This is a genomic window from Pseudomonas sp. PA-6-3C (assembly GCF_021605825.1).
In the GTDB taxonomy this organism is placed as follows: Bacteria; Pseudomonadota; Gammaproteobacteria; order Pseudomonadales; family Pseudomonadaceae; genus Aquipseudomonas; species Aquipseudomonas edaphica.
The window spans coordinates 1-56,947 of sequence record NZ_WKDV01000022.1; the positions used below are offsets into that span (position 1 = coordinate 1).

51 protein-coding genes, 1 tRNA gene and 5 pseudogenes (1 of these 57 cut by a window edge) are annotated in these 56,947 nt (G+C 60.2%); 21 read left to right on the forward strand and 36 right to left on the reverse strand.

Features of this window, described 5'->3' with window-relative positions:
- The 21 genes and pseudogenes from GIW48_RS15995 to GIW48_RS16090 all read right to left on the reverse strand — a co-directional run.
- Positions 1-1,517: pseudogene (locus GIW48_RS15995) on the reverse strand (autotransporter outer membrane beta-barrel domain-containing protein); the annotation flags it as partial.
- 244 nt (positions 1,518-1,761) lie between these two features.
- On the reverse strand, positions 1,762-2,523 hold the full coding sequence (locus GIW48_RS16000) for a PIG-L deacetylase family protein (protein ID WP_017138922.1): 762 nt from the start codon (positions 2,521-2,523) through the stop codon (positions 1,762-1,764).
- A 177-nt stretch (positions 2,524-2,700) separates the two neighbouring features.
- Entirely contained in the window at positions 2,701-3,360 is a 660-nt protein-coding gene (locus GIW48_RS16005; RefSeq protein ID WP_170037617.1) for a glycosyltransferase, read from the reverse strand.
- Complete coding sequence (locus GIW48_RS16010; RefSeq protein ID WP_099549662.1) at positions 3,357-3,956, reverse strand: SAM-dependent methyltransferase; 600 nt, start codon at positions 3,954-3,956, stop codon at positions 3,357-3,359. The genes GIW48_RS16005 and GIW48_RS16010 overlap by 4 nt, the downstream gene beginning before the upstream one ends.
- Positions 3,953-4,711 carry a PIG-L deacetylase family protein gene (locus GIW48_RS16015; protein ID WP_099549663.1) on the reverse strand — a complete coding sequence of 253 codons (759 nt, stop codon included), beginning with the start codon at positions 4,709-4,711 and terminating at the stop codon, positions 3,953-3,955. The genes GIW48_RS16010 and GIW48_RS16015 overlap by 4 nt, the downstream gene beginning before the upstream one ends.
- Positions 4,708-5,706 (reverse strand): acyl-CoA dehydrogenase family protein, encoded by a 999-nt coding sequence (locus GIW48_RS16020; RefSeq protein ID WP_236462504.1) that lies wholly within the window; start codon positions 5,704-5,706, stop codon positions 4,708-4,710. The genes GIW48_RS16015 and GIW48_RS16020 overlap by 4 nt, the downstream gene beginning before the upstream one ends.
- Position 5,707: 1 nt before the next feature.
- Positions 5,708-7,867, reverse strand: a complete 2,160-nt coding sequence (gene glgX / locus GIW48_RS16025) for a glycogen debranching protein GlgX (protein WP_017138917.1) — start codon at positions 7,865-7,867, stop codon at positions 5,708-5,710.
- A gap of 124 nt (positions 7,868-7,991) precedes the next feature.
- Entirely contained in the window at positions 7,992-8,261 is a 270-nt protein-coding gene (locus GIW48_RS16030) for a DUF2934 domain-containing protein (RefSeq protein ID WP_017138916.1), read from the reverse strand.
- A 24-nt stretch (positions 8,262-8,285) separates the two neighbouring features.
- Positions 8,286-11,042 carry a malto-oligosyltrehalose synthase gene (locus GIW48_RS16035; RefSeq protein ID WP_236462508.1) on the reverse strand — a complete coding sequence of 919 codons (2,757 nt, stop codon included), beginning with the start codon at positions 11,040-11,042 and terminating at the stop codon, positions 8,286-8,288.
- Positions 11,039-13,123: a 4-alpha-glucanotransferase gene (malQ, locus tag GIW48_RS16040; RefSeq protein WP_099549667.1), complete on the reverse strand. Its 2,085-nt coding sequence runs from the start codon at positions 13,121-13,123 to the stop codon at positions 11,039-11,041. The genes GIW48_RS16035 and malQ overlap by 4 nt, the downstream gene beginning before the upstream one ends.
- Positions 13,120-14,865, reverse strand: a complete 1,746-nt coding sequence (gene treZ, locus GIW48_RS16045; RefSeq protein WP_186616843.1) for a malto-oligosyltrehalose trehalohydrolase — start codon at positions 14,863-14,865, stop codon at positions 13,120-13,122. Before treZ ends, malQ begins: the two co-directional genes overlap by 4 nt.
- A gap of 39 nt (positions 14,866-14,904) precedes the next feature.
- Positions 14,905-16,461: a glycogen synthase GlgA gene (glgA, locus tag GIW48_RS16050; RefSeq protein WP_169986213.1), complete on the reverse strand. Its 1,557-nt coding sequence runs from the start codon at positions 16,459-16,461 to the stop codon at positions 14,905-14,907.
- 603 nt (positions 16,462-17,064) lie between these two features.
- Positions 17,065-18,015 carry a D-2-hydroxyacid dehydrogenase family protein gene (locus GIW48_RS16055; RefSeq protein ID WP_236472913.1) on the reverse strand — a complete coding sequence of 317 codons (951 nt, stop codon included), beginning with the start codon at positions 18,013-18,015 and terminating at the stop codon, positions 17,065-17,067.
- 26 nt (positions 18,016-18,041) lie between these two features.
- Entirely contained in the window at positions 18,042-19,058 is a 1,017-nt protein-coding gene (locus GIW48_RS16060; protein ID WP_236462751.1) for an alpha/beta fold hydrolase, read from the reverse strand.
- A gap of 44 nt (positions 19,059-19,102) precedes the next feature.
- Positions 19,103-19,546, reverse strand: coding sequence for a YqaA family protein (locus GIW48_RS16065; protein WP_017138910.1), 444 nt, complete (start codon positions 19,544-19,546; stop codon positions 19,103-19,105).
- A 3-nt stretch (positions 19,547-19,549) separates the two neighbouring features.
- The gene (locus GIW48_RS16070) at positions 19,550-19,996 is read right to left on the reverse strand and encodes a DUF411 domain-containing protein (protein ID WP_099549672.1); all 447 of its coding nucleotides are present in this window, start codon (positions 19,994-19,996) and stop codon (positions 19,550-19,552) included.
- A gap of 112 nt (positions 19,997-20,108) precedes the next feature.
- The gene (locus tag GIW48_RS16075; protein WP_017138908.1) at positions 20,109-20,567 is read right to left on the reverse strand and encodes an SRPBCC family protein; all 459 of its coding nucleotides are present in this window, start codon (positions 20,565-20,567) and stop codon (positions 20,109-20,111) included.
- Between the two features lie 90 nt (positions 20,568-20,657).
- Positions 20,658-21,503, reverse strand: a complete 846-nt coding sequence (locus GIW48_RS29930) for a methyl-accepting chemotaxis protein (protein ID WP_370589404.1) — start codon at positions 21,501-21,503, stop codon at positions 20,658-20,660.
- 15 nt (positions 21,504-21,518) lie between these two features.
- A pseudogene (locus tag GIW48_RS29935) lies at positions 21,519-22,652 on the reverse strand (HAMP domain-containing protein); the annotation flags it as partial.
- 161 nt (positions 22,653-22,813) lie between these two features.
- Entirely contained in the window at positions 22,814-23,710 is an 897-nt protein-coding gene (locus GIW48_RS16085; RefSeq protein WP_236462755.1) for a calcium-binding protein, read from the reverse strand.
- Positions 23,711-24,034: 324 nt separating this feature from the next.
- On the reverse strand, positions 24,035-24,946 hold the full coding sequence (locus tag GIW48_RS16090; protein WP_176992154.1) for an AraC family transcriptional regulator: 912 nt from the start codon (positions 24,944-24,946) through the stop codon (positions 24,035-24,037).
- Positions 24,947-25,048: 102 nt separating this feature from the next.
- Here GIW48_RS16090 and GIW48_RS16095 point away from each other — a divergent pair, with 102 nt between their 5' ends.
- The 5 genes from GIW48_RS16095 to GIW48_RS16115 are packed head-to-tail and all read left to right on the forward strand — an operon-like array spanning position 25,049 to position 29,453.
- Positions 25,049-25,609: a carboxymuconolactone decarboxylase family protein gene (locus GIW48_RS16095; protein ID WP_236447628.1), complete on the forward strand. Its 561-nt coding sequence runs from the start codon at positions 25,049-25,051 to the stop codon at positions 25,607-25,609.
- A gap of 38 nt (positions 25,610-25,647) precedes the next feature.
- Positions 25,648-26,709 carry an acyl-CoA dehydrogenase family protein gene (locus GIW48_RS16100; RefSeq protein ID WP_099549677.1) on the forward strand — a complete coding sequence of 354 codons (1,062 nt, stop codon included), beginning with the start codon at positions 25,648-25,650 and terminating at the stop codon, positions 26,707-26,709.
- Complete coding sequence (locus GIW48_RS16105; RefSeq protein ID WP_236462758.1) at positions 26,706-27,509, forward strand: ABC transporter ATP-binding protein; 804 nt, start codon at positions 26,706-26,708, stop codon at positions 27,507-27,509. Before GIW48_RS16100 ends, GIW48_RS16105 begins: the two co-directional genes overlap by 4 nt.
- The gene (locus GIW48_RS16110) at positions 27,496-28,695 is read left to right on the forward strand and encodes an ABC transporter substrate-binding protein (RefSeq protein ID WP_170037586.1); all 1,200 of its coding nucleotides are present in this window, start codon (positions 27,496-27,498) and stop codon (positions 28,693-28,695) included. The genes GIW48_RS16105 and GIW48_RS16110 overlap by 14 nt, the downstream gene beginning before the upstream one ends.
- An 11-nt stretch (positions 28,696-28,706) precedes the next feature.
- The gene (locus GIW48_RS16115; RefSeq protein ID WP_419789502.1) at positions 28,707-29,453 is read left to right on the forward strand and encodes an ABC transporter permease; all 747 of its coding nucleotides are present in this window, start codon (positions 28,707-28,709) and stop codon (positions 29,451-29,453) included.
- A 47-nt stretch (positions 29,454-29,500) separates the two neighbouring features.
- Here the strand turns inward: GIW48_RS16115 and GIW48_RS16120 are convergent, their stop codons facing one another.
- Positions 29,501-29,644 carry a hypothetical protein gene (locus GIW48_RS16120; protein WP_169986206.1) on the reverse strand — a complete coding sequence of 48 codons (144 nt, stop codon included), beginning with the start codon at positions 29,642-29,644 and terminating at the stop codon, positions 29,501-29,503.
- A gap of 172 nt (positions 29,645-29,816) precedes the next feature.
- Between GIW48_RS16120 and GIW48_RS16125 the strand changes: the two genes are divergently transcribed.
- The gene (locus GIW48_RS16125; RefSeq protein ID WP_017138898.1) at positions 29,817-30,011 is read left to right on the forward strand and encodes a hypothetical protein; all 195 of its coding nucleotides are present in this window, start codon (positions 29,817-29,819) and stop codon (positions 30,009-30,011) included.
- Positions 30,012-30,038: 27 nt separating this feature from the next.
- Here GIW48_RS16125 and GIW48_RS16130 read toward each other — a convergent pair whose 3' ends face one another.
- The gene (locus GIW48_RS16130; RefSeq protein ID WP_236461000.1) at positions 30,039-30,416 is read right to left on the reverse strand and encodes a fe2+ zn2+ uptake regulation protein; all 378 of its coding nucleotides are present in this window, start codon (positions 30,414-30,416) and stop codon (positions 30,039-30,041) included.
- 239 nt (positions 30,417-30,655) lie between these two features.
- Between GIW48_RS16130 and pvdQ the strand changes: the two genes are divergently transcribed.
- The 3 genes from pvdQ (at position 30,656) to GIW48_RS29940 (ending at position 33,932) form a co-directional block, all read left to right on the forward strand.
- Complete coding sequence (pvdQ, locus tag GIW48_RS16135) at positions 30,656-32,935, forward strand: bifunctional acylase PvdQ (RefSeq protein ID WP_236461001.1); 2,280 nt, start codon at positions 30,656-30,658, stop codon at positions 32,933-32,935.
- A 212-nt stretch (positions 32,936-33,147) separates the two neighbouring features.
- Positions 33,148-33,221 (forward strand) — tRNA-Cys (locus GIW48_RS16140).
- A 294-nt stretch (positions 33,222-33,515) separates the two neighbouring features.
- Positions 33,516-33,932: a hypothetical protein gene (locus GIW48_RS29940; protein ID WP_329606475.1), complete on the forward strand. Its 417-nt coding sequence runs from the start codon at positions 33,516-33,518 to the stop codon at positions 33,930-33,932.
- On the opposite strand, the gene GIW48_RS16150 is transcribed toward GIW48_RS29940, so the two are convergent.
- Positions 33,912-34,874, reverse strand: a complete 963-nt coding sequence (locus GIW48_RS16150; RefSeq protein WP_017138895.1) for a LysR family transcriptional regulator — start codon at positions 34,872-34,874, stop codon at positions 33,912-33,914. The genes GIW48_RS29940 and GIW48_RS16150 overlap by 21 nt on opposite strands.
- Positions 34,875-34,985: 111 nt before the next feature.
- Between GIW48_RS16150 and GIW48_RS16155 the strand changes: the two are divergent.
- The 7 genes and pseudogenes from GIW48_RS16155 to GIW48_RS16190 all read left to right on the forward strand — a co-directional run.
- A pseudogene (locus tag GIW48_RS16155) lies at positions 34,986-35,063 on the forward strand (hypothetical protein); the annotation flags it as partial.
- A gap of 121 nt (positions 35,064-35,184) precedes the next feature.
- Positions 35,185-36,489 (forward strand): serine hydrolase domain-containing protein, encoded by a 1,305-nt coding sequence (locus GIW48_RS16160; protein ID WP_170037577.1) that lies wholly within the window; start codon positions 35,185-35,187, stop codon positions 36,487-36,489.
- A gap of 338 nt (positions 36,490-36,827) precedes the next feature.
- On the forward strand, positions 36,828-37,580 hold the full coding sequence (locus tag GIW48_RS16165; RefSeq protein WP_017138893.1) for an alpha/beta hydrolase: 753 nt from the start codon (positions 36,828-36,830) through the stop codon (positions 37,578-37,580).
- Between the two features lie 311 nt (positions 37,581-37,891).
- The gene (locus GIW48_RS16170) at positions 37,892-38,830 is read left to right on the forward strand and encodes a DUF481 domain-containing protein (RefSeq protein WP_225932993.1); all 939 of its coding nucleotides are present in this window, start codon (positions 37,892-37,894) and stop codon (positions 38,828-38,830) included.
- Positions 38,831-38,946: 116 nt separating this feature from the next.
- A pseudogene (locus tag GIW48_RS16180) lies at positions 38,947-39,141 on the forward strand (AAA family ATPase); the annotation flags it as partial.
- A 105-nt stretch (positions 39,142-39,246) separates the two neighbouring features.
- On the forward strand, positions 39,247-40,227 hold the full coding sequence (locus GIW48_RS16185) for an MBL fold metallo-hydrolase (protein ID WP_217858118.1): 981 nt from the start codon (positions 39,247-39,249) through the stop codon (positions 40,225-40,227).
- 779 nt (positions 40,228-41,006) lie between these two features.
- A complete protein-coding gene (locus GIW48_RS16190) occupies positions 41,007-41,201 on the forward strand; it encodes a hypothetical protein (protein WP_186616854.1) in 195 nt (64 codons plus the stop codon).
- Between the two features lie 118 nt (positions 41,202-41,319).
- Here GIW48_RS16190 and GIW48_RS16195 read toward each other — a convergent pair whose 3' ends face one another.
- Positions 41,320-41,574, reverse strand: coding sequence for a DUF6124 family protein (locus tag GIW48_RS16195; protein ID WP_170037571.1), 255 nt, complete (start codon positions 41,572-41,574; stop codon positions 41,320-41,322).
- Positions 41,575-41,803: 229 nt separating this feature from the next.
- On the opposite strand from GIW48_RS16195, the gene GIW48_RS16200 reads away from it, so the two are divergent.
- Positions 41,804-42,145 (forward strand): hypothetical protein, encoded by a 342-nt coding sequence (locus tag GIW48_RS16200; protein ID WP_225932992.1) that lies wholly within the window; start codon positions 41,804-41,806, stop codon positions 42,143-42,145.
- A gap of 64 nt (positions 42,146-42,209) precedes the next feature.
- Here GIW48_RS16200 and GIW48_RS16205 read toward each other — a convergent pair whose 3' ends face one another.
- The 7 genes and pseudogenes from GIW48_RS16205 to GIW48_RS16235 all read right to left on the reverse strand — a co-directional run bounded on the left by GIW48_RS16205 (position 42,210) and on the right by GIW48_RS16235 (position 48,081).
- Positions 42,210-42,707 carry a hypothetical protein gene (locus GIW48_RS16205; protein ID WP_177033181.1) on the reverse strand — a complete coding sequence of 166 codons (498 nt, stop codon included), beginning with the start codon at positions 42,705-42,707 and terminating at the stop codon, positions 42,210-42,212.
- A 217-nt stretch (positions 42,708-42,924) separates the two neighbouring features.
- Positions 42,925-43,149, reverse strand: a pseudogene (locus GIW48_RS16210) (helix-hairpin-helix domain-containing protein); the annotation flags it as partial.
- A 26-nt stretch (positions 43,150-43,175) separates the two neighbouring features.
- Positions 43,176-43,427: a hypothetical protein gene (locus GIW48_RS16215; protein WP_099549685.1), complete on the reverse strand. Its 252-nt coding sequence runs from the start codon at positions 43,425-43,427 to the stop codon at positions 43,176-43,178.
- Positions 43,428-43,961 carry a GNAT family N-acetyltransferase gene (locus GIW48_RS16220; protein ID WP_170037565.1) on the reverse strand — a complete coding sequence of 178 codons (534 nt, stop codon included), beginning with the start codon at positions 43,959-43,961 and terminating at the stop codon, positions 43,428-43,430.
- Between the two features lie 31 nt (positions 43,962-43,992).
- Complete coding sequence (locus tag GIW48_RS16225; RefSeq protein ID WP_236461002.1) at positions 43,993-45,414, reverse strand: efflux transporter outer membrane subunit; 1,422 nt, start codon at positions 45,412-45,414, stop codon at positions 43,993-43,995.
- Positions 45,411-46,979 carry a DHA2 family efflux MFS transporter permease subunit gene (locus GIW48_RS16230; protein WP_169986187.1) on the reverse strand — a complete coding sequence of 523 codons (1,569 nt, stop codon included), beginning with the start codon at positions 46,977-46,979 and terminating at the stop codon, positions 45,411-45,413. Before GIW48_RS16230 ends, GIW48_RS16225 begins: the two co-directional genes overlap by 4 nt.
- Entirely contained in the window at positions 46,972-48,081 is a 1,110-nt protein-coding gene (locus GIW48_RS16235; protein WP_236461003.1) for an HlyD family secretion protein, read from the reverse strand. Before GIW48_RS16235 ends, GIW48_RS16230 begins: the two co-directional genes overlap by 8 nt.
- 112 nt (positions 48,082-48,193) lie before the next feature.
- Between GIW48_RS16235 and GIW48_RS16240 the strand changes: the two genes are divergently transcribed.
- The 4 genes from GIW48_RS16240 (at position 48,194) to GIW48_RS16255 (ending at position 52,001) form a co-directional block, all read left to right on the forward strand.
- The gene (locus GIW48_RS16240) at positions 48,194-48,904 is read left to right on the forward strand and encodes a CerR family C-terminal domain-containing protein (RefSeq protein WP_186616858.1); all 711 of its coding nucleotides are present in this window, start codon (positions 48,194-48,196) and stop codon (positions 48,902-48,904) included.
- A 424-nt stretch (positions 48,905-49,328) separates the two neighbouring features.
- The gene (locus tag GIW48_RS16245) at positions 49,329-49,793 is read left to right on the forward strand and encodes a hypothetical protein (protein WP_017138878.1); all 465 of its coding nucleotides are present in this window, start codon (positions 49,329-49,331) and stop codon (positions 49,791-49,793) included.
- A 234-nt stretch (positions 49,794-50,027) separates the two neighbouring features.
- Positions 50,028-50,570 carry a LysE family translocator gene (locus GIW48_RS16250; protein WP_236461004.1) on the forward strand — a complete coding sequence of 181 codons (543 nt, stop codon included), beginning with the start codon at positions 50,028-50,030 and terminating at the stop codon, positions 50,568-50,570.
- A 447-nt stretch (positions 50,571-51,017) separates the two neighbouring features.
- A complete protein-coding gene (locus tag GIW48_RS16255; RefSeq protein WP_169986444.1) occupies positions 51,018-52,001 on the forward strand; it encodes a GlxA family transcriptional regulator in 984 nt (327 codons plus the stop codon).
- 173 nt (positions 52,002-52,174) lie between these two features.
- On the opposite strand, the gene GIW48_RS16260 is transcribed toward GIW48_RS16255, so the two are convergent.
- The 4 genes in view from GIW48_RS16260 to GIW48_RS16275 are tightly spaced (at most 60 nt apart) and all read right to left on the reverse strand, a layout consistent with a single transcriptional unit that may run on beyond the window.
- Positions 52,175-53,431, reverse strand: coding sequence for an NAD(P)/FAD-dependent oxidoreductase (locus tag GIW48_RS16260; RefSeq protein WP_236461005.1), 1,257 nt, complete (start codon positions 53,429-53,431; stop codon positions 52,175-52,177).
- 3 nt (positions 53,432-53,434) lie between these two features.
- Positions 53,435-55,006 (reverse strand): aldehyde dehydrogenase (NADP(+)), encoded by a 1,572-nt coding sequence (locus GIW48_RS16265; protein ID WP_236461006.1) that lies wholly within the window; start codon positions 55,004-55,006, stop codon positions 53,435-53,437.
- A 60-nt stretch (positions 55,007-55,066) separates the two neighbouring features.
- Entirely contained in the window at positions 55,067-56,014 is a 948-nt protein-coding gene (locus GIW48_RS16270) for a dihydrodipicolinate synthase family protein (protein WP_236461008.1), read from the reverse strand.
- A gap of 38 nt (positions 56,015-56,052) precedes the next feature.
- Positions 56,053-56,947: the 3' portion of a 4-hydroxyproline epimerase gene (locus GIW48_RS16275; RefSeq protein WP_236447743.1), read on the reverse strand. The gene runs 32 nt beyond the window's last position; the window shows 895 of its 927 coding nt (coding positions 33-927); its start codon lies beyond the right edge, outside the window — the gene reads right to left on this strand; its stop codon occupies positions 56,053-56,055.

Consider the following 56,947-nt stretch of genomic DNA (forward strand, 5'->3'; position numbering starts at 1 on the left):
GGCGTGGGCTGCGCCGGCACGGTGGAGCGCAGGTAGTAATTCTGTTCCGTACCCGCGGTCACGCCCCCTCTGAACAAGTGATAGTCAAACGCACCAGCAGACACGGGGCCAGCCAGCGAGAACGCACCGACGCTGCTGGTTGCGCCCTGGGTTGCCTGTACCACCTCAATGCCATCCTTCACGGTCAGCGCACCTGCACCGCCCAGGTTGGTGATGCTGATCGCCGTGGCGCCCAGCAGGGTGCCTTGGCTGACCACCAGTTTGTCGCTGGGTGAGTTATCCGCGCCCAACATCGTTTGCAGCGCCAGCCGACCGCCCGTGCCGATGTAATTGCCGTTGACCGTCAAGCTGTCGGTCGTGCTGGAACTGTCGGTACTCATATCGATCAGACCGGCGTTGTTCAAGGTTGCCAATTGTCCGGACGTGAAGGGCGCGAGAGTGCCCGTTGTGACGATCAATCTGCTCGTTGCATCAATGCTCATTGCGCCGGTACCGGTATCGCTGCCTCCCAATACGAATGTGCCACCGAGTGTCAGGGCCGACCCATTGACCATAGACACCCGCTCCCAGCCGGTGTAGCGGCTCGGGACGCTGGTTTGCGTTGCGTCAAAGGTGAGGGTGTCGTTACCCGCGCCGCCGTCCAGTTGGGGGGTGGCGGCCAGCAAGGTTTCGCGGAGGTTTTTCAGCAGGGCAGAATCATCATCGGCACCCATGAGAATTGCCCCGTTGATTGTTCCCCCGTCGGTCCAAATGAACTGATCGGCGCCGAAGCTCGTGAGGATTTGGCCGTTGACCCTGCCACCGCTGACCTGGATCAAATCCACGCCGGCGCTGGTGCTGATGTTGCCGCCGATGGTGCTGGTGCCCGAGACGAGAATGGTGTCCCTGCCAAGCCCTGTGACAAGGTTGCCGACGATGGTGCCGCCGCGCATATCGAAGACGTTGTTATCGAGTTTCATGTCGACCCGGCCGATGGTGCCGCCGGTCATCAATGCTTGATCGCCGTCTTCAAAGGCGCCCTTGATGGTGCCACCACTCATAACGAATGTGTCATGGCCGTCGCCTTGGGCCAGTGACTCGACAGTGCCATCGCGCATGACAAAACTGTCAATGCCCCCGCCCTGGATGATCGCCCCCGCGTGCCCACCGTTGATCTGCACCAGATCCACACCATCGCCCTGGGTAATGGACCCCGTGACCGCGCCCAGCGTCAGACGAAACGTATTCGCACCGTCGCCCTGGTGCAGCATCCCATTGATTGCCGCTGTCGCACCGTTGATGTCAACCAGATCGTTGCCGGCCCCCAAGGTGACATCACCGTTGAGGGAGCCGCTGCCGCTGAGGTTCAGCGTGTTGTTGCCGGCGGTGTCGGTAAAGCCCGGCGCGGCGCCGCTGTTGCAGGTCGAGGTGTCATTGCCGGCGGTAATGTTGATCGTGCAGGCGCCAAGCGACGGCAGCGGCCACACCGCCATCAACGTGATACCCAGGTAAGTCAGAAAAACTGGCAGTGTGCGCATGACGGCTCCTTGTCCGAAGGAAGTTCCCGCACCTGAGCAATCAGGTGCGGTTCAAGCCATGGGAAGGTAGAGCGCGATACGGAGCAGGCACGACGGGTTGCCTGTTCTACGAAAACACCGGCGAATGCAAGGGGTTGGCATGGCTTTCTCGACTGCACATCAAGCTGTGCAGGCTTTTTGCACCTTAGTCGCAGAGTGAGCCGGGTGCTACTGTGAGAACTGACAGGTACAGGCGAGTGCTGGCCTAGGCAAACACGATCTCATAGGGCTCACGCATCCGCTCCAGCAACTCCTGGGCAAGCATGGGCGCCAGGCCGATCTCCGGGTCGCCGACCAATTGGCTGGCATACGCATGGGCGGCGTGAAGCTTGCGCGCAACGCTCCAACTGTCCAGGCGCACCTTGCGCGCGCGATGCCAGGGGATCACCGAGCCTTCACGCAGCGGCCAATGCCAGGCCCATATCGGCAGTTCATACAGGCGCGCGCCGGTGAGCTGGCAGGCTTTGGCGCTGGCTCGGCCGACGGCGTCATGGTCGTCCTTGCCGTCGTGGCGCCAAGTGGTAAACACCACGTCGCCCGGTTGCAGATAGCGCGCAATGAACTGGCTCATGGGCTGCTCGCGGGCGGCCAGGGCGTCGTCGCAAAAGCCGCCGCGAATCCACTTAAGGCTGTGCAGCGGCATCCCCAGGCGCCGCAGCGCTTCAGCGCTTTCCTGCGGGCGGATCACACTCAGGCGGCTTGCCGGCCAGGCATTCGAGCCTGGGTGGCTGGCGCTGCCATCGGTGATCGAGATCAGTTGCAGTGGGTGGTCGAGGGTGCTGAGCAGTTGCAATAATCCGCCACACGCCAACACCTCATCGCCGGGGTGAGGCGCGATGACCACCACGCGCGCGCCGCGTGGCACCAGGGAGGAGGGCTTGATAAAGGGGATTTGCGCCAACTGTGGCGCACTGTTCCAGATTTGCGCAGGGCCGCGACGGCCCTCACTTAATGAGGCAGATTTCATCGGTGTCACGTCCTTGTCGAATGATGCCGGGTCGTACCCCGTTGACGGGACGACGCTTTTGTACTCAGCACAGGCTCCGCTGCGATGAACTGCGGCCATCCAACCCTGGATGACCAGCAAGGCGATTTCAGCATAGTCAAGGATTCGGCGTTTTTACATCGTGCAGGGTCGAAATATTCAGGTGGCCTGCATCAAACTCTTCAAGTAATCACCAAAACCGCCTTGGGCACGGCAGTCCAGGCGTGCGCTGGTAATTACCTGTGGCGTATGACTCCAGGCGATTGAAGCGCCGCAGCGCTCCAGGTTGCGCACCAGTTGCACATCTTCGTGGCAGGCCAACGGTTCGAATCCGCCGGACTGCACATACGCCCCGGCACTCACGCCCAGGTTGGCACCGTGAATATGGCGATGGCCGTCGCGAGCCTCATAGGCTTGGGTGTAGCGGATTTGGGCTGCCACGCAGAAGCCTTCGCTCCAGTCGTCCACCGTCACTGTGCCGCACACAGCATCGGCGCCCAAGGCCAGTTGCGCCACCAACCAGTCGGGGGCGACACGGCTGTCGGCGTCGGTGCACGAAATCCAGCGCGCGCCCTGGTTTAACAAGTGCCGCGCACCCACTCCGCGCACCTGCCCGACGTTACGTGCCTGCACGTGTAAACACTGCACCGGATACGCCTGGGCAATCGCCGCACTGCCATCGCTGCAGCTGTCGAGCACGGCCAGGATCTGCACAGGCTCACCCAGCAAATCAGGGTGGCTGGCGGCAATCATCGCGGCTTTGAGGCACTCGCCCAGCAGCGCTTCTTCGTTATGCACCGGGATCAGAATGCCGATCATCGCAAGCCCTCATGGGTGGCGACCGAGGTGCCGTCACGGCTCCACAGGTCGAGTAGAAAGTCACTGTCGTGATGCTGGACGAGGTGGGCCATGCCCAGGCGTTGCGCGAGCATTTCGTGCACCTGTTCGGCCGTTTGCGGGCAGCCATCGATGCGCGGGCGCCAGTGGCACGCGAGCAGTTGGCCGTTGTCGGTCAGTGCGTTGAGGGCACAGTCGATCAAGCGCTGTAAATCCTCGGCATCGAGGTAGTAGCAGAGTTCGCTCAACACAATCAGTTCGAACTGGCCGGGCGGCCATTCCTCAGGCAAACGGCTTTGATGAACCTGGGCGTGGCTGAACCCCCGCAATCGGGTTTGCGCCAGCGCCACGGCAGCGGCGGCCGTGTCGCAACACACCAGGCGCTCGCAGCGCGGCGCCAATTCGGCACTCAGCTCGCCGTTGGCGCAGCCGGGTTCAAAAATCGAGCGATAGCGGGGCCGTGTCAGCACCGCCAGGGTGAGTGCGCGTTTACGCTGTTCGTACCAGCGCTGGCGAAAGGCCCAAGGGTCGTCATTACCGGCGAACAGTTGATCAAAATAGGGTGTGGCCACACTCATACAAACACCACTTCAAAAGGTTGCAGCAAACGCTCCACCACATAGGGTGCCAGCACCGGTGCCAGACCCACTTGCGGGTCGCCTTCAAGTTGGCTGGCAAAGGCGTGAATGGCATGCCGTTTGCGCGCCACCGCTTCAGGTGTCAGCACGATTTTGCGCGCTCGTTGCCATGGCACCTGGCTGTCTTCGGGCGTTGCCCAATGCCAGGTCCAAACGGGCAGTTCGTACAGGGTCGCACCTACCGCCTGCGCCGCTTTGGCGCTGGCGCGGCCAACGGCTTCATGGTCGCAATGCCCGTCTTCGCGCCAGGTGGTGAACACCACATCGGTGGGCTTGAGATACCGCTCTATGAACGCGCTCAACTCATCTTCACGGGCCGCCACCTGGCTGTCGGCAAAGCCTGCGCGCAGCCACTGCAAACTGTGCAATGGCAGGCCGAGACGGTGCAGGGCCTGGGCCGACTCCTGCGGGCGCACGATGCTCAAGCGCTCGACCGGCCAGCGCCTGGAGCCTGGGTGGCTGGCGCTGCCGTCGGTGACGGAAATCAGTTGGATCTGCCGGTCCAGCAAGGCCAGGCCTTGCAGCAGGCCGCCGCAGCCCAGCACTTCGTCGTCCGGGTGCGGAGCAATAATAACGGCGCGATGCCCCGCAGGCACCAACTGCTCGACACTGATTTGCGGCAATTGGGCCATATGGGCTGAACCCTGCCATTGATGCAACGGCGTGCCCTGGCCAACGATCGGGTTGAGTTTCATAACAGCCACCTACCTGTGGGGTCGTCCGCAACCAGCTTTCCCAGCGCCGCCAGGTCACGCTCGGCGTGGCTTTGACGTACATATACGGGTAAGTCCGCCATCAATTGGGCGAAATGCGGATCTTTGCAGTAAGGCCCGGCACCCACCGCGCGCCCGACGTGATGAATGACCTGCTCGACGGTATCCTCGACGCACGCCCGTGCCTGTTGGGCCAGTTGCCGCGCATTGGCGCGAGGGTGGCGGTCAATCTGCTCAGCACCGTCGCGCAGTACACAGGCGGCGCTGTTGAGCACGCTGTCGACCGCGCCCAAGTGCGCCAGCGCATGCTGTTCGGGACGCTGGCTGCAATGCGCACGCAGCACCTCAGCCAGACGTTGCGCACCGCCATACCAGCACGCGGCGATACCGACGCCGCCGTGCCAGAAGCCAGGCCGTGACAGGTAGTCGCCCGGCTCGCCAACTGCGATGCCGCGGGCCTCATCAAAGATGATTTCGACACTGCCGGTGGCCGCCATGCCCACGGCTTTCCAGCCTTCGTGGGTGACGGTGACGCCGGGCTGGTCCATCTCGACCGCCACCAACTGTTGGCGGTCGTTTTCGTCCCAGGCGGTCAGCAAGCCATGGCTGACCACCGCTGCGCCGGAACACCAGGCTTTACGCCCATCGACGATCAAGCGCTGGCCGTCGCGGCGTACGCGTACCTTGGCCGTCGGCGGTTCGGCGGCCCACATGCCCCAAACACTGCCCACGGGCGGCAAGGGGCTGTCGAGCTCGGCGATAATCGCCAGGGCGTCGGTGTGACCTTCGAACAGCTTGCACAGGCGCAGGTCATGACCTGCCACCTGCGCCAGCCGGCTGAAGCGTTCCAACGTCTGGCCGCTGCCAGGTAATGGCAGTTGGTCCAGGCCTTCTTCCTGAAGCGCCTTCAGTGCAACGCCCAGCGCCTGCGTGTCGGCGTAGCTGCGGTTGCCTTGAAGGAATCCATGCAGAGCCATCTCACACCTCGTCGTCGCGTTGCAATTCGAACAGCAGCAGTGAGCGTCCGGTCACCGCGTACTCGTGCTCGAAGTCAAAACGCTCCTGACCGCGCACTGCGGGGGCGTTGGTATCGAGCATGCAGGTCCAGAATTCACCCTGGGGCACTGGCGGCAGGCGGAAATTCACCATGTCGTGGTGGGCGTTGACCACCAGAAGCAAGGTCGCATCACCCCCAGCGCGACGAATCCCGGTTTCCTGGGCGCGGCCGTCCATCAGCATGCCCAGGCAGCGGCCATGGCTGTCTTGCCACTGTTCGGTGCTCATCTCGTTGCCATCCGGCGCCAGCCAGGTGACGTCTTTTACGCCGAGGTCTTCGTTGTAGTCGCCCACCAGGAAACGCCCACGGCGCAGAATCGGGTAGGCCAGGCGCAATTTGATCAGGCGTTTGACGAACTTGAGCAGTGCCTTGCCGTCGTCGTCCAGGTCCCAGTTGACCCAGCCGATCTCGCTGTCCTGGCAATAGGCATTGTTGTTGCCGTGCTGGGTGCGCGCGAACTCGTCACCGGCCACGATCATCGGTGTGCCTTGGGCCAGCAGCAGCGTGGCGAAGAAATTGCGCATCTGGCGCAGGCGCAGGGCGTTGATTTCCGGGTCTTCGGTGGGGCCTTCGACGCCGTGGTTCCAGGACAGGTTGTTGTTGCTGCCGTCCTGGTTGTTTTCGTCGTTGGCCTCGTTGTGCTTGTCGTTGTACGACACCAGATCGTGCAGGGTGAAACCATCGTGGGCAGTGATGAAGTTCACCGAACTGTAAGGCCTGCGCCCACGGTGGTTGAACATCTCGCCCGAGGCGGTCATGCGCCCGGCAAAGTCCGCCAACTGGCCGTCATCGCCTTTCCAGAAGGCGCGCACGGTGTCGCGGAAGCGGTCGTTCCATTCCACCCAGCCGGGTGGGAAGTTGCCCACTTGGTAGCCGCCGGGGCCACAGTCCCAGGGTTCGGCAATCATTTTCAGCTGGCGCAGCACCGGGTCCTGGCGGCAGGCCACAAGGAAGCTGTGGCGCTCGTCGAAACCGTCGCGGTAGCGCCCCAGAATGGTCGCCAGGTCAAAGCGGAAGCCGTCCACGTGCATTTCGGTGGCCCAGTAGCGCAGGGAGTCGGTGACCATTTGCAGCACGCAGGGGTGGCTCAAGTCCAGGGTATTGCCGGTGCCGGAATCGTTGATGTAGAAGCGCTTGTCGTCGGGCATCAGCCGGTAGTACGAGGCGTTGTCGATGCCGCGCATCGACAGGGTAGGGCCGCGCTCGTTGCCCTCGGCGGTATGGTTGTAGACCACATCGAGGATCACCTCGAGCTTCTGCTCATGCAGGTGCGCGACCATCTCCTTGAACTCGGCGATCTTGCCGCTGGCCAGGTAACGCGGGTCAGGCGCAAAGAACGCGATGCTGTTGTAGCCCCAATAGTTGGTCATGCCTTTTTGCAGCAGGTGCTGGTCGTTGACGAAGGCATGCACCGGCAGCAGTTCGACGGATGACACGCCGAGCTGGCGAATATGTTTGAGCACGTCATCTTCCATCAGCCCGGCACAGGTGCCGCGCACCGACTCGCCCACCGAAGGGTGGCGCATGCTGATGCCACGCAGGTGGGTTTCGTAGATGATCGTGCGGTCCCATGGCACCCGTACCGGCTGGTCGTTGCCCCAGGTGTGCGCAGGGTCGATGACCTTGCACTTGGGCACAAAGGGCGCGCTGTCACGTTCGTCAAAACTGAGATCGTCATCCGGGTGGCCGATGGTGTAGCCGAACAGCGCCTCGGACCATTTGAGTTCACCCACCAGCTGTTTGGCATACGGGTCGATCAGCAATTTGTTGTGGTTGAAGCGGTGACCATTGGCCGGGTCATACGCACCGTACACGCGGTAGCCGTAAATCAGCCCGGGATGGGCGTCGGGCAGGTAGCCGTGGAAGATTTCGTCGGTGTATTCGGGCAGTTCGATACGTTCAAGCTCGACCTCGCCGGTATCATCGAACAGGCACAGCTCGACCTTGGTGGCATTGGCTGAGAACAGCGCAAAGTTGACACCCAGGCCATCCCAGGTGGCGCCTAGAGGGAAGGGCAAACCTTCACGAATCCGCGACGGCTCGTTTTCCGGCGTGGCTGGGTTGTTATCGGGTTTGCTCATTAAATTGCTCCTGCAAGGGTCTTTTTTCGGGCCAAGCGCTACCGTGCCGACGGTTGCTCAGCTGGCGCACTGAAAAGTAAAAAGGGCCTCCTGGCGACAGTGTCGGCAGGAGGCGCGTGGGCTGTTAAGGCTTGGGCTTTTTCGGCGCCGCAGGCTTTTTGGCCGCTGGCGGTGCGGGCTTGCTGGCCGCCGGGGCCGGCGGCTTGGCTTTTGGCGCAGGCTTGGGAGCGGTCTTGGGTTTGGCCGCAGCTTTGGGTTTGCTTGGGGTCAGCGCTTCGGCTTCGGCTAATTTACGCGCCATCTCCCAGTGGCGTGCATCTTCACCGTGGGGCTTGCCTTCGGATTCCCAGATCTGATGCGCCAACTCGCGTATGCGTTTGTCTTCAGTACTCATCACAATACTCCTCACAGAAAATTTTCAGCTTTCTTGATCATCGGGATTGATAAAGACATTGACCGGGAAATCCCCCAGGGCAGCGCTGATCAACAGCTCCTTGTTTGGTGTGACTGCGCCTGTATGAAAAAGTCCCTTCCAGTTTTGTGTTGTGGTGGCGAACGGTAATTTCACCCGCGTATCGCCCCAAACCTGCGCATTGATATGGGGTTGTTCACCGTTTTCCAGCAGGCGATGGGGCCAGCGTGGCACCACCACCAGCAGGTGTTTGCCTTGATACGTGCGGCAAAATGCGACGACGTGATCGGCGTGTTTGCCTACCACTTCCAGCGGCGTGTAGCTGCCGCGTTGGAAGCGTTCGGCGTTGGCCTTGCGCACGGCCAGCACCTGGGCAATCAGCGCCTGTTTGATACGCCCGTCGCGCCAATGGGACAACAGCTCGCCGACGTCCGGCGGTGTGTTCAACGCCTGTTGCCGTGCGTTGAAATCCACCGGGCGGCGGTTGTCCGGGTCTACCAGGCTGAAGTCCCAGAACTCATCGCCCTGGTACAAATCCGGTACACCCGGCACGGTGATACGAAGCAAGGATTGCGCCAGGCCGTTCAGTGCGCCCGCCGGGGCGATGGCCTGGGCGGCGCTGCCGATGGCGTTGCGTAACGGGGTGCCGGCATCGCTGAGCAACAGGCGTGACAGGAAGGCATCGACCGCCTGTTCATAGGCTTCGTTGGGCGCGCTCCAACTGCTTTGCAACTTGGCTTCGCGCAGGGCTTTTTGCTGCCATTGCCACAGGCGTTGCTGGTAACCCTGCATGTCCGGGTTGCTATCCAGCGGCCAACTGCCGAGCAGCACTTGGTAAAGGATCAGTTCATCGCCCGCCGACGGGCTGTGTGCATCGTCGCGCAACGGTGCGGCGAGGCGGCGCCAATGCTCGACTTGTTCGACGTACCAAGGTGCGCATTCACTCAGTACCGCCAGGCGCGCTCGCGTGTCTTCGCCGCGCTTGTGGTCGTGAGTGGCGTTGGCCAGCAGGTTGTCGGGGAAGGTCTGCAGGCGCTGTTGATTGGCCGCATGAAAGTCCGCCAGCGGTGCACTGAACTGTTCGGTGCTGAAGCCCACATCGTTACGCGACAGTAGCACCGCCGAGCGGTAGAAGGCGGTGTCTTCCACGGCCTTGGCCGCCGCCGGCGACGTGAGCTGCTGGAAGCGCACGCAGGCATGCTTGAGCATCTTGCGTTCACGCCCGACCGGGCGGTTGCGCCACGGCTGGCCGCCCAGCCATTTTTCCAGGTGGTCGAGCACCGGCCAGTCGCCTTCGCCCAAGGTGCTGCGAGCACCGGACAAGGCTTGCAGGAAAAACACATCATCGTGCGCACTGCGCCCACGGGCACTGATATAAGTGCGGTACACCGGGAAGTGCACGATCAGCTCCTGCAAGGCACGGCGGATTGCGCCCAGGGTCAGGTCGCGGGTCATCACGTCGTCGCGGGCCACTTGCAGCAGGGCCTGGGCCACACTCTCGAAGTCACCGGCCAGGGAACCGTTGAGAATCTGCTGGCGGGCCAGCCAGGCTTCTTCGATAAACGCGGCGGGCCGTTCACTGTGGCGCGTCCACAGCTCCGCCAACGGCGCAAAGCCTGTCGGGTCGTGCTGCAACAGCGACAGCTGGTTCATGAATTCATAGCCGGTGGTGCCATCCACCTGCCAGTCTTCGCGCAGGGTTTCGCCTTCACCGAGGATTTTTTCTACAAAGATCGGCAAATGCCGCGTTGGCGAGAGCGAGTCCACGCGCCTGCGCAACTTGCGGCAATACCCGCGTGGGTCAGCCAACCCGTCGATATGGTCGATGCGCAAGCCGTCCACCAGCCCTTGGCTGATCAGCTCGAAAATCTTGCCGTGGGTGGCTTCGAACACGGCGCTGCGTTCTACGCGCAGGCCGCCGAGTTCGTTGACGTCGAAGAAGCGCCGCCAGTTGATATCGTCCGCTGCGGTGCGCCAACTGGCCAGCCGATAAACCTGTTGTTCCAGCAAGGCGTGCAAGTGATTGAAGCCGTCCGGCTGGCGCCCATCAAATTCGGCCAGCTGGCGTTCGATGGCGTGCAGCACCGAGGCTTCGGTGGCCCGTTCGGCCAGCACGTGTTTGAGCCAGCCGGCTTCGGTGTAGGCGTCATCCTGGTAGGCAAGGGCGCTGAAACGCTCGGCCAGGGGCTTCAACAATTCATCGCCGCCCAGAATCATGGCGTAGTCACGCGGGCAAATCGGGAAGCGGTGCTCGTAATGCTCGACGTAAAAACCGCCCTGCACGGCATCGAACTTGAGCGCCAGGTTGCCGCTTTGCAGCGCTTCACCGTAGTCGCTGCCCAGAAACGGCATCAGCAATTGGCCCTTGAGCAGCGGGTCCGGCGAGTGCCACTGGATATCGAAAAACTCACTGTAGGGACTCAGGCGGCCCCATTCCAAGAGGTCCAGCCACCACGGGTTGTCTGCACCGCCGACGGCCATATGGTTGGAGACGATATCGAGGATCAGCCCCATCCCATGCTCACGCAGTGCCGCAACCAGCCTGTGCAAGGCCGGCTCGCCGCCAAGTTCGGGGTTGACGCGGGTCGGGTCAACCACATCGTAGCCGTGCATGGAACCGGCGCGGGCGGCCAGCAGCGGCGAGGCATACAGGTGGCTGATGCCCAGTTGGGCGAAGTAGGGCACCAGGGGCACGGCATCATCCAGGGTGAAGCCTTTGTGAAATTGCAGGCGCTGGGTCGCGCGCAGGGGTAATGCGTTCATCGGTCACGCTCATGGGCCTGGTTGCGCGCCACGGCCAGCAGCTCCAGGCGGCGGGCGGCGCTGTCGTTGTCGAGCAGGCTGGCGGCTTCACCCGGCAGGCGGCGGCGCCAATTGGGGTGGGTGTCGGTGGTGCCGGGCAGGTTGGCTTGTTCCTCGATGCCCAGCGCGTCTTCCAGCGGCAACAGCACCAACGGCGCGCGGGTGTGGCCCAGGTAGCGCACGCTGGCGTCGAGCATGTGGTCGGTGTCATTGCGGATTTCATCGACGAAGTTCTGCGGGTCCTGGCTCAAGGCCTGGCGCAGCGCCTGGCGTTCGCGCAGGCGGTGTTCGCTCCATTGCTCCACGGTGGGCGCATCAATCAGGCCCAGCTGGATATTCCATTCGATATCGCGGCTGTGCCACCAGCCGTTGAGGGTTGGCAAGTCGTGGGTGCTGGTGGTAGCCAGGGCGTTGTCCGGCCAGTCGAGGATCGGCTTGAAGTGGCCGTCGTGGTTTTGTTCAAAGAGTAAGACGCGCATGCCCAGGATCGAGCGGCCGCTGAGTTTTTCGCGCAGGCCATCGGGCACGGTGCCCAGGTCTTCACCGAGCACGATGGCCTGGTGGCGGTGGGATTCCAGCGCCAGCAGGCGCAGCAGGTCATCCACCGGGTAGTACAAATACGCGCCTTCGCGCGGCGTAGCGTCCATGGGGATGACCCACAGGCGTTGCAGGCCCATCACATGGTCAATGCGCAGGCCGCCGGCGTGGGCGAAGTTGGCCCGCAGCATTTCGATAAAGGCGCGAAAGCCGTTGCGCTTGAGACCTTCAGGGGAAAACGCCGAGATGCCCCAGCCTTGACCCGCGCGGTTGAGAATGTCCGGTGGCGCGCCGACGGTAAGGTTGGCGAGTAGCTCGTCCTGCCGGCTCCACGCCTGGCTGCCGCCGCCATCGGCACCGACCGCCAGGTCTGCGATCAGGCCGATGCCCATGCCGCTGCCACGCGCGGCTTGTTGCGCGCGCTCCAGGCTGCGTGCGATCAGCCATTGGCAGAAGGCAAAATAGCCGATCTCATTCGTATGGTCGGCGGCAAATTGCGTCAGCGCCGGGCTCTGAGGCGAGCGCCATGCTTCGGGCCAGTGGCGCCAGTCGAGGTCTTCACCGGCGGCGGCACGCAAGGCTTGCACGGCTTCAAAGCGACAGTGGTTCTCCAGGGCTTCGCCGCCGGCCTGGCGAAAGCTCAGGAAGTCGGCGTGTTGCGGGTGCTGGCCGTGGCGGAAATCTTCATACAAGGCACGCAACAGGCGCTGCTTGGCGCGGGCGGCGGTGGGCCAGTCGATCAAGGTGAGCTGTTCCAGGGCGTGCAGCTCATCCGTAAGGTCCAGTGCCTCGATGGCGTTGCGCACTTCGCGCTCGCCAAGGATGCAGGCGGGCGAGGCGTACAGGCTGTTGAGGAACAGGCGGCTGGAAGGTGAGTAGGGGCTGTAGCGCTCGGTGTCGGCGCTGAACATCGCATGCATCGGGCTGATGGCCAAGGCATCGGCGCCGCGTTCGGCGGCGCTGCGGGCCAGGTGCTCCAATGCCAGGGTGTCACCGAAGCCGCCGTCACCCAGGCGGCGCAGTGCATACAGCTGCGCACTCAGGCCCCAGGCGCGGGCCGGTTGGCTGTCGACCGCTTCAGCGACGCTGTAGCAATGGGTAGGGGCCACGGCCAGGGTGAAGGTTTGGTCGTCGATATGCACCTGGTGATAACCCAGCGCGATTACGCCGGGCAGTTCGGCATTGCCGTCCAGGCGCAATTCCAGGGTTTCGCCCTGTTCCAGGCTGACGCGGCACGGTGTGTCCGGGGCGAAGTAATGCGCGAGGTCCAGACCCACGCCGGTGTCCACGGTCATCAGCGGTGGCAGGTGCTTGTCTTGTTGCACCCGTTCCATTTCGAGCAGGCTGGCATTGATCTCGGCGTCAGTATCGGCCGGGTGGCCCAGGCCTTTGAGGACGGCACGCAAGGCGGCGGGTTCGACATGTTGCGGACGGCCGTTTGCGTCGATCCAATCGACGGCCAGGCCCGCGCGGCTGGCGAGTATTTCCAGGTTCGCTTCGCTCAAGGGTGATCTCCAACAGGGGATAAGGCGACGCGTGCGCTGAACGGCGCCAGTTGCGCGCCTTCATGGGCAGACGTCTCGAATAGCAGGTGCGGCGGCGCCGGGTGATCCAGCGGCGTGGCACCCAGGTTCAGGTCAATCTGCAACAGGCTGCCGTTGCCCAGGCGCCAGCGCGCGGTGACGGCGCCGTCGGCCAGTACCTGCGCGCCCAGGGCCACGCTGCCGGGCAAGTGCGGCACGATGTGCCGATGGCGCAGGCTCAGCAGCTGACGGTAAAGCTGCGCGTGTTCGTGCTCGGTGAAGCGGGGCGCCGACTGCAGGAAAGTCGGCAGCGCATTCGGGTCGGGGATCTGTTCGCGCCGCTCAGGGTCTTTAAACGCGGCGAAATCGGCAAATTCGTTGCGTCGGCCCTCGCGCACGGCTTCGGCCAGCTCACCGTGATGATCGGTGAAAAACAGGAACGGCTGCTCGGCGTTGACTTCATCGCCCATAAACATCAGCGGAATCATCGGCGACATCAGCAGTAAGGTGGTGGCCGCCTTCAACGCCTGGGGCGAGCACAGTTGGTGCAGGCGCTCGCCCAGGGCGCGGTTGCCGACCTGGTCGTGGTTTTGCAAAAACGCCACGAAGGCGCTGGGTGGCAGATCACCACTGGGTTCGCCGCGCGCATGGCCGTGACGGGTGGTGTGGCCTTGGTAGATAAAACCTTCGCCCAGGCAGCGCGCGAGCTTCTCGGTGGGGTCTTGTGCGAAGTCGCTGTAATACGCATCCGTTTCGCCCGTGAGCAGTACGTGCAGTACGTTATGGAAGTCGTCATTCCACTGCGCATCAAAGTCGTGCTTGAGCAGGCGGGCCTGGTTGAGTTCGTTTTCCAGCACCAGCCATACGTGCCGGCCGGTGTCCACCTGCTGGCGTACCCGTTGCGCAAGTTCCTTGAGGAAACCGGGGTTGTCGATGGCGTGTACCGCGTCCAGGCGCAGGCCGTCGAAGCGGTACTCGAGCAACCACATCAGTGCGTTGTCGAGGAAAAAGTCGCGCACCTCACGGCGATCAAAATCAATCCCGGCGCCCCACGGCGTGTGCACGTCTTCTTCAAAGAAGCCTTGGGCGTACTGGCCCAGGTAATTGCCATCGGGGCCGAAGTGGTTGTAGACCACATCCAGGATCACCGCCAAACCGTGTTCGTGGGCACTGTCGATCAGGGCCTTGAGTTGTTCGGGGGAGCCATAGGAGGCTTGCGGGGCGTAGGGCAGCACCCCGTCGTAGCCCCAATTGCGCTCGCCGGGAAATTGCGCCAGCGGCATCAGTTCAATGGCGGTCACGCCCAGTTCGGCCAGGCGTGGCAGGTGCTTTTGCACGCCAGCATAGCCACCCAGTGCGCCCACATGCAGTTCGTAGATCACCGCCTCATGCCAAGGGCGACCTTGCCACTGGCTGTGTCGCCATTGATAGGCGAGGGGGTCGACGACCACGCTCCAGCCGTGCACGTCGAGTGCCTGGGCCCGGGATGCCGGGTCCGGCACGTCCTGTTCGCCATCAATGTTGTAGCGGTAACAAGTGCCCGCCGGGCACTCGGTTTCTACCTCGAACCAGCCATCTGCCTGGGGCAGCATGGCGATGGACTTGCCGTCTTGCAATTCAACGCTGACATAAAACGCGTCTGGCGCCCACAAGGCAAAACGCGTGTGTTGCGCGTCCAGCATGATTGCGCCGTGGGGCCAGGTTTCCAGAGTCCGTGACGGCATCTATGAAGACCTCCCTTTTTTGAAACAACAACCAAAAAATTACTTCGTGGGTTTCCCCAGGGCCTTGGCCACCAGTTGCTCGTATAGCTCGGCGTAGGGTTCCACCGCCTGGCACCAGTTGAACGGTTGGGTCATGGAGCGGCTGCGCATGGCGTTAAGCAGGCCTTTATTGGCAAACACCCTGAACGCGCGGCTCAGTGCTTCTTTATAGCTCTCGACAGTGGACTCATTGAACAGGAAGCCGGTGACGCCATTTTCGATGGTGTCCGCCAAGCCGCCGGTATTGCGCGCCACCGGCAGCGAGCCGAAACGCTGGGCGTACATCTGGCTCAAGCCACACGGCTCATAGCGCGAGGGCATCAGCAGGAAATCGCTGCCGGCGAACATGCGCCGTGCATCGGTTTCGTTGAAGCCGATGCGCACCCCGACCTGGCCAGGAAAGCGCAGGGCGAGTTCGCGCATGGCGTGTTCTTCTTCCGGCTCGCCACGGCCGATGATGGCGATCTGGCCACCGTTCTCGACAATAAAGCTGCTGACCGCTTCGGTCAGGTCCAGGCCTTTTTGGTACACCAGCCGTGATACCACCGCGAACAGCGGGCCGCTGGACTCGTGCAGGCCGAACAGTTCGCGCACATGGGCGGCGTTCACCGCCTTGCCTTCCCAGTCGCCAATATTGAAGTTATGGGTCAGATGCGTGTCGGTGGAGGTTTCCCAGCTTTCGTCGATGCCATTGGGAATCCCGCTGAGCAGGCCTTGCTGGGTCTTGCTGGCGAGGAAGCCGTCGAGGCCACAGCCGAATTCCGGGGTGGTGATTTCCTGGGCGTAGGTCGCACTCACGGTGGTGATATGGCTGGAATACGCCATGCCCGCCTTGAGGAACGACATCTTGCCGTAGAACTCCATGCCTTCCTGTTGCAGGGCATGGGGTGGAATGCCCAATTCCGGGGTCGACGCCAGGCTGACCACCCCCTGGTAGGCGAGGTTATGAATGGTGAACAGCGTGGGGGTGCGCGACCCACGCCAGTGCATATAAGCCGGCGCCAGGCCAGCCGGCCAGTCATGGGCGTGCACCAGGTCCGGGCACCAGTGGATCTGCGCCAGGTTGGCGGCCATGTCGGCGGCGGCCAGGCCCAGGCGAGCGAAGCGGATATGGTTGTCCGGCCAGTCGCGGCCGTTGTTGGCGCCGTAGGGCGTGCCTTCACGTTCGTAGAGCTCGGGGCAGATCAGCACATAGATGACCAGGCCATCCTTGAGGTCCATGCGCCCGATCTTGCACGGCGGCAGCGCTGCGTGCCCGCCCAGCTCGCCAATGATATGGATCGGGTTGTCACTTTCCATTACCTGCGGGTAGCCCGGGATCAACACGCGCACATCATGCAGGTGCGCCATGGCGCGGGGCAGGGCAGCGGAGACGTCGCCCAGGCCGCCGGTTTTCACCAGGTCGGCGAATTCGGACGTCACAAACAGGACTTTCTTACGATTAGGGTTCTGACTCACGATCGGCCGCACAGTGTTGGGCAGGTCGGCCAACGAAGTCGGTCCCCCTGCCGGCTGACTAAAACGCTCTCCCTGAGTATCGACTGCAGCACTGATCATAGTTCTCTCCTACATGTTTGGTCGGCTGATGGCCCGCTGCCATCAGCTCCGATTGGCCACATCCTGCGGCCAGGCGCACAAGCACAGTACAAGCTGGCAAGGCGTATGCCAGTTGCACCCATTGCGAAAAAAGAGTGGATGGACGGGCGTTCGGCTGAAGCGCCTGCGCTCGTCTCCCTTAAAAACTTGACCTGCGGCAGAGTTGTAAAGTTTCGATTTTTTGCGGGGTTTTTGTTTTGAAACGGACCCATCGGTCATCAGTCTAGGACAGATCCCAGAGACTGTACGGTTTCTAGGGGTTTTTTGTAGGACAAAAAACTTGTAACGATATGCACCGTTCGGAACTTGCGGTGATTCTGGGAGAACGGCGGGTAATTGAAGTGAAAAGAGCTGGTGTGGCGAGCAGGCTTGTTGTGGCGAGCAGGCTTGCCCTGCGTTGGGCTGCGCAGCAGCCCCATAATGAGCACACCCGGCCTATCTGATGCACCGATTGGGCGATTTGGGAGCGTTGCGCGCTCCAACGCAGGGCAAGCCTGCTCGCCACAACAAGCTTGCATGCCACAACAAGCCTGAATGCCAAGACAAGCTTGCTTGCGATGCCGCTTATAGGCTGCGAAACGGCGTCCCGCTGGCCCAGGCCTGAATGTCCTCGATCATCTGCTGATAAAACTGCCGATAATTCTGTTCACTCACATACCCGACGTGGGGCGTGGCCAACACATTCGGCAAGCGCCGGAAGGGATGATCAACCGGTAGTGGCTCTTCGCTATACACATCCAATGCGGCCCCCGCCAGTCGCCCGGCCGATAACGCCTCGATCAGCGCCTGCTCATCCACAATCGGCCCACGTGAGGTATTGACCAGGCGCGCACTCGGTTTCATCCAACCCAGCGCCTGCGTATCCACCAGGCCGCGACTGCGCTCACTGAGTACCAGATGCACGCTCAGAATATCCGCCTGTTCGAACAACTCACGCTTGCTGACCCAGCTCACACCCGCCTCTGCGGCCCGCTCCGGCGTAAGGTTCTCGCTCCAGGCAATCACGCGCATGCCAAATGCCTGGCCAAACTGCGCAACCTTCTGGCCGATGCTGCCCAGTCCGAGAACCCCCAGGGTTTTGCCATACAGATCGCCACCCAGCCCGACCTGCCAGCCGCCGGCGCGCAGTGAGTTGGCTTCGGCCAGCAGGTTGCGGGTCGAGGCCATGATCAGCGCCCAGGTTAACTCCGGCGCCGCCTGCTTGTAGCTGTCGGTGCCGCACACCTGGATGCCCAGGGCTTTAGCCGCGGCAATGTCGATGGCCGCGTTGCGCATGCCGCCGGTCACCAGCAGTTGCAGCTTGGGCAGGCCTTGTAACAGGGCCTGATCGAAGGTCGAGCGCTCGCGCATCAGGCAAATCACGTCGAACCCCTGCAAACGTTCAACCATCGTGGCGGTATCGGCGGGGTAATCGTGCAGAAAATGCACCTGGCCCACCGCCGCCAATGCCGACCAATCCACCACACCACTGGCCACATTCTGCCAATCATCAATGACTGCGATCTGTACCGACATTCAGGAGTGCCTCGAAAAAGGTTGGATTAAAGGGCATTCAACCCCTGTAACAGTGCCTTATGAAACTGCGCCGGTTCTTCCATCTGCGGTGCGTGGCCCAGGCCCGGGAATTCCACCAGGGTCGCATGGGGGATCAGCTTGGCCACCTGCTTGCCCAGCACGTCGTAGTGACCGAGCCTGGCCTTGACCGCCGGCGGCGCGATATCGCTGCCAATGGCGGTGGTGTCGGACGTGCCGATCAACAGCAGCGTGGGCATCTGCAAATCCTTGAACTCGTAGTACACCGGCTGGGTGAAGATCATGTCGTAAATCAGCGCCGAGTTCCATGCGACCTGGGTATGGCCCGGGCCATTATTGAGGCCGGCAAGCATGTCGACCCAACGTTCGTATTCCGGCTTCCAGCGCCCGACGTAGTAAGTGTTGAGTTCATACTGGCGAATGCCGTCGGCGCTGAGTTTCAACTCGCGCTCATACCACTGGTCGACGCTGCGATACGGTACGCCCAAGGCTTTCCAGTCTTCCAGGCCGATGGGATTGACCAGTGCCAACTGCTCGGTTTGTTGCGGATACAGCAGTGCATAACGGGTGGCGAGCATGCCGCCGGTGGAATGGCCGATGAGGGTGGCCTTCTGAATGCCGAGTTTCTCCAGCAGTTGGTGGGTGTTGATCGCCAGTTGCTGGAAGCTGTACTGGTAGTGGTCCGGTTTGCTGGAGGTGCAAAACCCGATCTGGTCCGGCGCGATCACGCGGTAACCCGCTTCGCTCAAGGCCTTGATCGATTCTTCCCAAGTGGCGCCGCAAAAGTTCTTGCCGTGCATCAACACCACGCTGCGGCCATTGGCACGGCCCTTGGCGGGCACGTCCATATAACCCATTTGCAGGGTTTTGCCTTGGGACTGGAAACTGAAATGTTCGACCGGGTAAGGGTATTGAAAGCCTTGCAGCTCGGGGCCATAGGTCGTGGCAAGGGGAGCAGCGGCGAGGGCGGGAGCGGCGCTCGCCGTGAGCAGGCCGGTGATGCAAAAGGCGCGGATTAGAGACATGAACAGGGCTCCGGAAGGAATGCCCGGATGCTGTTGCGAGGGGATTAAGTGGGGATTAACACCCAGTGCAGGGTCAGCGCCGCCAGCACGCCATAACGCAGGCTCTTGGCCAGCGTGACCAACAGCAAAAACCGCCACAGCGGTTCGCGCATTACCCCAGCGACCAAGGTCAGCGGGTCACCGATGATCGGCACCCAACTGAGCAATAACGTCCAGTGCCCCCAGCGTTCGTAATGGCGACTGGCCTTGTCGAGCTGCTTTGCGCTGACCGGAAACCAGCGGCGATCCTTGAAGTGTTCAACCCAGCGGCCCAGCCACCAATTGACCACCGACCCCAGGACATTGCCCACCGTCGCAATACCCAGCAGCAGCCACAGGCTATAGTGGCCGCTGAGCAATAAGCCAACCAGCACGGCTTCCGATTGCAGTGGTAACAAGGTTGCTGCGCCAAAGGCGGCAAAAAACAGCCCCAGGTAACCGGCGAGCATTAATCAGTGGGCCGGGTAGTCGGCCACCACCACATCCTGACCGTCGCGCGTCAGGCCGATGACCTGGTAGGCCTCGCGGCGGTCGCCCATTTCCATACCGGGCGAGCCCATGGGCATGCCGGGCGCGGCAATGCCCAGCAGATCATCACGTTTGCGCAGTGCCAGCACCTGCTCGGCGGGCACATGGCCTTCGACGAACTTGCCGTCGATCACGGCGGTATGGCACGAGCCCAGGCGCGGCGCTACGCCCAGGCGCTGCTTGACGGCGCTCATATCGGCTTCGACATGGTCATTAACCTTGAAACCGTTGGTTTCAAGGTGACTGATCCATTTTTTGCAGCAACCGCAGTTGGCATCGCGGTGCACGTCGATTGGGATCAGGTCGGCCGCCTGGGCCAGTGTGGTGGTGAACAGGGCGCAAAGTAGGGCCAGTCGGAGGGGGTTTTTCATGTGGGGCTCGTGGGCAAGAGGACGGCGTCGGGATTTTGCGGCGATCATGACGACGTCATCGCAGGCAAGCCAGCTCCCACAGGGTGAGCGGGGTGCCAGTAATGTTTCTAAATTATACGAAAGCCGCGTTTTCAAGGCGGTGCTTGAGTTGGTCCAGCGCAATGGTCGACAGGTCGATCATGCGCGCGTGCAAGGTGGCCAGTTGCAATTCGGTCTCGTAGGTGAGCACCCGTTTGAACAGCGTGCCGCCACGGTGGGGTTGCAGGAAGTAGTGAATCGAACCGTCTACCGCGAGGGAGGTGAACACGGTCTTGAATTCACTGGGGCGGCGGGCGATTTGTACGCGATAGCTCATGGGGACGCGCACGCCCAGCAGGTCGATGATTTCGGTAAAGCGCGTGCCGGCCGGCAGTGAGCCGGTGGTGCCGGTGTCGGCACTCAGGGAGGTGGGGTGCCACTCGTGCCAGCGATCCGGCTGGGTCACATAGTCGTAGATGACCTCGATTGGCGCTTGGATGAAGCGTTCCTGACTGATCCGCTCCAAGCGGGCCGAATGCTCAGCTGCATGCATGACACACCTCCTGTGTGGCGAGAGTTTGTCCTGAGAACTGTCAGAATAGTCCCACTCCCGCGCATTGCACGGGAGTGTCTCAGTCTTTTATCAGCGCACCTTGAAGCGGCCCATCAATGCAATGACCCGGCCATTGGCATCCAACAGGCTCTGAGTGTTGGTTTGGGTGGCGTGGCCACTTTCTACCAACTCATCGACCATCTGTCGGATCTGCACCATGCTGCGGTTGATCTCCTCGGTCACCGCGCTTTGCTGCTCGGCCGCCGTGGCGATCTGGGTGCTGAGGTTATTGATATGGCTGACGGAACCGGCCATCTCATCCAGCCCGGTGTTCACCCGTGCCGTGGCATCCGCGGCCGACTGGCAACTGGCCTGGGTGTTTTCCATGGCCGCCACCGACGAACTCACGCCGGTGGTGAGGCGCGCGAGCATCTCGTTGATCTGCGAGGTGCTGGCCTGGGTGCGTGCCGCCAGCGCCCGTACTTCATCGGCCACCACCGCAAAACCACGGCCTTGCTCGCCAGCCCGCGCTGCTTCAATGGCTGCGTTAAGGGCCAGCAGGTTGGTCTGGCCGGCAATCGCGCCGATCACGCCGAGGGTTTCGGTGATGCGTGCAGCGTCCTGGCGCATGGCCTCCACGGTGTGGGTGGCGCTGGCGACTTCGCCGATCAAGGCGCTGACACTGGTGGACGCTTCGCCCACCACCACGCGGGAGCGGTCGGCATGCTCGTTGGCGCGCTGGGTGAACGAGGCGGTTTCCGCCGCGTTTTGCGCGACGGTGTCGGCAGTCGAGCTCATTTGCGTGATGGCGGTAACGGTCTGGTCGGTCTCCGAGGCGTGGCGCACCAGGATCTGGTTGGTGTGGGCCGATGTCTGCTGCAGTTGCGCCAGGCTCGACGACATGGCGCCCGTGGCCTGGGTGACCTCACCAATCATGTTCTGCAGGTAGACGATAAAGTGGTTGACCGAATGGCCGATCGCGCCCAGTTCGTCTTCGGCGCGAATGGTGATGCGCCGCGTCAGATCGGCGTCGCCGGCGGACAAGGCATCGATATTGGTCTTCAACGACTTCATGCGCTGCACCAGTTGGCGGATCGCATAGGCGGCCAGCAGCACCAGCAGCAACACCATGGGAATTTGCAGCAGGGCCAGGCTGCCGAGCACGTCATCACGCTGGGCAGTGATCAACGAGGTCGGCAGGGCGGTGGCGAGGAACCACGGCGTGCCCTCGATCGGGCGCAGGTAGAAGGTGCTGGCCACGCCCTGGTTGTCGAACTCGTTACGCACAAGCCCTTGGTCACGATGGGCCAGGGCTTTACTCACTTGGGCGGCAAACGCCGAGGTGCTGGCCAGTTCGCTGATGTTCTTCAACACCACCGGGCCGCTGATGCGCGAACTGTTGCTGATGATCTTGCCGTCGCCTTCAACGATGAGCATCTGGCCGCCGATGTCTTTTTCCTTGCTGGCCACCAGCTCATTGAAGAACCCCAGGGTTACGTCAATGGTGGCCACGCCATAGGCTGCGCCATCGCGCTGAATGGCCATGGCACAGTTGGTGCGTGGCTCCTGGCTGGCGTCGTCCTTGTAGGCGGCGGCCCAGGCGCACTGGCCGCGCGGCGAGGCGAGGCCGCCTTTGTACCAGCTCTGGTCGTAGTAGTTGGGCGCAGCGTCGCTGTTCCAGAACGTGTTGACCGCCAGTTTGCCCGACGCATCACGGTGCCAGAAGGTGCTGAACTTGTTGCGCCCTGGGGCGCGCTGGTTGGGCAGTGGCCAGATACCGCCGCCGAAGACTTTCAGCTCGCCATACTGGTCCACCAGGCCGGGCAGCACCTTGTCGATGGCATCGCTGTCGAGCAGGGGAATGGTTTGGGTGATGCTGCGTTGTTGGGCTTGAACCTTGTTCAGTTCGCCCTGGATGCGCTCAGCCACTTCGGCGACGCGGTTGAGCACCACCTGTTCTTCGGTATGGCGCAGCGTGGGGGCCACCAACTGGCCGATACCGACGACGGTCAACACCAATATCAGCAGGACGAACAGCACCAGAAACAGGGTGTAGCGGGTTTGGATGGAGCGCAGAGGGGGCATGGGATCGTCCTTACGAAGCGTTATTATCGACGCGGCTTTGTTAGAGCTTCGTAGGGCTATCGGCTTGGAGAGAAGGAGCTTTAGGTACGATGGTGCAAAGTGAGTGGGCAACGGTGACCTTGCCGGTGTTCGCCATTGCAAGGTCACCCCTTGAGCTGACCTTATTGGCCAGTGGTGCTCGGTTTCACCTCAGTGAAAGCCGAGCCTTGCGTGGTGTCGAAGTGATCATTGGCGCCAGCGAAAATACGGTCCTTGCTCCGATTATTCCGAATGCGGTCATTACCTTCGCCGGTGAAGAACGACGTACGGTCATGCCCCACCAATTCGTCGTCGCCGCCTTCTCCGTGCAGGTAGTTGTCCCCACTCCCACCCAAGAGCGTGTCGTCGCCGGGACCACCATTGAGAAGGTTCCATTTATGCGCGCTGCTGAACCCGGCCTGGAGGTGGTCGTCGCCAGCCTCGCCGAACAGAATGGTAGGGCCGCTGCCGCCGTACAGCCTGTCGTTGCCGTCGCCACCTTGTGCAACGCCAAAGCCACTGCCCAAGCGCAGCGTATCGTTGCCGTCTTGCCCAAGGAGTCCGGTCGGGCCTGCGCCGGCCTGGAGTCTGTCGTCACCATCACCCCCCTCGATTAACACGTAATGCTTGACGTCATCCTCGACGATAACTGTGTCATTACCGCCATTGGTCTTGATCAACAGGTTGTTGTTCAAGCTTTGTTGGGGTGGGAGATCGACCACATACGACTGTCCGTTGACGATGAACTGCAACTTGTCACCTGGCCAGCTGCGCACGCGAATGATGTCGTCGTCGTTACCGGTTTCCACCTTAAGTTGATTGGCAACAATCTTAGGTTTACCGGGGTACGCCGTGCTCCAGGTGATTTCGCGGCTAAAGGTCACATCGCCTTTTTGGAGCAGTATGTGTGTCCTGACGTCGCGCGCGCCCGGTGACAGGTCGGCGGGTGGATCATAGGGTGAAGGTTTGGGCTTGACCGGCTCGACGCTTGGCACAAGGTGACGCGCGGTTGCTGGGGCGTGAGCGTAGGGAGAGAGCATGGTGATGTCCTTCTCGATAACCAAGGTATAAACCTGACCGCATGTCAGGGCTCCTCTTACGTGGGCGATCGATGCAAGAGCGTTCCTGGCAACCGCGCAGAGCTGGCGACTGGATATGTCGTTCGTCCGGTGATGATCGGCCGTAGAGGGTCAGACCAGGTAGCGCTTGCGCAAAGGCCGGTCCATTTCACGACTGGAGGTATAAACAGGAAGCTTCTCTCATCGCCTAAAACGGTCGGATCGCAATACACCACCGCCACATCGGCACGTGAGCCGGGCCTGTTGTGTGGTGCGTTTTCATGCGATTTCCAGCTTTCCTGTTTGCTAATTCCGCCATTGACCTTTGCGATAAGCCCCAGGCTGCTGGCCGGTGGTCTTGTAGAACGCCCGAGTAAACGCTGCCACCGACTGATAACCCACCGCCAGTGACACATCGGCCACGGTCATGTCTTCTTTGAACAAGCGGCAGGCATGGCGCATGCGCATCATCAACAGCACCTGCCCCGGCGATTGCCCGCACAGCTCGCTGAAACGCTTGAAAAATGCCGAGCGCGACAAACCGGTGCAGGCTGCCATGCTTTCCAGGGTCCATGGGTCTGCCGGTCGGGCGATCAATTGCTCGAGCAACTCGGCGAACGCCGGTTGTCGGCCCAGTGCCGCCAGACCGCCCAGTTCGCTGTTATCGATGACTTGCTGACGCAGCACATACAGAAACAATAAATGGCACAAACGCTCGAGCAATGCCGAGGAGGGCGCCGGGACGCGCTCGCACTCTTGCAGGATCAATTCGAACAAATTACGCGCAGCAGTAAGCGATGGGTCGCCGGCGCGCAGGATGATCCAGGCGGGCAAGCCGTCGACGATCATCGCCGACAAACCGGAATGGAAGTGAAAAAAACCGCAGACCAGGCCGACGCCATCGTCGGCGTTGCGGTCCAGCGCCAGCATCGGTCGGCGCGGGCATTCCTGCGCTGCCGCGGCCGTGGCCTCGCCAGACAGCCGATACTCGAGGTCACGCAGCAGAAACACCGCATCACCATTATTCAGGTGATGGGGAAGGGGTTCGCCGTCAATATGCAACCAGCATTGGCCCTGCACAATCAGGTGGAAACTCGCGCTGGCCAGCCCATGGGTGCTGGCATGCCACGCGCCGCAATAGCGGCCGACATGGAACAGGCTGGTGTTGAGTTCGAGGCTGTCTAATAACCAATCAACGAGCGCACTGGACGAATTCATCTAACGGAAAGACTCTAGAGCAAGTAATCGCTACTTTAGCCTATTGAGGCGTTTTTTTATAACCAACAGACTTAGGCGATGAACCCATCAGGAGACCACTCCATGTCCCGTGTACCGTTGCTCACCCCCGAAACCGCTCCGGAAGCGGCCAAGCCCTTCCTGGAAAATGCGCTCAAAGGCTCGGGTTTCATTCCCAACCTGCTCGCCGTGTTGGCCAATGCACCGGCGGCGCTGGAAACCTACATCACCGTGTCCGGGCTCAACGCCAAGTCTCAGCTGAGCCTGGCCGACCGCGAAGTGGTGCAGCTGATTGCCGCCACCACCCACGGCTGCGATTTCTGCGTGGCCGGCCATACCGCTGTCGCGCGCAATAAAGCCAAGCTGCCCGAAGACGTGATTGACGCCCTGCGCCAGCGCGGTGAATTGCCCAACGCCCGTTATGAGACACTCGCCGCCTTCACCCGCGAAGTGATCGCCACCCGTGGCGATGTCAGCGACGCGGGTTTTGAAGCGTTCCGCGCCGCCGGTTATACCGAGGGCCAGGCGCTGGAAGTTATTTTGGGCGTCAGCCTGGCAACCCTGTGCAACTTCGCTAACGTGTTTGCCCGTACCCCGCTGAACCCGGAGCTGGCGCAATACCGTTGGGAAAAACCGGCAAGCTGAATCGGCGATGGTCCACCTGCTGTAAAAAGGAGAAACGAATGCTTGACCCTATCTTGAGCCGTTGGCTCGATGTTCAAGCGCAGGCCCTGGATGTGGGCAGTTGCGATCCACAGGAAGTGCTGCCAAGGCTGGCAGAGTCGAATGTATTAAGCATTGGCGTGCCCAAGGCGCTGGGCGGCTTGGGCGGTGATGTGACGGGCGCGGTGGAAGCCATTGCCAACGTGGCCAGCCATTCCCTGGCGGCGGCGTTTGTGTGCTGGGGCCAGCGCTCTTTTATCGAATATTTGTTGCAGAGCCCGAATGAGCGGCTGCGCGAACACCTGTTGCCGGACCTGCTCAGCGGCAAGCTGGCCGGGGCGACCGGGCTCTCGAACGCGATGAAATTTTTGTCCGGCATCGAGACCCTGCAAATCAGCGCGGAGCCGACCGAAGACGGTTGGACCCTTAATGGCCGCCTGCACTGGGTGACCAACCTGCGCAAGAACGGTTTTGTTGCGGCGGCGGCGATTGAGCATGCCGGCGGCGGCGCGCCGTTTATTCTGGCCATCCCGGATTCGGTCGCAGGGCTGCAGCGTTCGCGTGACCTGGAACTGATGGGCCTGCAATCGAGCAATACCGCGGCCCTGGGCCTGGAAGGCGTGGAGCTGAGCCGCGACTGGTTGCTGCATGAAGATGCACGCAAGTTTCTGCCGGCGGTGCGCCCGGCGTTCCTGGGTTTGCAGTGCGGCATGTCCATTGGCCTGGCGAGGCGCTCACTGGCGGAAGTGGCCAACCATTTGGGCTCCTCACGCACGGTGTTGCGTGACGAGCTGGAAGCCTTGCGAGCGACCCTCGATCACCTGGTCACAGAACTTAAAGGCGGCCTGTTGGCCGGTCGTTTTGCCGTCGAGCCGGTGCCCTTGTTCAAACTGCGCATCGCCCTGGCCGAAACCGCCGCCAGCGCGGTGCAGCTGGAACTGCAAGCCAGTGGTGGCAAGGCCTACCTCACAGCCCATGGCAGTGGCTTTGCACGGCGCTGGCGCGAGTCGGCCTTTGTGCCGATCGTGACGCCAAGCCTGGTGCAGCTGCGCACCGAGCTGCACCGTCAGGCCAACCTATGAGTCAGGCGGTACTGAGCGCCGAGGGTATTTGCCTGGGCTATGCCAGCGGGCCGGTGTTGCAAGGGTTTGATTTGCAGCTGCAGCCGGGCGAAGTGGTGTCGATCCTCGGCCCCAGCGGCGTGGGTAAATCCAGCCTGCTGCGCGTGCTGGCCGGTTTGCAGGCGCCCCAGGGCGGTAGCGTGCAGGTGCTGGGCGAGCCGCTGGCCGGGCCGCATCCACGGGTGGCAGTGGCGTTTCAAGACCCCAGCCTGTTGCCCTGGCTGAACCTGGAAAAGAACGTCGCCTTTGGCCTGGATTTCGCCCGTCAGCCGCTCTTGAGCCTTGAGCAGCGCCGCCAGCGCGTCGACCACGCCATTGCGGCGGTCGGCCTGGAACATGCGCGCCAGCAGTTTCCAGCGCAGTTGTCCGGCGGCATGGCCCAGCGCACCGCGTTGGCCCGTTGCCTCGCCCGCCAGCCGCAGGTGTTGCTGCTGGATGAGCCGTTCGGCGCGCTGGATGAAGTCACCCGCGCCGACATGCAGCGCCTGCTGCTCAAGGTCAATCGCGAGCAGGGTTCGGCGGCGGTATTGATCACCCACGACATCGACGAAGCGCTGCTGCTATCCGACCGCATCCTGCTACTGGGCAACCGCCCGGCGCGGACCTTGGGCGAATGGCGCATCGATTTGCCGCAACCGCGCGAAGAGCAGGTTGAAGCCATCGGCGCGTTGCGTATCGAGATTCTGAAAACCTTACGGCAGGCGAGCCGCCCTCAACCCAACCCCATTGACCAACAGGAGTTTTCACATGTGTCTGGATGACCTTACGCACTCGCGCCGTGACTTTCTCAAACTCTCGGCGGTGCTCAGTGCCGCCGGTGCCTTGCCGCTGCTCAGCAGCCTGCAAGCCCGCGCCGCCAGCGAGCCGGACGCGCCGGTACGCATCGGCTATTTGCCGATCACCGACGCCACGCCCTTGCTGGTGGCGCATAACAACGGTTTGTTCGAGGCCGAAGGCATCAAGGCCGAGCGCCCGGTGCTGTTGCGCAGTTGGGCGCAGGTGATCGAGGCGTTTATTTCCGGGCAGGTCAACGTGATTCACTTGCTGTCGCCGATGACGGTATGGGCGCGCTACGGCAGCAAGGTGCCGGCCAAAGTCGTGGCCTGGAACCATGTCGGCGGTTCGGGCCTGACGGTTTCGCCGGGCATTACCGAGGTGAAGCAATTGGGCGGCAAGTCGGTGGCGATTCCGTTCTGGTACTCGATCCACAACGTAGTGGTGCAGCAACTGTTCCGCGACAACGGCCTCACGCCAGTAGCGCGTGCCGCCGGGGCTGCGATTGCGGCCAATGAGGTCAACCTGATCGTGTTGCCGCCTTCGGATATGCCGCCGGCATTGGCGAGTAAACGCATTGACGGCTACATCGTCGCCGAGCCGTTCAACGCCCTGGCGGAAAACCTCAAGGTCGGCCGCGTGCAGCGCTTTACCGGCGATGTGTGGCGCAACCACGCCTGCTGCGTGGTGTTCATGCACGAGCATGACCTGACCAACCGCCCGGAGTGGTCGCAGAAGGTGGTCAATGCCATCGTCAAGGCGCAGGTGTGGACTCGCGAGAACCGCGAAGAGGCGGTGAAGCTGCTGTCCAAGGACGGCCCGAACCGCTATACACCGCACGCCGAGCCGGTGTTGAGCAAGGTGCTGGCCCCGGCCGCCGCCGACCGTGCCGCGTACCTGGCTGACGGCGCGATCCAGCATGCCAACTGGGACGAGCATCGCATCGACTTCCAGCCGTACCCATTTCCCAGCTACACCGAGGAATTGGTACGGCGCTTGAAGGACACTTTGATCGAAGGCGACAAGAAATTCCTCGCTGACCTGGACCCAACGTTCGTGGCCAAGGACCTGGTGGACGACCGCTTCGTGCGCAATGCCATCGAATCCGTGGGCGGCATGAAAACCTTCGGTTTGCCCGACGGTTACGAACGGCACGAGGAGATCGGCGTTTGAACAACGGCAGAATCCCTGGCTGGTGGCTGGGGGTGAGTGGTTTGGCCGGCTTGCTGTTGCTGTGGTGGTTGGGCGTGAAAGTGTTTGGCGACGCCGATGGCTTGTCGGCGCGCTTTTCGCTGGCGGCAACCGCAAGCAGCTTGTGGGAATTGCTCGGGCGCAGCGAGCTGTACCTGCACATCGCGGTGAGCCTGAAGCGCATATTCGTTGGGCTGTTTCTGGCGTTGTTGGTCGGTGTGCCGTTGGGGCTGCTGGTGGGCAGTTCGCGCAACCTGGAGGCCGCCACCACACCGGCGTTCCAGTTTCTGCGGATGATCTCGCCACTGTCCTGGATGCCCATTGTGGTGATGTTGATGGGCGTGGGTGACCAGCCGATTTACTTCCTGCTGGCGTTTGCGGCGGTGTGGCCGATCATGCTCAACACCGCCGCTGGCGTACGCCAGTTGGACCCGCGTTGGTTGCAACTGAGTAAAAGCCTGAGCGCCACGCGCTGGGAAACCCTGCGACGGGTGATCATTCCCGGCGTAGTCGGGCATGTGTTGACCGGCGTGCGCCTGGCCATTGGCATTTTGTGGATCGTGCTGGTGCCGTGCGAGATGCTCGGGGTGAGCGCGGGGCTGGGGTATTACATCCTCGACACGCGTGACCGCCTGGCGTATTCGGAGTTGATGGCGATGGTGGTGGTGATCGGCTTGCTGGGGTTTGCGCTGGATGCCTTTGCGCGCTGGCTATATCAACGTTGGGTGCACGCAGGCTGACTGCAGGCGTCTCGCTTTGCTCACTGCAAAGCGAGACGCGCGTGGTGTCAGCGGTGCTCGTAGCCACGGCCGCCATCGTAGCGATGGTCGTGGTCGTGCCAGCCGCCACCGCCGCCACGTGGGAAAAAGAAGCAGCCGCTCATGGTCAACATGATCAGCAATGGAATCAACAGTGTGATTCGACGGAGCATTTTCAAATCCTCTAAAGTACCGACAGGTTCAATCAGGCGCGGAACAAGCCAAAATTTCTCAGCGCCTGTAACATATGACCCTGCCGAACCGGTGCCATCCCCGTAACCGGGTATGTGCTTGGCATGCTCGGCGATACAAAGTGGATACATTCTTAAGCTTCAGGAACCCGTCATGACCCAAAAGCAACGTTTGAAATATTCGATTCTGATCGCCCTGACAGTACTGGCGTCGATGTTTGGCCTGTCTTATCTGCAAAACACCGGCGTGATCAGCGAAAAAACGTTCCAGTACCTGGCGATTGCGATTGCCGTCGTGGTAGTGGTGATCAACGGCATCATGCGTCGCAAGGTCAAGCCTCACTTCTGATGCCTGCTGGAGCGCCGAGCGAAAGCGTCAGGCGCGACGGTCGAGCACTTTGGCAGCCTCTGCATGGAGGCTGTAGCTCTTATCGGCATTGAGGGTGATCACGCCCTCGCTGCACAGGCGCTTCAGCACCTCGCGCACACTGAGAAACGACAACGGAATGCCCAGCTCCAGCAAATGGCTGTGCACGCCGCGCACGCCCAATGTGCGCTGGTTGTCGGCAGCAGTGAGGAGGGCGTCAATGACCTTCAGCCGGATCAGGCTGGTGCGCAAACCGAAGCACTTGAGCAAATGGCGGATACGCTGGTTGCCGTGCTCCGGCGCTTGGCCGAACGCTTGTGCGCCGCCGCCGTAATTGGCGTCGGCAGCCGGTGAATGTCCATCCATGGGCGGTTGCGGGTTGTACATGCAAAAAACTCCTTATCAGAGCCTGATCAGGAAAATGATGGCGCTCTTATTTGAATAAGACGAACGAGCGAGCGAAATCATGAAGTCCTGGATGTAGAAATTTTGTCGGTATCCGCTTTGTCACACGTCGACCGCCCTTAAAAAACACCCGCTGCGGCTAAATTATTCCCGGTTACCTGCGTTCTTACGGTGGGGTCGTTGCCCCCTGTAAGGGTGTCCAAATTGACTGTGGAGCTTGCGTGATTATTTCCAACCGGTTGTCCAAGGCGTGCGTGGCAGGGCTGTTGCTGGGGCTGAGCCTGAATGCTTCAGCGCGTGAACAGGTGACACAGGCTTCAGCCGATATTCGCCGCACCACCTTCGGCGTGCCGCACATCCGCGCCAACGATGAGCGTGGCTTGGGTTACGGTATTGGTTACGCGTATGCGCAAGACAACCTGTGCCTGCTGGCCAATGAAGTGGTCACGGTGAACGGCGAGCGTGCGCGGTTTTTCGGCCCGGACCAGGCGACCCTCGAAGAGCGCAACAACCTGGCCAGTGATGTGTTTTTCAACTGGCTGAATACGCCCCAGGCGGTTGCCGCATTCTGGAAGGCGCAAACCCCACAGATGCAGCAGCGCATCGAAGGCTATGTCGCCGGCTACAACCGTTATCTGAAAGAGCAGGGCGCACCGACCCAGTGCCACGCCACCTGGGTGCGCCCGTTGGTCGTGGACGACCTGGTCAAGCTGACCCGCAGGCTGCTGGTGGAAGGCGGTGTCGGCCAATTCGCCGAAGCCCTGGTCGGCGCCACGCCGCCTAACGCGACTGCCGCTGTGTCGTCGAGCATGAAGGCCTTTGAACTGGCAGCAGCCAATCAACAACGCTTCAGCCTCGACCGTGGCAGCAACGCCGTGGCCGTGGGCCGTGATCGTTCATTTAATGGCCGTGGCATGCTGCTGGCCAACCCGCATTTTCCGTGGGTCGGTGGCATGCGTTTTTATGAGATGCACCTGACCATCCCGGGCCAACTGGACGTGATGGGCGCAGCACTGCCGGGTTTGCCGGTGATCAATATCGGCTTTAACCAGCACGTGGCCTGGACCCACACGGTGGACACGTCCAAGCATTTCACGCTGTATCGACTGACCCTCGATCCCAAGGATTCCACGCGTTATCTGCTGGATGGGAAATCCATCGCTATGGAGCATCGTGCGGTGAAGGTCCAAGTCAAACAACCCGATGGCAGCCTCAAAGAGGTCACTCATACGGTCTACAGTTCGCAATTCGGCCCCGTGGTGCAATGGCCCGGCAAGCTCGACTGGGACAGCCACTACGCCTTCAGCCTGCGCGACGCCAACCTGGGTAACGACCGCGTGCTGCAACAGTGGTACGCGATGAACCGCGCCACCAGCCTTAAAGAACTGCAAACCTCGGTGCACACCCTGCAAGGCATACCGTGGGTCAATACCGTGGCCGCCGACGACCAGGGCCAGAGCCTGTACATGAACCTGTCGGTGGTGCCCAACGTCAGCGCCGCCAAACTGGCGCAATGCAGCGACCCTCGCGCGGGCCTGCAAATGATCATGCTCGACGGCGCCCACAGCGCCTGCGCCTGGGACGTTGACCCGCGTGCAGCGCAACCGGGCATCTTCGCTGCCGACCAGTTGCCGCAACTGCAACGCACCGACTACGTGCAACACTCCAACGACTCGGCGTGGCTGGCCAACCCCAAGGCGCCACTCACGGGCTTCTCTCCAGTGATCAGCCAGGACCACATCAGCCTCGGCCCGCGCGCACGCTTCGCCGTGCAGCGCCTGCAATCCCTGGAGAAGCAACCGATCAGCGTGGCCGACCTGCAAAACATGGTCATGGACAACGAGGTGTACCTCGCCAGCCAGGTCATGCCAGACCTGCTCGAATATTGCGCCAAGCACCTGGACAGTAACGCCGCCGCACTGCAACCGCTGTGTTCCAGCCTGAAAGCCTGGGACCAGCATGCCAACCTCGACAGCGGCATCGGCCTGGTGCACTTCATTAACCTGGTCGAACACCTGCAACAAATCCCCGACGCCTGGCGCGTGCCTTTCGATTCGTCACAACCGTTGACCACCCCCCGTGGCCTGGCCATCGACCACATCGAGGTGGCCAAAGCCCTGCGCGAAGCCATGCTGGCCTCCAGTGAAGAGGTCAGTAAACTCAAGGCCACCCGCTGGGGCGACATCCAGGTCAGCGGCCAAACCCCCATGCACGGCGGCCCGCAACAGCTGGGCATCTACAACGCCATGCAAACCGTGCCCCGCGCCGACGGCAAACGCGAAGTCGTCAGCGGCACCAGCTACCTGCAAATCGTCACCTTCGACGACAAAGGCCCCCAGGCACTGGGCGTGCTGGCCTTCTCCGAATCCAGCAACCCCGCATCCAAACACGCCAAGGACCAGACCCAAGCCTTCTCCGAGAAAAAGCTGCGCGCGCTGCCTTTCACCGAAGCCCAGATCAAGGCCGACCCGCACTATCAGCAACAGCGCATCCAGGAGTAGGGCAGGCCCGCAACTCCTTGATGACTATACGAAATATTTTTGAAATCAAGGGGTTGCAGGTAAAAGCAAATGCGTACATAATGGCGCCCATCGAACGCAACGAAGCATTTAAAACTTCAATGCATTCAATGAGTTAGAGTAGAGACAGGGTTTTACAGCCCACTCAAGTTTTTATGCGGTGAATGTCAGCAGTCAGGGCGTTGATCGTTTGAGGCCGAGTAGCAAAATGGTTATGCAGCGGATTGCAAATCCGCCTACGCCGGTTCGATTCCGACCTCGGCCTCCACTCTTGAAAACCCCGTAGATTAACGTCTACGGGGTTTTTTATTGTCTGCGATTTGCTCATCGCTTCCGCAATTTTTCGGATCACTTCCGCAACACTGCCTTTTTTCGGGAAATTCAAGACGCCGTTATCGTTATGCCTCTCCTCGATTGGACGTGGGATTGTGCTTGAGACTAAGGAGCCTAAGCGCCCACAACGGCCGGAAGCGGTCATACGTAGCATCTGCTGGCTCATCCGAAGTCCAGACGCGTTTGTTATCAAGGTTGACGTTCGGATTCCATTGACGGCTCGGCGTTCTTGCAGGTCGTCGATAAAGCTACTCAGGCCGGATTGGATTCCGGCATCCTCCAAACGAAGACGGAGACGTTTTTCGGTCTTGCCCTGACCAATCAGCAAAAAGCCATTGTTCAAGTCGGTGGCTGCAATCTTGAGCACATCGGCGGGACGTTGGCCGGTCAGGTAGGCCAGATCCATCCCGTTCTTGAGCTCCTGTACCGCTTCCGCGTATACCGCGTTCCATACGGTTTCACCGGCATAATAGTCCCGTGGCTTTTCCTTGTTTCGGCGAACGCCAAAGCAAGGGTTTGCTTTGTCAGTCAGCCCTGCATACAACGGAGGGGAAAGAGAGAAAGTTCGGTTCTCATGCTGACCAGCGCTTCGTTTGCTCAGATGGAGCTCGACCGTAGTCTGAAGTTAGTCCGAGATGGCCGCTGACTGAGTTACGACAGGCAGGCGTTTTTCTGCCTCGTCGATAATCAGTGCGATGGTTTTTCTGGCGATGGGTGACAACGTACGGCCGGCATGAAACACGATGGTTTCCGGGATAGAGCGCAAATGTATGGGGATCGCAGGCTGGATTTTTTCGATTAGATCGATCAGCACGCCACTCTCCAAATCAGGCGCTAGCCAAGATTGCCAAGTGAGCAGTAGCGCGTCGCTAGTCAGCGTGGCCTGACGCAGGCAGTTCAGCTCATTGCATACCAACTTCCACGGCAGTAGTGTCGTCGAGGGCATTCCGAATAGCGCCCGGGCGTGCACGTCGTCCGTGGTCACAGCAGCCCACGGGTAGGCGAGTAGTTGCTGATGCGTCACCGGCTCGGCCTGTCGAGCCAGTGGGTGCTCGTGGCGACAGAAGATAGAGGCCGGTTGTGGCGGCAAACTCCGAACGTCAAAGCGTGGGTCTACCCCCTGCTCGACCCGCACGCTCGCTACGACAAACTCGATGTCTTCCTGTGCCAGTTGGTTGGCCAAGTGATGCCAGTAATTGACTTCAGGGGTCACCACCAGCTTGGGCGCGCTCTTGCGCAAGGCCAGCAGCACGTTGGGAAGGGTGGTGTTGGCGGTCATCATGCCGACGCCGAAGTTGAGTTCACCTCCCTGCCCCCCGGCGATGTCGCTGGCCTCCGCGACCAACTTGTCGGCGCACGCCAGCATCTCGCGCGCCCGAGCAATGAGCTGGTGACCAGCGCATGTCAGCGTCACTGAGCGGGTGTCCCGATCAAACAGGCGCACCTTTAGGTCTTTTTCCAGCGATTGGATGCTACGGCTGAACGCCGTCTGCGAAAGATGGGCTCGCTCCGCAGCCCGGGAGAAGTGCAGTTCCTCTCCAAGCAAGACCAGGTGACGAATTCGCTTCAAGTCAATTAAGTCGCTCAATGCATCAATCGCTCTTCATATTTGCATTGGACGGTTGTACCTCACTCCCAGAAAATTCGCCAGAGTTTGCGCTTGGCTGGCAACCTGTGCGTTTGCGTTTCGATGCCCTGAAACGATGACGGCCGGCTCAACTTTAAAAAGGGTGAGACCTTCTCGAAGATCTTCAAAGGCATTCACGACCTGCAATTGAGTACAGAGCTCCGTGTGATCTTGCGGCCTTAGGTCTAATTGGTTGCCGTGAACAGAAAAGGCCTGCTGGCCACCCGATTGCGACGCAATCCGAGTAATCAAGCGTGCGAAGGAGACTAAAATGCAAGTGAAAATAGACGCTCTGCAAACCTTGCCGGGCAGCGCTATAGCCCAGTCTGACGTCCAGCCGCAGTTCCTCAGCGCCGACGCCAGCGATCCGCAGGTCATAGGCTGGATGCAAGGTTCACCGCCGGTGCCGGAAAAGGTCGTGCGATTCAGCAACATCCTGCAGTTCCCCCAGACGCGCTGGTCGTTCTCGCATCTGCGCGAGCTGTTGCCAAGCGTGCAGGTCGCGCGTGGAAAGGGAGCAGCCAGCCCGTTACCTCGCGCCGAACGCGGAGACATCGACGCCCTGGTCTTCACCCTACTGGGCAGCGACCGCACTATGACCTGGGAACAGTCACTGAAGGCCAACTACACCGATGGGATCCTGGTACTGCACCGCGGGCAAGTGGTCTATGAACGCTACTTCGGCGCGTTGACTGATCAGGGCCAGCACATTGCCATGTCGGTCACCAAATCTTTTATCGGCACCTTGGCGGCGATGCTGGTCGAGGAAGGTAGTATCGACCCACAGGCGAAGGTCAGCCACTACGTTCTGGAGTTGAGGGACAGTGCATTTGGCGATGCCACGGTACGCCAAGTAATGGATATGACAGTCGGTGTTCGCTACTCGGAAGACTACGCCGACCCCAAAGCGGAAATCTGGGAGTACTTACGAGCCGCCCATATGACATCGCGACCGGAGGGATACGTCGGCGCAACCGCGGTGACCGAATACCTGATGAAACTGCGCAAAGAGGGCGAGCACGGTCAGGCCTTTGCTTACAAGACGGTCAATACCGACGTTTTGTCCTGGGTGATCCAGCGCGCGACGGGCAAACCCATCGCAGTCAATCTACAAGAGCGCATCTGGAGCAAGCTGGGGGCCGAGCAGGACGCCTACTTGATCGTCGATGAGGTGGGTACCGCGTTTACCGGTGGCGGTTTCAACACCTCGTTGCGCGACTTGGCCCGTTTCGGCGAGATGATGCGCCTGGACGGCAAGTTTAATGGCCAGCAGATAGTGCCCAAGAGCGTGATCGCGAATATTCGTGGGGGCGCCAGCCAGCAAGACTTCGCCAAGGCAGGCTATGAGCTGCTGCCAAACTGGAGTTATCGCAACATGTGGTGGGTGTCCCACGACACTCATGGCGTCTACTCGGCACGTGGGCTCCACGGACAAAGCATGTATATCGACCCCAAGGCGAAAATGGTCATTGTGCGTTATGCCTCGCACCCCTTGGCTAGCAGTTCGAACTTCGATCCGACTACCTTGCCCGCCTATCGAGCGGTGGCCAATCATCTGATGGCCAACTCGCTATAGTGCGATGAAAAGCGGTAATAGCAGGCATTGGAGAGTGGGCGGCAGTGTTCCGCGATGTACCATTCGCCAATGTTGAGTCGTTTCGCAATAACGAATACTGCTTAGACCGGTTGACCAACGCTGGTTTGAACGATTACTTATTTTAATTTTTAATAATATTTATACTGGAATATATTGTGGGCTCGCTAACTAATCCTCAAAAACCTAGTTTTAGAAGTCGCGCACTTATAGCATATCTTTTGCTGGTCAGGCGAAAATCAGTTTATGGCTCCTTGGATAGAGTGCTGAAGAGTTTTCGGAAATCACGAGAGCAGGGCCCTGCAAGACCAACTATTAAAATGCAAAAGAAAATCTCCATCGAACTCCAAATGGTTGATGGTATCGAAGTCTACAGGCTAGCCCCTAAAGATGACCAAGCAAGCTCCAAACATATTTTCTATCTTCATGGTGGAGCTTACGTTTGGCCTATTACGTTTCTGCACTGGCGCTTTCTTCAAACGTTAGTCGAAAGATATGGCTATATTATCATAGTGCCGCTTTATCCCCTTGCACCAGAGACTAAATGTAAAACCGTTATTTTTCGCATGTTGTCTATATATAAGCTTGCTTGTTTTAACGCTCGATGTCACGCAATGAATGTAATGGGCGACTCAGCTGGCGGCGGCCTTGCAGTTGCCCTCTGCTTCGCGTTAACAGATATCGGATATGTGCAACCTACTAAGCTAGTATTGATCTGCCCTTGGATGGATGTCACGTTGAGTAACGAGTTAATTTCAAAAACCGAGAAGTCAGATCCAATGCTCTCCGCGAGAGGTTTAAGAGCGGCCGGCATGATGTATGCGGGAGATCTTGGTACGGACCACAACTACGTAAGTCCGATTAACGGAGATCCAGAAAATCTACCTCCGATCCTTATTTTCGCTGGCACCCGCGACATTATTCACCACGATGCAATTAATTTCTGTGAGAAAACGTTGGCGCTTGGAGGTGAGGTTCAGTTGCATATCGGGAGAGGAATGATTCACGTGTGGCCAATCCTTCCGATACCTGAAGCGAAACAAGCTATGGATAAAATAGCTTGTTTTCTTTAATGCTGGTATGAGCGTCAACTGTCAAGTAAATAAGTGATGCGCAGCAGTCCTGTATGATTTCGAATCGGTCAAGCTAAATAGCTCTATTTAGAAACTTAGATCTCGCGGCTAACGACGGCATTGAGATTGCGATGCTGACTTCACGCTGCAAAGCGAACGGAGGGCGGTTCTTCATAATGTAAAACACGGTAATTGTGACATATGGCAGGTTTCTCAAGCCCGGTGGGTTCGTCATGCGATTAACAGCGGTGATATTGTCGTGCTCTGTCTACGTGAGCGTTCTTTCACTGTGCGCATCTGCGGACAATGTAATGCTGAAAAATGGTGACCGTGTTAGCGGAGACATCATTTTGATGGAGGGCGCAAATCTTGTTCTGAGTACGAATTACGGAGGCGATATAACGATCAGTAAGGACCAGATTCAAACTTTGGAAAGCAAACAGCCGCTCATGGTAAAGCAAGTGGGCCAGTTGCAAGGAACTGTTGAATCGATTCAAACCGGTCCGCAAGGCAACGTGCGAGTTGGTGTGGGCGTTGGTTTGAGTCTTGTCGACCTTAACAATATCGACCAGATTATGAAGCCCCAACCCAACCTCACGGCTGCAATTTGGAAGGGGAACATTGACCTTGCGCTTCATGCCGAAAAGGCTAAGGCAGAGAGTGAAAATGTTGAACTTGCGGCACAAACAAGTTTTGTCAGTGGCTCTTGGCGGCATAGCGCGACTGCTCACGTCCGCGAAGATGACGCAGAGGTTGCAAGTACGGCAAACTGGAGTGCCGAGTACTCCGTGGATCGTTTCCTAACCGATAACTGGCTTTGGGAAGGAGGCTTCAATTACAAAAAGGATCAGTTCGAAGACCTAATAACCAGGCGAAAAATTGGCACCGGTCCCGGTTACCAATTCTGGGACGATCAATTAGGCAAGCTTACCATCGTAGCGCTGTTGAATCGTATGCGTTTCGGGTACTCAGACGGTAGCAGTAGTACGTTTTACTTCACGTCTGCCCGCTGGGACTTCAAACGATATCTGGTTGGAAAAAAGTTTGAATTTTTTACATCGGGTGAGTTGGGAAGGCCACTCAGCGATATAGCATATTATGCTTATGACTCTGAGCTAGGCTTGCGTTACAGTGTCACGGAATGGGCTTCCTTAAATCTGAAATATGAACACGCGGTAGTCGCGGGTAAATCCGATAATAGCAACTTGGACAGTGCTAGATATACAGCCGGTTTTGGTGTGAATTGGTGATGAATATTTTGCATGCCTGGATGAGCGCCCAGTGCGACCTCGAGCCCGAAGGTTCGGCCATCAGCAAAGCAATCGATGACAGCCTGAAATTCTGGGCAGCGCTGTAGCGCTACTGCAAACATGGACACCAGCGCCGGGTAGTAACCAGGGAAATTGATATTCTTGGGCTGACTCCGCCGACCTGGCAATCTGGACTGGATTACGAATATGAGACGTGGGGAAACGATCCGTTTAATATAGACACAGTCTTGGCGTCATCGCAAAGTGTGATTGGCAACGCTTACTTAGCGGGCGCTTACAGCGTAGCTTAATGCGTCTCGTCTTATATGAGGCGGGCAGCTTAGATAAAAAACTAGATCCGGCTATGGAGGGCAGCGATGCCTATCCATTTCAATATCAATATCAGGAGATGTAGCGTGAGTCGTAGCAAAAAAGTGTTGGGCTGTGCATTTGTTATGGCAGTGTTGGCAGGGGCGCTCTGGGGGGCATGGAAATTCTCATCACCCTCGGTTCAACCCTTTGCTTCGCTAAGACCGCAAGTCGGTCAAGGATCTCCGGACTTGACGGTGCGTTTTCTGGGCGCTGGCACATTGAGCTTCGATGATGGGGAGACTGCGATCATGGAGGACGGTTTTTTCTCACGGCCAAGTATTTATTCGGTGCTACTGACGGCTATACAGCCTAATGAGCAGCGCATTGATGCAAGTTTGCGCAGCGCTGGCATTTCCAAGCTTGCAGCGATATTCGTCGCGCATTCGCATTACGACCATGTCCTGGACAGTGGCTTGGTTGCTCTCAAAACAGGCGCTACGGTATTGGGTACAGCATCGACTGCCAACGCCGTTATGGGTGCCGGATTACCTCCTGAGCGTATCAAGGTAATCAAAGACGGAGATTCTTTTTCGTTTGGTCAATTTCAAATCAAAGCCTTCGAGACCCCGCATTCACCACATCCCACCTCACCAGGTTTCATCGATCATCCGCTGCACACTCCTGCCCGGCAGGAGGATTTCAAAGTTGGCGAAAACTTCTCGTACCTGATTACTCATGGCAGCCGTCGTCTTCTGGTGATCGCCAGTGGTAATTACAGTCCAGGCAAGTTCAAGGATGTCAGGGCAGATGTGGTGTTCCTTGGCATCGGAACGTTAGGTAAACAAACCCCGGAGTTTGTCGCGCAATATTGGCAAGAGGCGGTTGTCCAGACGGGCGCTAAAATCGTGATCCCGATCCATTGGGATAATTTTTTTGAGCCCTTGGACCAACCGTTGACCGCTATGCCGCGCATATTGGACTCTTTCGATCAGAGCATGGGCATGTTGATACCCCTGGCACAACGGGACGCTGTGAAGGTGCAACTGCCTGTCGCTTTCGCCCCGATCGATCTAGATGCCTTGTAGCCATCGAATAGGCCGGCGACTCGGTTGGCCTAAAGAAGCCACCGGTAAATTAAGAAAACGCAAGGACCCGATTTTCTCAAAGAAATATGGGGGGAGTGATCTATGGCGCCCAAAAAATAGCCCCATGCGCTCGGTCTTGTGTCGGTTGCAGGCAGCAGGAATCAGCCAATTCCTGCTCTTCGTGAAGGAATGTTTTGGGCCGATAGCTGCCTGTCTTGCCGTTGTGTCGAGGGCCAGCTCAGGGAGTGGGTGAAGCGACGGCGGCGATGCTGATCAGCCAAGATTGGAGCGAAAAACAGTTCCGCAATGAAAAATCAACGTCGCGCAAACAAAGGTCTCCGGCCGTTTAAATACATCACAAATGCGGAAAAGTAATTTATTTAACTAATTGATTTTTAGAGTTTTAATTGTGGATTGCAAATCCGCCTACGCCGGTTCGATTCCGACCTCGGCCTCCACTCTTGGAAGCCCCGTAGATCAACGGTCTACGGGGTTTTTTAATGCCTGCAATTTGAAAGCCGTTCCGCAACCCCGCGCATGGCTCGCGCATTGAGCCTCGGGCCAACTACATGAACAATGCGTTGCAGGACTTCATTTCGGATGTTGGGGCGATTTTATCCAGGGCTTTTGCTGATGCACTTTGATAATTTTGCATGTCGGTCGAATGCGCTTTTTAATTACAAATCAGTATAAGAAACTGCTAATTTTCACAGGTTCACAAAAATCAATGACGATGGATGATTTCATCTCCATTAAATATTAATGTAAAGGAGATTGTTATGTCTATTGATCATATGGTTTATGCTTACACGCTATCGGAAGATAAAGACAACATTTTAGATAAGGAGCAGTCGCTTGAAGTTTTAGACTCTTTTAAGCCTACTGATGAAGAGCAATTCAAACTCTTAAAAGAACTGTTGAAGGGCAAGACCGACGAGGAAATTCGGCAGTTTTTAGCGCAGGCGAATAGTTGATTGCTGTTGTGCCACGGTCAAAACCTCGCTTCGGCGAGGTTTTTTTGACTAAAAGGGGTCAGGCCACAATTTCTGAATGTTAAAAAAGGTGGTCTTCCCATGTTCAATTGCTAGGCGGTCAATGGTCAGCGGCTATTGGGCTCAATTTCTCCAACGCATCATCCACGAGCAGTTGCGCGTTCTCAATCAGCTGCGCCAACCCAAATATTTGAAACCGTCGAGATCCAGTTGATCCGAACGCTTGTTCATTCGCCATAACCGATGCCGAAGCCAAAATTTCACTTGCATTCACTAGCGCATCTTCCGTGCTTAATTCTGTCCTCACTTTAAACGCGTTAGTCGAATGGTCGTTGCCAGGTGTGGGTGTTTTCAAGAGTGATGCTCCAAAGGGCAATACTCAGATAATTCAGGTTGCGACGCCCGGTCACAGTAATTACTGCGACGGCAAATCCTAACCAAGTCACTTCCTATGGCTCAACCTCGTTAGTTTGTGGGAAACGTCCGAGACCAAGCAGAGCAGCGTTAGCGATGTTCAGAAAGTAAAATTATTAGGCGAGCTGGCGAGCTGCCATGTACCCTCATGCCTTTCCTGGGGGATAACAATGAAAATCTGGCTAATGGTTTTAGTCACTGCGATGCTCACGGCCTGCGCCGACAGCGGTCCTATAAAAGTGGGGCCTGACACCTACACCATCTCAACGCGAGTTCCCCTTGGTGGGCCGGCCTCGGCGAAAGGCCAGGCGCTGAAAGAAGCGAATCAGTTTTGTGAGTCTCAAGGCCGGGAAATTCTTCTAGACCACATGCAGTCAAGCGAATGCGCCTTGCACGGCGGCTGCGGGGAGGCGGAGATATTCTTCTTTTGCCTGGCCAAAGGCGACCCGCAATTAAAACGCCAAAAGTACAGCCCCGATCCAACTCAAAAAATCGAAATCGACCAGCGCTGATGCTCTGCTGCCGAGAGAAGGGACGGACCTATGTTCAGTGACATGAATCCATCCCTTTCTTTTGTTAAGCCGCCACCGCCGTAGCAACCGGAGCGTACAGTGCTTGGCGTTCCAGAAGGCTCAGCAACTGCCAATTTTTCCCGACGCGTTTATACAGATCGGCGTTGTGTGGGATCTTCACCGTATTGAGCAGCCGCTGTTGGTAGCAGCCATACAGGTGTTTCAGAAAACCAGGTGGCATCACGATGTCTGTACTTGGCACATGGAACGAAATTGCCATGGGCCATTCTTTTTGACGAACGGACCCCAGCAGAGCAGGGCTGACGTCTTCAGGTTTGCCAATGGATACCCAGGTGGCGGGGTGTTTGCCATCCATCCAATGGGCGAACCATTCTGGCAGGCGCCCGCGCTTTGCCGGGTAGGGCATCAATACGCCAGCCTGCATTTTCTTGATCAGGTTTTCCCGAGTCAGTCGGTGGGTGATGCGCACGGTGGGAAGGCGATTTATTGCCTCCAGAAACGCTTTGTTATCAGCGAGTGCTGACTGACTGCTCTCGAGCACATTAATCCCAGCGAACTTCCAGTTCAGAAATCTCCCGTTCCAGCGGCTCCATGGATTCAAACCATGCATCGAAACCGTTGAGCTGTTCGTCGGCCAGGTAGAGGTAATAGCCTCCGGTTTCACCTGCGGTGTCATCCTGGATCGTTATCGTCCAGCCCGTGTGTTCCCCGGATAATATCGTTCCGCTGCGAGTCGTGGGCATGGGTGGCTTAGTCGCCCTCGCAAGCGCCACGGCCGCTGTAATGGCTGCCCGTGCCTGGGGGCTGTTTTTCCAGCAGGTCGACCCGACTGCTGCCGATGCTTGCGCCAGAATGTCGCTCACGTTCGACTTTCCAAGCACTTCCAATGAGTCAATGCCCAACTGCTCCAGCCGTGTAATCACGGTGGGGCCTACGCCCTTGAGAGCGAGCAAGGCGGTTCTTTCTTCCAATGAAAACGGCATGTATATATTCCTTTTTTTATTACTCGCTAGGCCTCAGCGCGGACAATACGCTGTGCCTTCACCTCTTCGGCGTACACGCCAAGCTTTTCCTGCTGCGCAGCCAGCAATGCGCACATTTTCATTAGCGCCACCGCTTCATCGGGTGTTCGGCCGTTCGCGGCCATCGCCGTCAGCTCCACCACCGACCAGCCGATAACTGCGCGTGCATCGTCAAGGTCGTAAAACAGTTCTTGTTGTGCGGTTCTGGGCCCGTCGAGCCCCTCTATCAGTTCGGCCATTTAGCGCTGCGCCTGCTGTTTCAATTGAAGTCCCATGACGACCATCCCTATGTCGGCAAGGTCCGTGCTGAAGGGGATTTCGCCCATGCGCCGAAACCCGAATGCCTCATAAAAGCCCTGTGCACTGACGTTGGTTTTGAGCACGTCCAGCCACAGTAAATGCTCACCACGTTGCGCCACTTCATCGCGAACACACTGCAACAGTTGTTTGCCGTAACCCCTGCCGGCGGCGGATTTGAGCAGGTAGATTTTCTGCAGCTCCGCGCCCACTTCACCGGTTAACGGCGCCGGCACCGACCAATTTACTTTGGCAAACCCGACGGCGTTGCCTTGTTCATCGAAAGCAGTGAACCACGCATGCTTGCCTGGCAACTCGAGTGACTGGCGCAGCGCACTGGATGAAAAATCCTGCTCAAGAAAACCGTGCATACCGGCAGGCGACCATAATGTCGAAAAATGCTCGCGATAGGTCTGGCAACCGACCTCGCGCAGCGTATCGATATCGGCCGTTGTCGCTTTACGAAGGGTGATCATGTTGTTCCTTGGTTTATGTGCGTAGAACCCTTTACAGCGTCCAGCCTAACCCAAGCGCCTTGTGCAGCGAGGCAAAATCCTTCAGCAGTTCAGCGTCGCCGGATATCCGGCTCTCTTGCGCCTGGTAGCGCGTGCGCTCGGCATCCAGCCAATCGAGGGTGCTGGCCGTGCCCGCGCGATAACGCTGGCGTGTCAGGTCGGCGGCGCGTACTGCCGAAGATTCCACGTTACGCAGCAGCACCACATTCTGGCGCTGATGCCCATAGCGTGCCAAGGCCACATCCGCATCGCGCAATGCACTCAATACCACGCTCTTGTACTGCGCCAAGGCTTCATCGCGTCCGGCCTCGGCGCCTTTGACGCTGGCGGCGACGCGGCCGAAGTCGAGGGCGTTCCAGGTGATGCGCGGCAGGACCAGCCAGGTGCCGCTGTCTTTACGCGCAAGGTGGCCGGGGTCGCTGGCGGAGAAGGACAGGTCGCCGGTGAGGCTGAGCTTGGGGAACCAGTCGGCGGTTTTTTCGCCGATCTGTGCGTTGCTGGAGGCCAGTTTACGCTCGGCCATGCGGATATCCGGGCGCGCCCTCAGCACCGCCGCCGGGTCGGCCAACGGCACGGCGCTGGGTAAGGCGGGCAGGGCGCGGGCGATGGCGAGTTGGCCATCCAGTTCGCCGGGTTCCAGGCCGCAAAGCAGGCCGAGTTGGTCGAGGGATTCGACGATGGCGGCTTGCAGTGGCAGGCGCTGGGCCTGGGTGTTTTCGGCTTGGGTGATGACTTGTTCAAGTTGCAGTTGCGAGGCCACGCCGCGCTCGCGGCGCTGCTGGGTGAGGTCCAGGGCCTGGTTTTCGATGTCGACGCTGGAGTCCACCAGTGCCAGGCGTGTTTGCTGGTCGCGCAGGTCGGTGTAGGCCTGGACGATTTCGGCGGCCAGTTGCACCTGGGCATCGGCCAGTTGCGCCTGGGACGCGTCGGCTTCGGCCTGCGCAGCCTCGACGGCGCGACGGGTGCCGCCGAACAGGTCGGCTTCCCAACTGGCATCGAAGCCGGCGAGGTAGAGGTTCAGCGGGCCGCGGCCGCCGCCACTGTTGCCACCCAGCGCGGAGGTGTCGGGCGAGCGCAGTTTGAGCATCGCAGCATCACCGCTGACCTTGGGCATCGCGTTGGCCTGTGCGCCGCTAAGGCTGGCGCGCGATTGCTTCAACCGGGCCTGGGCGGTGGCGATGTCGGGGCTGTTGCGCAGGGCTTTGTCCACCAGTTCGTTGAGCTGCGCGTCGCCCAGCGTGCGCCACCACTGCGCGACAGCGGGTGCGCCAGCGGAGGTGTTATCGGCATGCGGCAGGCGCCCGGCCGCCAGGGTTTTTGGCGCAACGTTGGGGGCACCCTGGTAGTCGGGGCCGACCGTGCAGGCGGACAGCAGCGCAACGTTGAACAGAAGAGCAAGCTTGCGAGGGATCATCGGGTTACCGTGCGCTTTTTCAGAATAAAGATCAGGGGCAGGCACGCCAGCATCGCCAGTCCCAGTAGATAAAACGAGTCGTTGTAGGCCATGACCGAGGCTTGCCGCGCGATGTCATTGGCCAGTTGCGCGAAGGCTTGCAGCTGTGAGGTGGAGGCATCACCGGTTTGTGCCAGGTAGCTGGCGGTGCTGCTGGCCATATGGTCCTGGGCCAGTTGGCTGTTGGCCGGGATGCCTTCACGCAGCATATCGTCGTGAAAGTGGCTGCGCCGGTCCATCAACACGCCGAGCAGGGCCAGGCCGATGGTGCCGCCCAGGTTGCGCGACATGTTGTACAGCCCGGCAGCGTCCCCGGCTTCGTGGGTTTGCACCGAGCGCATGGATAATTGGCTTAGAGGCATCATCACCAGGATCTGCCCGAACCCGCGCAGCAGTTGCGACCAGATAAAGTCATGGCCAACGCTGTCAGTGGTGAGCGTGGTGTCGACATAGCAACTGGCCCAGTACAGCAACAGCCCGGCGCCGACCATCCAGCGCAGGTCGTAGCGGCCCAGCATTCTTGGCAGAATCGGCATCAACACAAACGCCGGAATCCCCGATAACAGCATGATCGCGCCCGACTGCTGCGCGTTGTAGCCCGACAAAATGCCCAGGAATTGCGGCACCAGGTACGCCGTGCCATAGATCCCGGCACCGACCGCTGTGCCGATCAACAACACGCTGCCAAAGCTTTTGTTGAGCACCAGTTGCAGGCGCAGGATCGGGGTTGTTGAGCGCAGTTGCCCCACTGCAATCAGGAAGAACCCGGTGACGGTGGCGATGCTCAGCCAGATAATCAGCAGCGAATCAAACCAGTGTTCGCGCTGGCCTTCTTCGAGCACCACGGTCAGCGAACTCAAACCCATGGCCAGGCCGAGGATGCCCAACCAGTCAGCGCTGATAAAGCGTTGCAGGTTCATGCGCTCGGTCGGCAGGCCGGTGATCAGCAAGGTGATCAGCGCAATGCTGATGGGCAGGTTGAGAAAGAAACACCAGCGCCAGTTGATGTTTTCCGTGAGCCAGCCGCCGATCACCGGGCCCAGCAACGGGCCGAGAATCACGGTCATGCCGAACATGGTGGTGCCGATCGCCAGTTGGTGCGGGGGCAGGCGCGTGCGCACGATGGTCTGCGCGGTGGGGATCATCGCACCGCCGGCAAAGCCCTGGCCGATGCGCCCGGCGATCATCGCGCCGAGGCTGGAGGACAAGCCGCAGAACATCGAAAACGCGGTGAACATCAGCGCGGTGCCGATCAGAAAGCGGCGCAGGCCGAATACCCGCGTCAGCCATGCGGCGAGCGGGATCATGACGATTTCCGACATCAGGTAGCCGGTGGCGATCCACGTGCCTTCGGTGCCGGTCGCGCCGATCTGGCCCTGGATCTGCGGCAGCGCCGAGTTGGTGATCGACACGTCCAGCGTCGCCAGCAACGCGCCCAATGCCCCGGCAGCCACGGCGATCCAGTCGGTCAACGAGGCGTTGCGCGGTTTTTCGGCGACGGCCTCGGCCATCAGCGCCTCAGCCATGGTTGGCATCCGCCGCGTGGCTACGCGTGTCGACTTCGACGGTGGCCGACAGGCCGGGCATCAACGACGCGCGAATATCATCGGGTACATCAAGGGCAATCCTCACCGGCACACGCTGCACGATTTTGGTGAAGTTGCCGGTGGCATTTGAGGGCGGCAGCAAGGCGAACTGCGCGCCAGTACCGGGCGACAGGCTGTCGATATGCCCCTGCAGGTTGCGGCCGGGCAGTGCATCCACGTGCACTGTGACGGCCTGGCCGGGACGCATGGCGCCGATCTGGGTTTCCTTGTAGTTGGCGGTCAGGTAGATCGCGCTGATCGGCACCACCGTCAGTAAGCGCGTGCCGGGCTGCACATACTGGCCGACGCGCACACCACGGTCGGCCACCCGACCCTCCAGCGGGCTGCGGATCACCGCATCATCTACATCCAGCTGGCTCTGCGCTTCGCTGGCCTTGGCCACGCCGAGTTGCGCCTGGGCCTGCTTGAGCTGGGCTTGCAGGGTGCCGTAGCGGGTTTCGCTGGAGCGCAGCGCTGCCTGTTTGGCCGCCACGGTGCTGCGTGCCTGCGCCAGTTGGTTGTTGAGTTGCGCCAGGCGTTCTTCTGGCTCGGCGCCGGAGCGGGCCAGCGGTGCATAACGGGCCACTTCGGTTTGTGCGTGTTGTGCGTCGGCCTGGGCGCCTTGCAATTGGGCGCGGGCTTCGGCAATGGTGGAATCTTGCTGTACCAGGTCGGCCTGGGCTTTGGCGTAGTCGGCATTGCGCGCAGCTATCGTCGCCGAGGCTTCGTCGCTCACCGCCTGGTATTTGCGCGCATCCAGGCGCACCAGCACGTCGCCACGCTTGACGTTCTGGTTGTCGCTGAGCAGCACCTCGGCCACATAGCCGTTGATCTTGGGCGCTACGCTGATGCTGTCGGCCTGCAGGTAGGCATCGTCGGTGGTCTCGATAAAGCGCCCGTCCAGCCACCACCACGCGGCCCAGCCAAGGCCGCCCAGCAGCGCGAGGGTGGCGATGCTCAGGAGAATGCGGCGCGCTTTGCTGCGCTGGCCATTAACGGTGTCTTCAGGAATGACCTGAGGGGAGGGTGTTGCAGCGGACATCGGGTCATTCCTGTTTGTGAGGGCCGGTTTTATATCGGATGGAATAAATTCTATTTTCCGCGAATTTTTGTCAACTGGTATATTTTGGTCCGGTATTCGAGAGGAGCTGCACATGGCACGACATAAACCTGCTGCCGAAGGTGGTTACCAGCGCGGTGAAGAAACCCGCGCACGTATCGTCGAAGCGGCGGTCGAGGTGTTTGGCGAACGCGGCTATGACCGCGCGTCCACCCGTGACATCGCCACGGCTGCCGGGGTTAATGCGCCCGCGATCCAGTACTACTTCGATGGCAAGGAAGGCGTGTACCTAGAGTGTGTCGAGCATTTGATCACGCTGCTGTGGCGCAAGATGTCGCCGTGCGTGGAAGCGGCCGAGGCCGCGTTGGCGGATGCCAAGGCGAGCGATAAAACCTTGATCGACGTCTCGCTGGGCATTCTGGGTACGGTGGTCTCCACCATCCAGGACAGCCCCCAGACCACGATCTGGCGCGCATTTATGGATCGTCATCAGGCCGGCCTGTGCCCGCAAAGCGCAACCACCGCCTTTGAAGACCGCTTCAAGGCACGCATTGGCCGCGTCATACGCCAACTGATCGCGCGCCTTTCCGGCTTTGCCGTGGAAGACGAGCGCACGGTGATTCACTCCATGGCGCTGTTCACCCAGGGCTTGGCGTTTCGGGTGCAGAAGCCCAAGTTGCTGGAAGCGCTGAAGTGGACCGAGGTGAATCAGAAGGAGATGGAGGCGGTGCGCGATGTGGTGCTGATGCAGGCACGGTTTACGCTGGAAGGGTTGGCCAGGCAGCGGGATGTGCGCACGACCTGATGATTTTTTCGAATTGCTTGTATGTGGGAGCTGGCTTGCCTGCGATGGCCCTAGGTACCTACACAACTTTTCAAGGCAGCCAATTTCTCCTGTGGCGAGCAGGCTTGTCGAATCGTCGCACCGCCTGCGTTGGGCTGCGAAGCAGCCCCAAACCCAGTCGCTGAGTTCTTTCAGGAACATTGCAGTGCCTTTATTGGGGCCGCTCGCACCCCAGCGCAAGCAAGCTTGCTCGCCACAACAGCCCACTCATACTAGAGGTTGTCAGCTAGCACAGGGTAACGGCGCTTCGAAAACACCGGCAAAACCCGCCTTGCGTTGTGAAATGTTGTGAAGCGTGCGGAATGGCCCTTTGCCCATGCTAACGTCCGCGTCGGGGTATCGTCAGCTTGACGATTTCATTCGTTCCATTGAAGGAGCAGCGCCGATGTCTACTACCGTAACGCCCGCGTCTGGCGGGTCGAATACGCCAAAGTCTTCGCCTTCCACGTTCGACGACAAGTTGAACATTGCCAAGTCCAGCAAGGTCATTGCCGACTACATGCGCCAAACGGGCAAGTCAGCGATCACCAAGCAGGAGCTCACGCAACTGGCCAACAACGCTTCGGGCAAAGTGCCCACGGATGTGTCCGACGCTGCCAAGTACATGGAGCGCCACCCGGACGTGTTCACCGCGATTGAAACCCACGACGTGGCGGGGGCCGACAACCTCTCCGGCGTGTGGAACTTTGATTGGGCGGCCAAGGGTGGGCTCGATGGCACCTCGACCGACGCCATCGCCAAAATGCAGGACACCTTCGACTTTGCCATCGCCAAGTCCGCGCAGATCACCGAGATCTCCACGGGCAAAAAGGCTGAGCTGGACTCGACCAAGCAACGGCCCCAAAACTGAGACGCGTGGGTTGTCTGCCAACACCAACGGTTCCCGGCGGGCTCAGCGGGAACCGTAGTCGGCCTGTACGCCGTTGTGATGTGTTCAGCGCAGACTCAAGCAAGGCGCGCAACTCTACCGATCAGCTCGATAACGCCAAAGTGTATGCCTCGATCCGCCCCTAGCTGTACGGGGCGGCAAGGGCTGTAACCCACTACTGTCGCAGGCATACCACTACCGCCTGGATGCCGCGCCATGTTCATGTCCACCAGCCTCTTGTCCGCCTTTGTCCTGTTTGCCTTCGTGTCCTCGATCACGCCCGGCCCGAACAACACCATGTTGCTCGCCTCGGGGGTGAATTTTGGCTTTCGCCGCTCGATGCCCCACGCGCTGGGGATCAGCATCGGCTTCATGCTGTTGGTGATGTCGGTAGGCCTGGGCCTGGGCGAAGTGTTCAAGGTATTCCCGTGGGCCTACACGGTGTTGCGCTATGTGGGAGCGGCCTATTTGCTCTACCTGGCGTGGAAGATTGCCACCGCTGGCGGCATGTCCGAGAACCCTGACGAGCGTGGCAAACCCATGACCTTTCTTGGCGCGGCCGCGTTTCAGTGGGTCAACCCCAAGGCATGGATCATGGCGCTGGTATTTGCGGTGGTCAACCTGCCCAGTGTGTGCGTGTGGGTGGGCTGCGGCAGTGGATTGCGCAACGTGCTGCGCGAGCCGCGTTGGTTGCGGGTATTCAACGGGTCGATGGCGGCGCTGTTGGTGCTGTCGTTGTACCCGATGTTTTTTGTGTGAAGCAGTGCCTCACACCGGCGAGATGGTTGCCAGCAAGCCGATACCGATGGTCAGCACCAGAAAACCGAACAGGAAAATTGCCATCTTGGTCATAAGGCCTCCGAAGGGAAGGGAGTCGACAGGAGTGTCGGAATGGCGCCCATTGTCCGCTTCACTGGCGTTTCGATACAGACGCAGATAGCAAAGAAAAAACCGTATCAGATGGTCCCGCAGCTGCCAGGCTGCGGGCCTGGGATGCGGTTGCTTTTGTAAAGATCAGGCTTAAAGGTCGTGTTGACTATCAACAGGCAAGCGTCCTCCATCGTGGCGGCGGCCACGCAGCATAGTCATTATTCTTCGTGGGAATGCGGCACGACAGCCGGCGCATTTGCCCCTAAGATAGCGCCCATTGCATAAACAAAAAGAGTGGGCCAACCCTCGATGGAAAGACGCCAGTTCAGCGGTGGCATGAAAGGCAAGAACCTGCGCTACCTGAATGAAAACTTCCAGCAGCCGTCGCCGGTCACCCGCGTTGGTTTTTTGCTGCTCGAACACTTTTCCCTGCCGGCATTCACCCAGACCCTCGACACCCTGATCACCGCCAACCTGTTGCGCCCCGAGCTGTTTGCCACGCGTACCTTCGGGTGTGACGAGGGCGAAGTTATCAGCGACCTGGGCCTGGTGATCCGCCCGGATGCCCGCCTGCAAGCGTCGGCATTGCCCGACCTGGATTTGCTGGTGATCTGCGGCGGTTTTCGCACCGAACTCAAAGCCAGCGAGGATTTCATCCAGCTGTTGCGCAGCGCCGCCGAACAGGGTGTGAGCCTCGCCGGCCTATGGAACGGCGCCTGGTTCCTTGGTCGCGCCGGGCTGTTGCAGGGTTACCACTGCGCGATCCACCCGGAACATCGCCCGGCGCTGTCGGAAGTGTCCAAAGCTGCGCAGGTCACCAGCGAACCCTACGTGATTGACCGCGATCGCCTCACCGCCTCCAGCCCATCGGGCGCGTTCCATATGGCCCTGGACTGGATCAAAAGCCTGCATGGCAAGGCCTTGGTCGAAGGTATCGAAGACATCCTGGCGTTTGAAGAGTCACGCTACCGGCGTATCAAACCCACAGAGAACATCAGCGTCAGCGCGCCACTGCGTGAAGTGGTGAAACTGATGGACGCCAACCTCGAAGAACCCTTGGAACTGGACCAATTGGCAGTCTACGCCGGCCGCTCGCGGCGCCAGCTCGAACGCCTGTTCAAGGAGCAACTGGGCACTACGCCGCAACGCTATTACATGGAGTTACGTGTCACCGAGGCGCGGCGTTTGTTGCAGCACACCGAACTGTCACAGGTGGATGTGCTGGTGGCGTGCGGGTTTGTGTCGCCGAGCCATTTCAGTAAGTGCTACAGCGCGTATTTCGGCTATCGGCCGTCCAAAGAGAAGCGCTTGGTCAAGTAGCGTTGAGGGCGAGCACTGCCACTGTGATTGTCACTGTGGCGAGCAGGCTTGCCCTGCGTTGGGTGGCGAAGCCGCCCCTCATTCAGACGACTCGGTGAGTCAGGTGTAACGGTATGGGGCTGCTGCGCAGCCCAACGCAGGGCAAGCCTGCTCGCCACAAAAACGCCAAAGACCTAAAAGCGCGCCAATCGGTAAGGGGCCAGGTCCGGCAGCACTATGCGCTTATCAAGCGTAACCAGTTGCACGACCATCTCCGCCGTCACCGCCGCCTGCGTCAACCCCAAATGCTGATGCCCAAACGCGAGCAGTACCTTGCCTTCCGCGACCCGATCAATGATCGGCAGCGAGTCCGGCAGCGACGGGCGAAAGCCCATCCATGGGGTTGCGTCCCGGGTACTCAAGTCCTGGCGAAACAAGCCCTTGCTCAAACGATGCAGTTGCCAGGCGCGTTGCATATTGGCGGGGCGCTCCAGGCCTGCGAATTCGACCGTGCCGGCCAGGCGCAAGCCATCGTTCATGGGGGTCATGATAAATTTGCGCTCGAACGAGGTCACGGCAAAGGGCAAGCGCTGGTGTTCGTGGGGCAGCATCAGGTGATAGCCGCGCTCGGTGTCCAGCGGGACCTGCTTGCCGGTGAGTGCAGCGGTGAGTTTGGCCGAATGGGCGCCGCAGGCGATCAGCACCTGGCGGGCGGTCAGGCTGCCTTGATCGGTCAGCAGCGATACGCCGTCCGACGCCAGGCGCCCATCGAGCACGCGTTGCTGCACAAACTGCACACCGCAAGCCTTGGCCGCGCTCACCAGTGCGCACACCACGCTGTACGGATCAATAAAATGCCCGGTGCCCGGGAAGAACAGGCCGCCCTGGATCGCACCGTTCAGTTGCGGCGCGGCCTTGCGTATTGCCTCGCCCGACCAGAAATCCACCGGCACATTCTGCTGCTGCATGCGTTGGCGCAACGCGTCGATGGCTTCCCCGGACGCGGCACGCTCAAATACCAGCAACGAACCCTCGGCGCGCAACAGTTGCGGCTGCTCAATGGCCTGCAGCAGACGCTGCCAAGCGCCCAGGCTGGCCTCATTGAGCGCACGAATGCCCGCCACCGTGCGCCGGTAGTTCGCCGGGCGTAGGTTGAGCAACAAGCGCACGAACCAGGGCAGGGCGCGTGGCAGGTACTTCCAGTCCAGGCGCAACGGACCCATAGGGTCCATCAGCATGGCGGGCAGGCGCTTGAGGATCGACACGTCGGCAATCGGGAACACTTGCTCGGTGGCCAAATGCCCGGCGTTGCCATAGGACGCGCCCATGCCCGGCGCCTGTGGGTCGATGACCACCACGCGTTGGCCTTGACGGGCCAATTGCAGGGCGCAGGCGACGCCAATGATGCCGGCGCCAATCACAGCGATATCAGCACGGTTGCTGTCGCTCATCGTTCAGGCCTCTCTCTGGCCGTCGAGCAAGCGTCGCAACAGCAGCGGGTTGGCGTGTTGCAGCGCAGCGGGCAGCAAGCTGTCCGGGAAGTCCTGGTAACACACCGGGCGCAGAAAACGCAGGATCGCTGCGGTACCGACCGAGGTGCTGCGCGAGTCGCTGGTGGCCGGGAACGGGCCGCCGTGGACCATGGCGTCGCACACTTCCACGCCGGTCGGCCAGCCGTTGACCAGCAGGCGCCCGGCCTTGCGCTCCAATACCGGCAGCAGGGCTTGGGCGCGTGCCAGGTCGGCGTCGTCCAGGTGCAGTGTGGCGGTCAACTGGCCTTCCAACTGCTCGGAAACCTGGCGCACTTCTTCGTCATTGGCACACACCACGACCAAGGAGGCTGCGCCAAAGACTTCCGCCTGCAGATGCTCATTGCGCAAAAACGCGCTGGCCTGGGTCACAAACAGCTGTGCCTGGCCTTGATTCGGGCCTTGCGCCGCCATGCCTTTGGCGGCGATTTGTGCGTGTTCAGTCAAGCTGCCGACGCCCGCTTCATAGGCCTGGAAAATACCTGGCGTCAGCATGGTCTGGGCGGCGCACGCCGGGAGCAACTCACTCGCCGTGGCGACAAAGCGCTCGAGTGCCGGGCCTGCGGCCGCAATCACCAAGCCAGGGTTGGTGCAAAACTGCCCGGCGCCTTGGGTCAACGAGGCGACAAAACCTTGGGCCAACGCCTCTGCACGCGTGTGCAACGCCGCAGGAAACAGATACACCGGGTTGATCGAACTCATTTCCGCATACACCGGAATCGGCTCCGGCCGCGCTTGCGCCGCCTGGGTCAGGGCGATACCGCCGCTGCGTGAGCCGGTAAACCCCAAGGCCTTGATACGCGGGTCGGTGACCAATGCGATGCCGACTTCGCGACCCGATCCATACAGCAGCGAAAACACACCGTCGGGCAAACCGCAGTCTTTAACGGCCTTGGCCAGCGCACGGCCGACCAGTTCGCTGGTGCCGGGATGCGCGCCATGGGCCTTGACGATCACCGGGCAACCGGCGGCGAGTGCAGAGGCGGTATCGCCGCCCGCTACTGAGAACGCCAAGGGGAAATTGCTCGCACCAAACACCGCCACCGGCCCCAGTGCGATGTGCCGCTGGCGCAGGTCTGCACGTGGCAATGGCTCACGCGCCGGTTGCGCGGTGTCGACGCGCACGTCCAGCCATTCACCGGCGCGCACCGTGCGGGCAAATGTGCGCAATTGCCCGCAGGTGCGGCCGCGTTCGCCCTGGATACGCGGGCGTGGCAGGCCGGTTTCGGCCATGGCACGTTCGATCAACTCATCGCCGAGGGCTTCAATGTTGTCGGCGATGGTTTCAAGAAAGGCCGCGCGTGCTGCCAGCGAGGTGTCGCGATAGCTGTCAAACCCCGCCCAAGCCAAGGCACAGGCCTGTTCGACATGCTCGCCAGCGCCGCCTGGGTAGGCGGGGGCCAAGGGCTGGTTGGTGGCGGGATTAATGGCCTGGATCGCTTCGCGATGGCCGCAGACTGCGTGCTGACCGATCAGCATCTTGCCCGTCAGAGTCATGGGGTGTCCTTGAAAAATGAGGGTTGGCCGCTGTGAGAACCACAGCGGCGCGCGAGGGTGTCAGGCCACGTTCTGTTCAGCCGACCAGTTGGCGTACCACTGGCGGAACAACGCGTACTGGTGCTCGGCATAACGCTGTTGGGCGGTGCTGAGCACGTCGGTTTCGTTGAAGTGCAGGGCGTAGCCCTGGTCGCCGTTGAGCACCATCAAGTGCTTGTAATACAGCACCAGGTCGCAACCCTCGTCGAAGGACGACAGCACGGCCAGCGCGGCTTCCAGCTCACGGGCCAGGCGCCGGGCCTTGGCGTCGCCTTTGGCGGCTTTTTTGCTCAGGGCGACCAGTTGCAGCACTTCGCGCGGCAGTGCGTTGCCAATACCGGTGATGGCGCCGGTGGCGTTGCAGTTGACGAAGCCGTGCACCACTTGGGTGTCGACGCCGACCATCAGGGTCACGGCATCGTCCTGGGAGGTGATGTTTTCTGCCGCGTAGCGCAGGTCGGCGCCGCCGCCGAATTCCTTGAAGCCGATCAGGTTGGGGTGTTCACGGCGCAGTTCAAAGAACAGCTCGGCGCGGGTGGCGAAGCCGTAATACGGGCTGTTGTAGATCACTGCCGGCAGGTTCGGCGCGGCCTTGAGGATCGCCGAGAAGTGCGCCTTTTGCGCGGTGGCCGAAGCGCCACGGGACAGCACGCGCGGGATTACCATCAAGCCATGGGCGCCGACCTTGGCCGCGTGGGCGGCGTGGGCCACCGCTTCACGGCTGTTGACCGCGCCGGTGCCGACGATGGTCGGCACGCCAGCGGCAACCAAACGGGCCACGCCTTCCTGGCGTTCGGCTTCGGTCAGCAGCGGCCAGTCACCCATGGAACCGCAATACACCACGGCGCTCATGCCGATATCGATCAGTTCACGGCCCTTGGCGACCAGGGCGTCGAAGTCCGGTTTGCGTTCAGGCGTGCACGGGGTCATCAGTGCAGGGATGCAACCGGTGAAGATGTTGTCGCTCATTGTTCTAACTCCAGCGTTCAGTTAAATAAGGCCCGGGCTCAGATGCCCCAGGCAAAAGGGTCCTGTTCGTCGATCAGCAAGGTGCTGTCGGCGGTCATGTAGGCGCGGCCGGTGATGAAGGGGCGAATGCGCTCGCCATCCCATTCATAACGGCCTTCGAATTGGCTGCCGGTGATGCTGGCCTGCACCCAGGTGGCGCCGGGCGCGAGTTTGTCGTCAGCCGCCAGGCACGCGAGTTTGGCGCTGGTGCCGGTGCCACACGGTGAGCGGTCGTAGGCTTTGCCGGGGCACATCACGAAGTTGCGGCTGTCGGCGTGGGCGTCGTCGGCGAACAGTTCGATATGGTCGATCACTGCGCCGTCGGCACCGTGAATGCCTTGGGTTTCGAGGGCCTTGAGCATCGCCCAGGTGTAGTCGGTGAGGGTGTCGACGTTGTCTATCGCCAGCCTGTGGCCGTGCTGCGACACCAGGAAAAACCAGTTGCCGCCCCAGGCAACATCGCCATGCACCACGCCATAGCCCGGCACATCCACCGGCACCTGCTGGCGGTGACGGTAGGCGGGCACGTTGCGCAAGGTCACCGCGCCGTCGTCGTGCAAGGTGGCGGCTACCGGGCCGACCGGCGTGTCGATGGTGTGCACGCCGGGCGTTATGCGGCCCAAGTGGTGCAAGGAGGCGACCAGGCCGATGGTGCCGTGGCCACACATGCCCAGATAACCGGCATTGTTGAAAAAGATCACCCCGCAGGTGGCGCCTGGCGTGACCGGCGCGCAGTACAGCGCGCCGACCAGCACGTCATTGCCACGTGGCTCCAGCAGGCAGGCGCGGCGCCATTGATCGTGTTCGCTGCGCAAGGTGTGCAACTGGTCGGCAATGGTTGCGCCGGCGAGGGCAGGGAAGCCGTCCATTATCAGGCGCGTCGGTTCGCCGCCG

Coding starts and splice junctions, on each gene's coding strand:
- GIW48_RS16190 (WP_186616854.1), top strand. CDS start 41,007: ATGTCTATTGATCATATGGTTTATGCTTACACGCTATCGGAAGATAAA.
- GIW48_RS16010 (WP_099549662.1), bottom strand. CDS start 3,956: ATGAGTGTGGCCACACCCTATTTTGATCAACTGTTCGCCGGTAATGAC.
- treZ (WP_186616843.1), bottom strand. CDS start 14,865: ATGCCGTCACGGACTCTGGAAACCTGGCCCCACGGCGCAATCATGCTG.
- GIW48_RS16060 (WP_236462751.1), bottom strand. CDS start 19,058: ATGTCTCTAATCCGCGCCTTTTGCATCACCGGCCTGCTCACGGCGAGC.
- GIW48_RS16125 (WP_017138898.1), top strand. CDS start 29,817: ATGACCCAAAAGCAACGTTTGAAATATTCGATTCTGATCGCCCTGACA.
- GIW48_RS16225 (WP_236461002.1), bottom strand. CDS start 45,414: ATGATCCCTCGCAAGCTTGCTCTTCTGTTCAACGTTGCGCTGCTGTCC.
- GIW48_RS16160 (WP_170037577.1), top strand. CDS start 35,185: ATGCAAGTGAAAATAGACGCTCTGCAAACCTTGCCGGGCAGCGCTATA.
- GIW48_RS16095 (WP_236447628.1), top strand. CDS start 25,049: ATGTCCCGTGTACCGTTGCTCACCCCCGAAACCGCTCCGGAAGCGGCC.
- GIW48_RS16100 (WP_099549677.1), top strand. CDS start 25,648: ATGCTTGACCCTATCTTGAGCCGTTGGCTCGATGTTCAAGCGCAGGCC.
- GIW48_RS16005 (WP_170037617.1), bottom strand. CDS start 3,360: ATGATCGGCATTCTGATCCCGGTGCATAACGAAGAAGCGCTGCTGGGC.
- GIW48_RS16055 (WP_236472913.1), bottom strand. CDS start 18,015: ATGTCGGTACAGATCGCAGTCATTGATGATTGGCAGAATGTGGCCAGT.
- GIW48_RS16105 (WP_236462758.1), top strand. CDS start 26,706: ATGAGTCAGGCGGTACTGAGCGCCGAGGGTATTTGCCTGGGCTATGCC.
- GIW48_RS16270 (WP_236461008.1), bottom strand. CDS start 56,014: ATGAGCGACAACATCTTCACCGGTTGCATCCCTGCACTGATGACCCCG.
- GIW48_RS16070 (WP_099549672.1), bottom strand. CDS start 19,996: ATGAAAAACCCCCTCCGACTGGCCCTACTTTGCGCCCTGTTCACCACC.
- GIW48_RS16165 (WP_017138893.1), top strand. CDS start 36,828: ATGCAAAAGAAAATCTCCATCGAACTCCAAATGGTTGATGGTATCGAA.
- GIW48_RS16170 (WP_225932993.1), top strand. CDS start 37,892: ATGCTGAAAAATGGTGACCGTGTTAGCGGAGACATCATTTTGATGGAG.
- GIW48_RS16110 (WP_170037586.1), top strand. CDS start 27,496: ATGTGTCTGGATGACCTTACGCACTCGCGCCGTGACTTTCTCAAACTC.
- GIW48_RS16020 (WP_236462504.1), bottom strand. CDS start 5,706: ATGGCTCTGCATGGATTCCTTCAAGGCAACCGCAGCTACGCCGACACG.
- GIW48_RS16035 (WP_236462508.1), bottom strand. CDS start 11,042: ATGAACGCATTACCCCTGCGCGCGACCCAGCGCCTGCAATTTCACAAA.
- GIW48_RS16215 (WP_099549685.1), bottom strand. CDS start 43,427: ATGGCCGAACTGATAGAGGGGCTCGACGGGCCCAGAACCGCACAACAA.
- GIW48_RS16260 (WP_236461005.1), bottom strand. CDS start 53,431: ATGAGCGACAGCAACCGTGCTGATATCGCTGTGATTGGCGCCGGCATC.
- GIW48_RS16130 (WP_236461000.1), bottom strand. CDS start 30,416: ATGTACAACCCGCAACCGCCCATGGATGGACATTCACCGGCTGCCGAC.
- GIW48_RS16250 (WP_236461004.1), top strand. CDS start 50,028: ATGTTCATGTCCACCAGCCTCTTGTCCGCCTTTGTCCTGTTTGCCTTC.
- GIW48_RS16240 (WP_186616858.1), top strand. CDS start 48,194: ATGGCACGACATAAACCTGCTGCCGAAGGTGGTTACCAGCGCGGTGAA.
- GIW48_RS16015 (WP_099549663.1), bottom strand. CDS start 4,711: ATGAAACTCAACCCGATCGTTGGCCAGGGCACGCCGTTGCATCAATGG.
- GIW48_RS16200 (WP_225932992.1), top strand. CDS start 41,804: ATGAAAATCTGGCTAATGGTTTTAGTCACTGCGATGCTCACGGCCTGC.
- GIW48_RS16235 (WP_236461003.1), bottom strand. CDS start 48,081: ATGTCCGCTGCAACACCCTCCCCTCAGGTCATTCCTGAAGACACCGTT.
- GIW48_RS29930 (WP_370589404.1), bottom strand. CDS start 21,503: ATGATTGGTGAGGTCACCCAGGCCACGGGCGCCATGTCGTCGAGCCTG.
- GIW48_RS16265 (WP_236461006.1), bottom strand. CDS start 55,006: ATGACTCTGACGGGCAAGATGCTGATCGGTCAGCACGCAGTCTGCGGC.
- GIW48_RS16030 (WP_017138916.1), bottom strand. CDS start 8,261: ATGAGTACTGAAGACAAACGCATACGCGAGTTGGCGCATCAGATCTGG.
- glgA (WP_169986213.1), bottom strand. CDS start 16,461: ATGATCAGTGCTGCAGTCGATACTCAGGGAGAGCGTTTTAGTCAGCCG.
- GIW48_RS16000 (WP_017138922.1), bottom strand. CDS start 2,523: ATGAAATCTGCCTCATTAAGTGAGGGCCGTCGCGGCCCTGCGCAAATC.
- GIW48_RS16090 (WP_176992154.1), bottom strand. CDS start 24,946: ATGAATTCGTCCAGTGCGCTCGTTGATTGGTTATTAGACAGCCTCGAA.
- GIW48_RS16065 (WP_017138910.1), bottom strand. CDS start 19,546: ATGCTCGCCGGTTACCTGGGGCTGTTTTTTGCCGCCTTTGGCGCAGCA.
- GIW48_RS16120 (WP_169986206.1), bottom strand. CDS start 29,644: ATGCTCCGTCGAATCACACTGTTGATTCCATTGCTGATCATGTTGACC.
- GIW48_RS16085 (WP_236462755.1), bottom strand. CDS start 23,710: ATGCTCTCTCCCTACGCTCACGCCCCAGCAACCGCGCGTCACCTTGTG.
- GIW48_RS16220 (WP_170037565.1), bottom strand. CDS start 43,961: ATGATCACCCTTCGTAAAGCGACAACGGCCGATATCGATACGCTGCGC.
- GIW48_RS16075 (WP_017138908.1), bottom strand. CDS start 20,567: ATGCATGCAGCTGAGCATTCGGCCCGCTTGGAGCGGATCAGTCAGGAA.
- glgX (WP_017138917.1), bottom strand. CDS start 7,867: ATGAGCAAACCCGATAACAACCCAGCCACGCCGGAAAACGAGCCGTCG.
- GIW48_RS16230 (WP_169986187.1), bottom strand. CDS start 46,979: ATGGCTGAGGCGCTGATGGCCGAGGCCGTCGCCGAAAAACCGCGCAAC.
- GIW48_RS16245 (WP_017138878.1), top strand. CDS start 49,329: ATGTCTACTACCGTAACGCCCGCGTCTGGCGGGTCGAATACGCCAAAG.
- GIW48_RS16255 (WP_169986444.1), top strand. CDS start 51,018: ATGAAAGGCAAGAACCTGCGCTACCTGAATGAAAACTTCCAGCAGCCG.